Origin of the sequence: Serratia sp. YC16 (assembly GCF_009707615.1) — a bacterium.
Taxonomy (GTDB): Bacteria; Pseudomonadota; Gammaproteobacteria; order Enterobacterales; family Enterobacteriaceae; genus Serratia; species Serratia surfactantfaciens.
Genome location: NZ_WLYN01000001.1, coordinates 908373 through 966043, shown reverse-complemented (window position 1 = coordinate 966043; position 57671 = coordinate 908373). Strand labels below are relative to the sequence as shown.

Genomic DNA, 57671 nt, shown 5'->3' with positions numbered 1-57671 from the left:
TGGGTTTTATGCCCGCATTGCGCCAGCGCGGCGAGCAGCGGCGGGTGGGTGATGGCGGATTTGATCATAAAGCGATACCTGAATAGGGGGCGGCAGCCGCGCCGCCCGCAGCTGAATTACATGCGGTAGATGCCGCCGTTGATGTCGAGGGTGGCGCCGGAGATGAAGCCGTCGAACTCCGCCGCCAGAAAGGCGATGGCGCGCGCTACGTCGTCCGGCGTGCCTGCGCGGCCCAGTGGGATGGCGCGAACGGTTTCCTCCGCCGATGCCTGGGTGGTGTGGCGATTGTGGAAACGGGTGCCGAGGATCAGGCCGGGCGCCACCGCATTCACCCGGATGCCGTACTCGCCCAGCTCCGCCGCCAGCGAGCGCGTCCAGGTGAGCACCGCACCTTTGGTGGCGGAATAGGCCAGCGAGCCCGAGTGCCCGCCGGTGCGGCCGGCCAGCGAGGCCAGGTTGACGATGCTGGCGCCGTCAGGCGCCGCTTTCAGATGCGGCAGCGCGCTCTGGGTCACGTTCAGCATGGTGGTCATGTTCACGTCGATCACGGTTTGCCAAAAGGCGCGGTCGATCTCGCCCAGCCATTTGCGCCCGACGATGCCGCCGACGTTATTGATCAGAATATCGATGCCGCCGAGAAATTCTGCGCCGGCCGAGACGCAGCGCCGCGTTTCGTCGGTGTCGATGAGATCGGCATAGCCGTAAGCGGCCTTTTGCCCGAGAGAATGGGCCAGCGCCACCAGCGCCTTGGGGCCGCTTTCGTCGCTGTGGTAATGAAAATAGATGTCGCAACCGGCCTTGATAAGCCGCTCCGCGGTGGCGCGGCCGATGCCCTGTTCCGCCCCGGTGATAAAGACCTTTTTGCCCGCAAGATCGCCCATGATTGACTCCTTATTGGTTCGTTAAGAATTGATGACGCCTTCACGCTGTTTGGCGCAGTAGAAAATGCAGGTCAAACCGGTCGCCAGCAGGCACGAGGCCAGGAAAAACAGCCCCGGCGCGCTGCTGCCGGTCAGATCGTTCAGCACGCCCACCGCATAGGGGGCGACGAAGCCGCCGATATTGCCGATGCAGCTGACCACCGCCAGCCCGGCCGCCGCCGCCGCGCCGGTGGAAATGTTGGCGGGCATGGATAAAAACGGCGGCACGGCGGTGTAGATGCCGATGGCGGCGATGCACAGGAACGACAGCGCGACGAACGGGTCGTATTTAAAAAATGTCACCGCGCCCATCAGGCCGATGGCGGCGATCACCATGCTGAGGCCGGCGAATACGCCGAGTTTTTTGGTTTTGCTGGCCCACAGGCTCCACGGATAGACCAGCAGCGCGGCCAGGCCGTAGGGAATGAGCGCCAGCAGGCTGACGCGGAAGATATCGCCGCCGGAAATGGCGCCGATGATGGACGGCAGCCAGGTGCCGAAGCCATAAATGCCGCACACCATGCCGAAGTTGAGCAGCGCGTAGAGCAGGTATTTTTTGTTTTTAATTCCTTTCAGGAAGTCGCCCAGCGTGATTTTGGAGCCGGATTTGGAACGGCCGGCGTTGCTCATCAGCCAGGCTTTTTCCTCTACGTTCAGATAGCCGACGTCTTTGGGCGAATTCTTGATCAGGAACGGAATCAGCAGGCCGATGACGATCGGCGGCAGCCCTTCGAGAATGAACAGCAGTTGCCAGGGGGCGAACCCGAACCAATCGTGCTGAATATTGAGAATAAAGCCGGAAATCGGCGAGCCGACGGCGTTGGACAGCGGCTGGACGATGATGAACATGCCGAGAATTTTGGTGCGGTACTTTTCCGGGAAGAACACCGTGAAGTAATACACCACCGAGGGAAAGAAACCGGCTTCGCACACGCCCAGCATAAAACGGCAGATATACAGCTCCATCGGCGTGCGCACAAAACCGAGCAGGGTCGCGAAGATGCCCCAGGAAATTAATATTCTGGCGAACCAGATGCGCGGGCCGAATTTTATGGTGCCGGCGTTGCTGGGTATTTCAAACAGAAAATAGCCGATAAAGAAAATTCCGGAGGCGAAGCCGAAGGCCGAGGCGGTCAATCCCAGATTATCTTCCAACGCTTTGGCGGCGTAGGCCATATTGTTGCGGTCGAGAAAGGCCAGGAAATACAACAAGATCATGAGGGGGACAATATGCAGCGTCAATTTCCTGATGGCGCTGCGTTCAATATCCTTTGGCATTGTTTTTTTCATCATGGTTTTTCCCCATGTGGTTAATCGGAATAATAGCGGCCCGGCCCAAAGTCATGAGCGGAGTGCTGAATAACGACGTTGCGTGCATAAAGCGTCGCGCCGTTTATTTATTGCGACGATTCTATTTCTCTGATTTTGGCTGCGCCGATCCGGACGATGCCGGCTGCGCATCGTCTGGGTAAGCCGTTTTTACCGTATTAACCGGCGGTTTTGACGGAGCGCCGGCTGATGACCGTCGGCGGGAAGAGAAACTCGCCGGGCGGTTGCGAATCATTGTTGATGCGGCCGATCAGGCGTTCGACCATCAGCTGCGCCATCTCCGCCAGCGGCGGCCGGACGGACGTCAGCCCCGGTTCGGCCAGGCCGGCCAGCGCGATATTGTCGATGCCGATCACCGAGATGTCTGCGGGCACCTGGACGCCGGTGGCGCGCAGGCCCACCATCAGCCCGATGCCCAACGCATCGTTAATCGCCACGATGCCGTCCGGGCGTGGCGCCAACGCGAGAACGCGCGGCGCCAGCGTCAGCCCCAATTCGAACATTTCCGTGTCGCCGTAGGCGCTGGTGGCCTTGCCTTCGATCACCCGTTGGCGTTCGCTCAGGCTGTGCCCCAGGGCGCTCAGAAAACCGTCGATCTTGTGGCTGCGCCCCACGGTCAGCGTCGCTTCGGTGGCGAACACGATGTGCCGGCAGCCGCGTTCGAGCAGGTGCTGCGCGGCCAGGCGCCCGGCGGCGATATTGTCCATCGACACGCTGTCGAACAGCCGGCTATCGGTGGCCATCTGCTCGGCAAAGGGGCTGTCGTAGCTGACAATCTTCATGCCTCGCTCGGCGGCCCGAACAAAATGGGTCTGGCGAATGTCGCTCGCCGCCACGATGATGCCGCGCACGCCATGCAGGAACATATCGTCGATAAACGCGGCCTCCTCCTGCTCCTGGCGGTAGGCGTTGCCGAGCAAGACCCGGTAACGGTGAGCCCGCGCCGCGCCGTCGACCGCATGCGCCAGCGCCGAAAAGCTCGGGTTAACGATCGACGGCAGCAGCAGGCCGATGATTTTCGCCTGCGGCGTGGGTGCCGTCGCCGATTGAGCCGGCCGGTAGCCCAGGGTCGCCATCGCTCGTTCGATGCGCTCACGGGTCTGCGCGCTCATCTGGTGACTGCGATTATTCAGCAGGTTCGACACGCTGCTGATGGACACGCCGGCCAACCGCGCCACATCACGAATATTTGCCATTTGCCGCTACCTTGCTGCCTGCCGTTAGCCTGCAATCTATAAGGGAAGCCGGCCGCAGGCAAGCTGCAACCGGGGCGCCGCGTGCATGGGATCGCGCATTTGTGAGAGTCGTCAGGCGGCAGCCGTGTTGTTTACTAAACAACAACGGGGGTGGGGGCACTGTGTTAACGCAGATGAGTGAGATCTGCGAAGCATCTCTCGTTTATCGCCCTTCCGGGCGGCGGGTTCTGTACTATTGTTTTCTCTTTGCGGCACGTTCCAGGCCGATGGGGCGCTGGGCGCAACGGAGATCACAGATGAACAAACGGGAATTAGAAAGCGCGATTGTCACCGATTTTTCCAAACGCATGAGCTATGGCGACTACCTGTGCCTGGATCAACTGCTGGACTGCCAGCATCCGCTCTCCAACCCGCCGCATCATGACGAAATGCTGTTCGTGATACAGCACCAAACCTCCGAGCTGTGGATGAAGCTGATGCTGCACGAGCTGCGGGCGGCGGTGCGGCTGGTGCAGCAGGACAAACTCAGCCACTGCTTCAAAATCCTCGCGCGCGTCAAACAGATCCAGCGGCTGCTGTTCGAACAGTGGGCGGTGCTGGAAACGCTGACGCCGTCGGAATACGTCGAGTTCCGCGATGTGCTGGGCAGCTCGTCGGGTTTCCAGTCGCACCAGTACCGGTCGATCGAGTTCCTGCTCGGCAACAAGAATGCGGCCATGTTGGCGGTGTTCAGCAACGACGCGGAAAAGCACGCTGCGCTGAAAGCGATCCTGGAAGCGCCGAGCCTGTACGACGAATACTTGCTCTACCTGGCGCGCCACGGCCTGCCAATCCCGCAGGAGTGCCTCGAGCGCGACTGGACACAGCCTTACCAGCGCAATCCGGATCTGCTGCCGGCGTTCAAAGTGATCTATGACAACCCGCAGACCTACTGGGAAGCCTATGAAATGGCGGAAAAGCTGGTGGATATCGAAGAGAGCTTCCATTTGTGGCGTTTCCGCCATATGAAAACGGTGGAGCGGATCATCGGCTTTAAGTCGGGCACCGGCGGTTCCAGCGGCGTCAGCTTCCTGAAAAAGGCGTTGGATCTGACCTTCTTCCCTGAGCTGCTGGACGTGCGCACCGAAATCGGCGCCTGAGATAACGAGAGGAGGCAAGGGCGATGAGCGTGAGGATTATCGATAAAGCGGCGGAAAAAGTGGTGGGGGTGAGGGTAGTGGGGCCGTATCCCCAGACCATCCCGCAGGGCTCGCAGCAACTGCTGGATTGGCGGCGGCACCACGGCGTGCCGTTCGGCAAATGGCTGGTGTTGTATTGGGACGACCCGGCGGAAGTGGCGCCGGAAAAGCTGCGCGCCGACGTGGTGATGACCGTGGCGGACGATTTCGCGCTGCCGGCGGGTAGCGAGGGCGTTGCGGTACAGACGCTGCCCGCCGGGCAGTATGCGGTCTACCGCGTACGCATCAGCGATGGCGACTTCGAGCGGGTGTGGGGCGAGTTCTATCAGAAGCTGCTGCCGGCCAGCGGCCATCAGCCGGTTGAGGGGGCGAGCTATGAACACTATCTCAACGACTGCGAGGCCGACGGCTATTTCGACCTCGAGATTTACCAGACGGTGAAGAAGTGGTGAGGAAGGCGTGAGCTACGCAAAACGCCCTTAGGTGCGTTTTGCGTGCCGTTCGGAACGATTCTATTCTTAGGTCTATTTCCCTCCCGGGAACAGCTGATCGACGGCGCTCTGGATCGCCGCCTGATGGCCGCCGCCCGGTGCGGCGGTGCGCGCGGCGCCGCCGGGCTGGTTAAGATCCAGCTGGCCGCCGGTATTGATCTCCCCGTCCTCTTTCACCGTGATATTGAAACTGGTGCCGGTGATATTGATTTGGCCGTTCGCCAGCAGCTCGATCACGCTTTCGCCGCATTCCAGCCGCAGCGATTCGCCTGAACCGAGGGTAAAGGCGTTGACCGCGGCGTCGCTGCGGGTCTTGCCGGTCAGCGTGGAGGCGTCGCCTTTGACCCCGCTGGCCTGGTTGAGCACCACCCGATTGATCTGGTTGCCGCCTACCAGGTGGGTGTGATCGTTAGCGATGGTGTGGCTCTCGTCGTTTTTGACCTGGGTGTCCATGTTGCGTTCCGCCTGGATCCACACCTGTTCGGCACCGGCCTTGTCTTCGAAGCGCAGGGCGTTGGCGTTGTCGGCGGTGCCGTCCTTGGTGCGGCTCATAAAGCCCATTTGGGTAGCGGCGGCCGGCAGCGCCCAGGGCGGCATGCTGGCTTCGTTATAGACGCGTCCGGTGACGATCGGCCGATCCGGATCGCCGTTGATAAAGTCCACCACCACTTCGTCGTTGACGCGCGGGATCTGCACGCCGCCGTAACCCTGGCCGGCCCAGGCGCTGGAAACGCGCACCCAGCAGGAGCTGCCGTCGTCCTTCGGCCCGAAGCGGTCCCAGTGGAACTTCACCTTGATGCGGCCGTATTTGTCGGTCCAGATCGATTCGCCGGCCGGGCCGACGACTCGGGCGGTCTGCGGCCCGTGGGTTTTCGGCCAGCTGGCCTGCTGCGGCGGGTGCCAGGGCACGTCTGCCGGCAGCACGATGAAGTCGATACGGTGTTCGCTGCTCTGATCGTCGCCGCTGGCGTAGCGGTTCTCTTTCAGGTGATAGTTGGCCTGCAGCGTCAGATATTCGCGGTTGTCGTCGGCGTGCGGGGCGTTATACAGCGTGAAAGTGCTGCCGGGGGCGATGCCCAACGCGGTGGCGGTGCCCCGAATCTGCTGATGCTCGGCTTGCCAGGCTTCCTGGCGCACGCGGGCGTAGAACTCGCCCTGCTGATGCTCGGTGTATCGGCCCGGCCAGTCGTAAACGTCGATCTGCCCCGGCGTCGGCGATACCGGGTTCTGCCGCGCCTGGAACAGCCAGGCGTTCGGCTTGCGGAAATCGTAGTCGTCCAGGCTGTAGATGCCCGGCGTGACGCGATCGGACAGCGTCCACTGGCTGATGCCTTCCTCGCTGGTGCTGCCGCCGGAGGGCGTCAGGTGGTAGGGGATCATCTCGTAGCCGGGATAAGGCTGGTGGTGGTGGGGCGCATCCCCGAGCACCAGCGTGTGTTTGCCCATCTCGTGCTTGAAATAGTAATAGATGCCCTCCAGCTCCATCAGGCGGCTGATGAAGTTGAAGCTGCTTTCGTTGTACTGCACGCAGTAGCCCCACAGGCGATAGTCGCCGGTCAGCTGATCTTCCAGCTGCACGTTATGCTCCGCCAACAGGGTTTTGACGATCTGCGGCACCGTCTGTTCCTGGAAGATGCGGAAGTTGCGGTCCTTGGTCATCGGCCACAGATCCGGTTGCACGTGCAGGTTATACACCGCGTAGCGCGTGCCGCCGATCTCTTCGCTGCTGACGGCGATGGCGGTGATCTTGCCGTTCAGGTAGCGCGGAGCGCTGAGAAAGCCCTGGGTTGGGATCTCCAGCGTCAGCGGTTGGCCGAGCAGCGCTTTGCGATCGAGGCGCGCGTCGGTGCTCAGCAGTTCAATAGAGAAGTCGAAAGGAGTGGAAAGCGCTTCGATACCGTCCAGCGAGCGGAACAGCAGTTGCTCTTGGCCCAGTGGCGTGTGCGCAATAATGCGATCCAACATGAGAACGTCCTCTGTGATTGACGCATGCGTCAGTCTCATGAAATAGGGGGAAACCCGCCGCGGCGGGCTTCAAATCCAGCATCAGCCGGCGGTGGCCGGATTGACCAGCCAGGTGCCGGCGTTGTCGATGCTGAGCTGCTGGCGGCGGAGCCGATCGTTGTGGCGGATCTCCAACTGATAACGGCCCGGCGCCAGGTTCAGGCTGGCGAAGCCGTTTTCGCCCGGCGTCACCTGCTGCGGCTTGCCGTCGAGGCTAACCTGCTCACCCGGCTGCAGTTTGAAGTACACCAGCGCCACCGGCTGCGGCTGCGGCGCCGTTTTTTCAGGTTCTACCGGCGCAGGCGGCGTGGTTTGCGGTGCGCTCGGCTGCTGCGTCAGGGTCTTCTGCGCCGGTGAAACCTCGGTGTTTTGGGCAACGGCCTGAGCGTCGTCCTTGCCGCCGCTCAGCCAGGCGATGGCGCCGATCGCCAGCAGCACCGCGACGCCGGCGCCGGCCATCACTGGGCGAGTGAGTTTGGTGCTGCGCGCGGTAACGGTGCCCGCGGCCGCAGCGGCGGCTGCCGGGTTGGCGGCGACCAGCAGGTTCTCCGGCGCGGCCGTCGGGGTGCTGATGATTTCGTTCTCATCGGCGATCGGCAGCTGCAACAACTCGGCCATTTCATCGATGGTCTGCGGGCGGTCTTCCGGCTTCAGCGCCAGCGCGCGGTCGACGGTGCGCAGCAGCTCCGGCGAGTAGCCGGCGGGGCGGCGATCGGCCAGCGGTTGATAGCTGTCTTCGATGCTGCGCACCACGCTGACCGGCGGCGGCGAGCCGACGATCAGCGTGTGCAGCACGGCGCCCAGCGCGTAAATATCGGTCCATGGCCCCTGTTCGCCGTCGCTGTTTTCGGTGTACTGCTCGATCGGCGCAAAGCCCGGTTTCAGCATGATCTCCGTTTCGTCCGACAGGTTGCCGATCTCTTTGCGCGCCGACCCGAAGTCCAGCAGCACCGGCAGCTGGCTCTCCTGGATCTGGATGTTATCCAGCGAAATGTCGCGGTGCAGGTAGCCTTCCTGATGGATGGTGTTGATGGCGCTGAACAGCGGCGGCAGCAGCCGGCGTATCCACGCTTCGTCAATCTTCTCCGGATGCTGCGCCTGCAGGTTTTTCAGCGTGGTGCCGCTGTAGAACTGGGTGCCCATATAGGCGGTGCCGTTTTCTTCCCAAAAGCGCAGCACGTGCAGCAGGCCGGGGTGCGAGAAGCGCGCCAGCAGACGCGCCTCCTGAATAAAGCTGTTCAGCCCGGCCTGGAAGGTTTTGCCGAAGCGCTCGCCGCGCAGCCCGATGCTGAGATCGTCGTTACGTTTCGCCAGCGAGGTTGGCATGTACTCCTTGATGGCGATGGTGCGTTCCAGTTGGTGATCGTAGGCGCGGTAGACGATGCCGAAGCCGCCTTCGCCGATCGCTTCCTGGATCTCGAATTCGTTGAATCGATAGCCGCTCGGCAGGCTGTTCGAATTCGGTTTGGTTATCCCGGTTCCCGACATAGTGATGACTCTCTGTGTTCAAAGGGCCGCCGTCTCGGCGGCCGCGGCGTTATGCCTGAAATTGACAAATGAATTCGTTGTTCTGCAGCGCGATATGCAGCTGGCGATAGCGCTGGTCGTTGGCGCTGCCGGTCAGCAGCCTGTGGCTGATCTGCGGCAGCAGGGTGTTGGTCAGGATGGCGTCGACCATGCGGCCGCCGGACTCCACCTCGGTACAGCGGCTGACGATCTGCTCGATGACCGCGTCGTCGAAGGTGCAGACGATGTCGTGATTCTCCGCCAGGCGGCGCTGAATACGGCCCAACTGCAGCCGCACGATGTTGCCTAGCGTGGCGTCGGTCAGCGGGTAATACGGCACCACCAGCAGGCGACCGAGCAAGGCGGCCGGGAACACCGACAGCAGCGGCTGTCGCAGCGCGCCGCTCAGCGCCTCCGGTTCCGGCAGCAGCTCCGGATCGCTGCACAGCCCGGCGATCAGATCGGTGCCGACGTTGGAGGTTAGAATGATGATGGTGTTGCGGAAATCGATATGGCGGCCTTCGCCGTCCTCCATCCAGCCCTTGTCGAACACTTGGAAGAAGATTTCATGCACGTCCGGGTGTGCCTTTTCGATTTCGTCCAACAGCACCACGCTGTAAGGGCGACGGCGCACCGCTTCGGTCAGCACGCCGCCTTCGCCATAGCCGACATAGCCGGGCGGCGCACCTTTCAGCGTCGAAACGGTGTGCGACTCCTGGAATTCGCTCATGTTGATGGTGATGACGTTTTGCTCGCCGCCGTACAGGGTTTCCGCCAGCGCCAGCGCGGTTTCGGTCTTGCCGACGCCGGACGGCCCGGCCAGCAGAAACACCCCGACCGGCTTGTTCGGATCGTCCAGCCGCGCCCGTGAGGTGCGCACTCGGCGGGCGATCAGATCCAGCGCATGGCGTTGACCGATGACGCGCTGGTTCAGGGTGTCGGAGAGTTGCAGCACCGCTTCAATCTCGTTTTTCACCATGCGGCCCAGCGGAATGCCGGTCCAGTCGGCCACTACCGCCGCCACGATGTTGGCGTCGACGGCGGCGAAGATCAGCGGCGCTTCGCCCTGCAGCGCGCTCAGCTGCTGCTGCAGTTCGCCCAACTGGGCGCGCAGCGCGTCGGCGTCCGGGCGCGCCTGCGTCTCTTCTTCGGCGGGCTCTTCTTCCTGCTGATGCAGCTGGGCGCGCAGTGTGATGATCTGCTGGATCAGCGCCAGCTCCTGCTGCCAGCGCTCGGTCAACAGTTCCAGCTCCTGGCGCAGCGCGGTCAGCTGGGCTTCAATCTCCTGCGGGCGCAGGGGATCGCCGATGCCGACCTTGGCCTCGCGGTGGGCGATATCCAACTCTATTTGCAGCGCATCGATGCGGTGGCGGCAGTCTTCAACCTGAGCGGGCTCGGCGTGTTGGCTGACCGCCACGCGCGCGCAGGCGGTATCCAGCAGCGCCACCGCCTTGTCCGGCAGCTGGCGGGCGGGAATATAGCGGTGAGACAGCCGCACCGCAGCGTCCACCGCTTCATCCAGCAGCAGCACGCGATGGTGTTGTTCCAGTGGGCTGACGGTGCTGCGCAGCATCAGCAGCGCCTTGTCTTCGCTCGGCTCGTGCACCTGCACCACCTGGAAACGGCGGGTGAGCGCCGGGTCTTTCTCGATGTACTTCTTGTATTCCGACCAGGTGGTGGCACCGATAGTGCGTAACTGGCCGCGCGCCAGCGCCGGTTTCAGCAGGTTGGCGGCGTCGCCGGTGCCCTGGGCGCCACCGGCGCCGATCAGGGTGTGAATTTCGTCGATAAACAGGATGATCGGCGTCGGGCTGGACTGCACTTCGTCGATCACCGCCTGCAGCCGTTTTTCAAACTCGCCCTTGACGCCGGCGCCGGCCTGCAGCATGCCGATGTCCAGCAGGCACAGCTTCACGTCGCGTAGCTGTGGTGGCACGTCGCCGGCCACGATGCGCAGTGCCAGGCCTTCCACCACGGCGGTTTTCCCGACGCCGGCCTCACCGGTCAGCAGCGGGTTGTTTTGGCGGCGGCGCATCAGGATATCGATGATTTGCCGGATCTCTTCATCGCGGCCGGCCACCGGGTCGATCTCGCCATTGCGCGCTCTGGCGGTCAGATCCTGGGCATACTGCGCCAGCACGCTTTCACCGCTGCGCGGCGCGCCGGGCAGGGGTTCGGCGCTGTTTTCCGCCGGCGCATCCTGGGCGTTTTCCGCCGAGTGAGCGGTGATGACGGCGAACTGCTCCATCAACAGATCGGCGTTGATGCGTTCGAACTGCGGGGAAATGGCCTTCAGCAGATGGCGCAGGCTGTAGGTTTTCAGAATGCCGAGCAGCAGGTGGCCGCCGCGGATGCGCGCCGCGCCGAACTTCAATGAGCCATAGACCCAGGCGCGTTCCACCGCGCTGTCGATGTGCTCGGACAGATCGGAGATGGCGCTGGCGCCGCGCGGCAGGCGATCGAGCGCTTCGACGATGTCGCGTGCCAGCTGTGCCTCGTCCAGCGCGAAGTGGCGAACGATCTGCTGCAGATCGCCGTCCGGTGATTGCATCAGCTGATGCAGCCAGTGCGCCAGTTCGACATAGGGGTTACCGCGCAGCTTGCAAAACGCCGTCGCACTTTCCAGAGAGGTGAATAACAGGCTATCCAGTTTGCCAAATAATACCGAGCGGCTGATTTCAGACATGGTTTTCCTCAGGTCTCAGGGTGGCCTGACGCCGCAGGGCGCCGGCCGAAATAGGGTCAGAACGGATTTTCCAGCGGTTCAGGGCTGAAGATCAGATCGTCGAGATCGCGCTGTCGCCGATCGTCGGCCAGCCAACTGCTCAGGCCCAAGCGCTGCGCGCCGCCGAGCTGGATGCCGTGCGCCTGTTCCTTCGCCAGAATCAGGCGTACTTCCCAGACAAACTCGATGCCCAGGTATTGGCGCACCCAGTCGCGCAGTTGCCGGCACAGCTCGGCGCCGGGCAGGAAGCGGTCATAGTCCTGCTGCGGCATCGGCCCCAGCTCGATGCGGAATTTATGCTGGATATCGCGCACCGCGATGCCGAGAAAGGCTGACTCGCCGAGCCGCGGCGCACCGCGCCCGGCCTTGAGCCGCGCCTGTTCGCGCGGTTCCACCCGCAGCCAGTGCGGCACGTTTTCGACGATGCGCACCGGCACCTTGAAATACTGCTGCAATATTTTGCTCAGGCCTTCCGGATCGCGGCTGTGGCGAATCAGATGACCGGCCATAAAATGCTTGGCGTGGGCGTTGAGGCTGTCGCGTTCCTGTTGCGCCGGCTGGCCGATGCCGATCAGGCTCGACAGATACTCGTCGAAGCGCCGGTTGTCCGGGCGATCCAGCGATACCGTCGGCTGCGCGTCGGCCCAGGCGCGGTAAAACAGCAGCGTCAGCCGGTGATGGAACAGGTTGGTGAACGCCAGCAGGGTGGTGTCCTGATGGTGGTACACCCGTTCGCGCACGTATTCGGTCAGGTGCAGCGGCAGCGGCCCGTTGGGGCCGAACAGGCCGAAGCTGAAGATCGAAACGTCGTGCAGCGGGCTGTTGGCGCGTGGCGCCACCTGCGCCAGCGTGGAGGGCGCGAACGACAGCGACGGCTCCTGGCCCAGGCGCAGCATCTCGTGGCGCGGCAGCGGCGCTCGCCCCAGCAGATAGGGTTGGCCGCCCTGGGCGTCGATGCGTCGCAGCAGTTGAAACAGATCGTGCTTGTAAGGCGCGCTGCGCAGCCGCGGCCAGAAGTCGTCCGGCAGCCGATACAGCGCATTGATCTGCGGCGGCGCCAGTTCGGTGGCGATCATCTCCGCGCTCATATCAGCGTCCTTTTGCCCATGCGCGCCTGCCAGTGGGCGATTTCGCCGCGCTGCTGGCTGGAGAGCGTCATCTCGGTGAAGGTGTTCATCGCCACCAGGCGCGAGAACAGGCGCTCCAGCACGCTACCGAGCAGGTAAGGGCTGTTGCCGGAGAACGCCTGCTCATCGACCGTCAGATCGATGGCGATACCGCGTGCGAACACGATCGGGCCCGGCTCCGGCACACGCCGATAGACCGGCCGCAGGTTGCAGTGGCGCACGCCCTGGATCTGTTTGGCGATCGCCGGTTCGCTCAGGTTGCCGTACAGCCCCAGCAGCTGGCGCAGGCTGGCGGCGCCCTGTTCCGGATCGCCGTCCATCATGCTGAGGTAGTTCAGCTGCAGCTGACTGATCAGCCGCCAGGTGATCATGCCTTCGGCCAGTGCCGGGCGCGGCGGAGTGGGGCCTTTGCGCAGCGAAACCTGCTTGATCGGGATCGAATCGGGCATCACGAAATTGCCCTGATCCTGCTGCAACAGCATCAACGGCAGGTCGCGGCTGGTGCATAGCACGTCGGCGGTGAGGTATTTCAGATCGCTGTGCCACGGCGATTGCCGCTCGTCCACCAGCGACACGAACACTTCCGAACCGGCATAGCCGGTGCGGGTGCCGTAGCGGCGGGCATGTTCCGACAGCGTGCGCTGTTCGCGCCGCAAAGAGAAATAGGCACCATAGTTGCCGTCGTCCGCGCTCAGGGTGCTGTAAAACGGCCGAAACTCTTGCTCGTAGCGTTTTTCGCTGGCGCTGCCGCCGAGCCGCTGCACCGAAAACACTTCGTAATCCAGCGGGCGGATGTTGTCGACCACCAGATGGTATTCATGGCTTTTTTCGTTGATCGCGATGCGTTCGGCGACCTTCGGAAACAGGTTGATCACTGGCGTGCAGTGCAGCGCCAAATGGGCGGCGTCGACCACCCGTTCCAGCGCGACGTCGTGCCGATCCAGCAGCACCACGATCTCGAACTGGCGCAGCGCCTTTTTCCCTTCGCGCACGCTCTGCAGCAGCGGGCGCAGGCCGTTGACGCTGAAGAACTGGAAGCGCGCCGGGAAGGCGAAGTACTCCTGCAGCAGCCGGTAGCCTTCGAAGTTGCGCAGGTCGTTGGGCAGCAGCGCCTGTTCGGCGGCGAAGCCCTCCTGCCGCAACCCGTCCAACGCCAGCGCCCGCCGCTGCGGCTGCGCTTCCACCGTTTGGCAAATCAGCCCGACGCTGTGCTGCATCAGCAGTTCCAGCAGCTGCTGCGCCTGCATGTCCGGCCCGGCCAGATAAAACATCAGCTGGTCCAGCTGCAGGTTGTTGAGCGTGACACTTTCGTAGCACTCGAGACGAATGCGCAGCGCGCTGACGCAGCCGCTGTGCTGCAGCCCCAGCGAAGCCAGCGGGATATCGGCCGGAATGCCGCCCAGCTCGACGCCGGCGATGCGCACCGGCTGCAGCGTGACGTCATGCGCCGTGGTGTAACTGCAGGTGATGCCGCTTTTCTTCAGCGTCTGGCTGTCCATCATGGTGCCGCGCGGCACCACGAAGCCGTTGCTGATGTCGCCCTTGCTGCTGTCCGGCTGCAGCTCGGCGATCGCCATCGACGGCGTCGGCGACAGATAGTTGGGATAGATGATCTCCAGCAAGCGCTGAGAAAAGCGCGGGAACTCGGCGTCCATTTTCAGCTGCACGCGCGAGGTGAGGAAGGCGAAACCCTCCATCAGGCGCTCGATATAGGGATCCGCCACGTCGATGCCGCGCATGCCGAGGCGGCCCGCGACCTTCGGGTACTGTTCGGCGAACTCGGCGCCCATCTCACGCAGATAGGCCAGCTCGCGGTTGTAATAGTCTAAAAGTTTACTGTCCATCGCCTTACCCTATGTCTTTCAGATCGAAGTGGCCGTTTTCCAGATCCACGTCGGTACGGAACAGAAACTCCAGCGGATAGGGCACGCACCACAGGCGGCCCTTGATTTCGATCGACAGCACGTTGTGCAGTTCCAGCGAGCCGGTGTCCGAGATGCAGCGCACCTGCAACCCTTCGGGCAGAATGCGCGGCTCGAAATGGAGAATGGAATCGGTCAGCGCGCGCTGAATGTCCAGCCATTCGATGTCCGACATGCGCTTGCCCGCCAGCGAGGCGATGCCGTAATTCAGGGTGGAACGCCGCACCTGCGGAAAATCGCCGAGATCCAGATTGGATTCGCTGTTGACGCAGTTGAACAGCCACTGCAGATCGCGCAATACCCGGCGGCGCAGCTCGCTGTGCGACACCAGGTTGCGCACCTGCGCCTCCTGCTTTTTCTGCGGTTCGTCGTCGGTCAGCATATCGAGTAGCACCGGCTGCATTTTGTCGCGCGACGTCAGGCGTTCGCTGTCCTGACGATAGCGATAGCCCTGGCGGCGCAGATCGCCGCCGTCGTAGTGGGGTGGGCGCTTATCGTTCATGTTCAGGCGCTCGCGTCGAAGCTCAGCTGCCGCAGGCTGTGCAGCGGGAATTCATCGCTTTCGCTGAGCCAGGTCTTCAGGCCGAGCCCGGCATAGTGGGTGCCGTCGCCCAGCGGTTGCCATTCGGTGCGTTTGCCCAGCAACAGCGCGTCGTCGCTGTCTGCAGCCAGCGGATAACGGGCGGGCAGTTGGCACACCTGTTCGCGGCCATCGGTCAGGCGCACCAGCGCATGGCTCCACACCAGATCGATGGCGCTCTGCGGCGCCTGGAACTGGATCGCGGCGATGTCGGCGAACGGCAGCCAGTAGTAAACGCCATTCAGCGCCAGCTCGCACACCGGCCCGAGGCGGCCGTCGCCGTCGGTCAGCCAGTCGAAACTCAGCTGCCGCTCTTGCTCCCCTTCGGCCAGCGTTAACCGCCCGGCGCCGGCCGGCGCAGCTTCCAGCGCTTGGTCGCGCAGCGCCTGGGCCTGTTCGGCCGCCCCTTGTGCATCCTGATGCAGCGCCTGCACCAGCAGTTGCAGCCAGGGCTGATCCTGCCGCAGCAGCGCCGGCGCGGCCGTGCCGGCGAACACTGCCTGGCGCTGCAGCTCGGCGTTGACCGACTGCATCAGCAGCAGTGTGGTCGGTTGGGCGATCGGTTTCAGCGCCTGCCAGGACTTCAGCTGTGCGTTGGCGCGCGTCCAGTTGCCGCTCAGGCACAGCAGTTGCACCAGCGCGGCGCGCAGATCGGCATCCGCCGGTTTCGCCTTGATGTCATTTTCGACGGCGGTAATGGCCGCGCCGATCGAGTGGCCTTGCAGCATGCTTGCTAATGATTTCACAGGCTTTCCTTATAATCAGTGAGTGGCGCCGTTAACCGACAGGTAGCTGCCGCTGGCCGGATCGACCCGGTCTTCGGCCAGCTTCTCCACCAGTTTGAAGGCCAGCGGGGCGGGGGCGCTCAGCAGCGGCTGCCAGGCGGCCTGCGCCTGTTGCACGCGCTGTTTGATCTTGTTCTCGTCGGCGGCGTCGACGCGCGCCATTTCAACGATCGCTTCACCGTTGAACGCCCAGGCGTGCAACTGCGGTTCGAAGCTCAGCAGCAGGAAACTGCCCGGCGCCTGCGGGTTGCCGCCCAGCACCAGCCGTTGGGCGTTGGCGCTGACGACGGTCAGCGCGCGATCGCCACCGTTGATCTTCGCCAGCGGGTAGCCCTGCAGGAACCACAGCGTCGGCGAGAGGGTCTGGCCGCCCTGTTGCAGCGTGACCGCGCCGCTGCCCTGCAGCCAGCCGTCCTCGCCGCAACGCAGCGCGTCGCCGGCGGGAATGAACAACGCGCCGCCGTTGGCTTCATCGCGCCAGAAAGTGCGGAAATGGCAGCCCTGCGGCAGGCTGAAACGCTGCGGCGGTGCGGTGTCCGCCTGCGGAGAGGTCACGGCCACCGCCGCAGGGATCGCCGGCTGCGGCGGAGTTTCCGGCTGCTCGGCGGTCTCCTGTTTGACCACCGGTTTCCAGCCGCGCGCTTTGGCGGCTTCGCCGCTGGCCAGCTTCTCACCGCGCTTGTCGGTCAGCGTCCAGGGCAGGTGGCCGGCTTTCGGGCACTGCTTTTCCAGCAGATTGCCGACGCGCGGCAGGAAGTCGTTCAGCACCGCCGGATCTTTGCCTTGCGCCGAGACGATGCGCAGCGGGATGCTTTTACCGCACCAGCTTTCCGGATTGCTGTTCTTGACGTCATCGATAAACACTTCCAGCTTCTGGCTGGGGGAGTAAACCAGGCGATAGTTCATCGCCTGCGCGGTCGGTACCGCCATCAGGGCAACGAGCCCCGGCATCCAGTATTTCATAGTGAACCTTGCTGTGAATGTGCGCCGACTCAGTCGCGAATCAAAAACCGTTCCGCATCCGCCAGCGAATGCAGCAGGGTGGTTTCCTGCGGTGAGCCAATCCAGACGGCGATAGCGCTGTAGTTATCGCTGTTATTGTTTTTCTTCCATGCCTGCTGCATCAGGGCGATCCACTCGCTGGGGGAGTTGACCATGTGCAGCGACTGTTCCAGTTCGGCCTGGCTGAAGCTGTGCCAGAAGCCGTCGGTGCACAGCAGGAAAACGTCGCCGTCCTCCAGCTGCAGCACGTCGCTGTAGGTGGCGTCGCGCTCTTCGTTGAGCCCCAGCGCGAAATACAGCAGGTTGCTGTTGATGCCGTTGGTTTGATAACCGGCGTCCTGCATTTGTTGGATCAGGCTGTGGTCGGTGGTGACGGCATGCAGGTAGCCGCGGCGGAACAGGTACAGGCGGCTGTCGCCGGCGTGCGCCCAGTAGGCCAGCTGATAATCGCGATCGATAAACAGGCTGACCAGCGTGGTGCCCATCTTGCTGTATTCGTCTGACTGCCGCTGCTGCTGGTGGATCGCGGCGTTGGCGCGCGTGATGTGCTGACGAATGCTCTGGGCGTTCAGATGCTTTTCGCCGTCGAAGTTTTGCAAAATGGTGTCGCGCGCCAACTGGGCGGCGATATCGCCGCCCGGAAAGCCGGCGATGCCGTCGCACACCACGAAGCAGGCGGCGCGGTTGCCGAGCACCTCGCCGGTTTGATCCTGGTTGGAGGCGCGGCCGCCCTGGTTGGAGGTAGAGGCTATGGTGATATTCATTACGCGTCCGGTTTGGTCTGTGAGTCTTTGTATTGATTCACTTCAACGTCATAGGCGTGCAGGAAGGCTTCGCCGAACAGGGTGTGGAAATCGTCCTCGATCTCGCCGGAGGTTTGCTGATAGTTCTTCACGAAGTAGTCCCACAGCGCGGCCTTGCGGTTGGCGGGCAGCGACAGGCGCGGCGCCACGCCTTCTTTGCGCGCTTCCTCTTCGAGGCGCTCCGGATTGAACGATTGCAGCATGGCGGCGATGATGGCGCGGATGCCGGCGATCATCCCCAACTGGTGCGCCTGCAGGTCGATCAGCGCGTCGCGTACCGCCTGCTCTGGCGGCATAAAGCCCGGCATCTGGCTACCGAACATCTGCATCAGCACCGTTTTACCCGAAGGCAGCAGCTTGAACGGGTTGTTGGCTTCGTCGAGGATCATGGTCATCTCGGCCTTCACGCCGCGCTTGAGGATCGAGCGGGATGAGAGCAGGGCGACGGTGCCTTGCGAGAACAGGCTCAGCAGGCGGCCGGCCTGGCGGATCTGGCGTTCGTCGAAATGCGGCTGCGGCTGCAGATCGTCGAGACCGATGCCTTGCAACAGCGCCGTCAGCAACGGCCCTTCCAATGCGTCGCCATTCGGCGCGGCGGCGTGTTGCCGCTGGGCGGACTGGTAGGCGACCGGATCGATGCCCAGGCGGTTGCCCTGGCGCGGGCGCGGCGGCTGTGCGGGCGGTTCCGGCTGGCTGAACTGCGGCGCGGGTTGGGGTTGCGGCTCGGGCATCTGCACGGGCGGCGGCGTCGGCTGTGGGCGCGGCGCTTGCGGTTGTGCGGCGATTGGTACCGGTGCTGGCGGCGGGGACGACGGCTGTACCGGTTCCTCCGGCTGAGCCAGCGGCACGGCGCCGCCCATCAGCAACCCCAGCGGATCGTTGCTGTTCAGCGTCTCTGGCGAAGCGGGGGCGGATGAGCCGCCGAACAGTGCCAGCGGATCCAGTTCTTGCTCCGGTTGCTGCGCATTCTGCGCCGGGGCTGCCGGACGCGGCGGCGGCGCCTGTTCTGCCAGCAGCGCGCTAGGGGTGGTATCGGCCAGAATGTGCTCGCGCTCAAAGGTGGCGTCGGTGTTGAACAGCGCCGCCGGATCGGTTTGCTGCTGCTGCAGTTGGCGCAGATCGACATTGGCCGCCAACTGCGCCAGCGGATCGGCCGGGTTCAGTTCGCGAGCGGGGGTATCCAGCAGCGGATGATTGTCCGGGTTGGCGACCGGCGGCGGTGCGGCGGCGGCCGGCGCGTTCGGCGTAAATTCTTCCACCAGGCTGTCCCAGATTTCGTTGGGGATTGGCGCGGCGGATTTTTCGGTAGCGGCAGCTGCTGGGGCCGCAGCAGCGGCAACGGCAGCAGCCTTGGCCACCGGTTGAGCCTGTGGCGCGGCGTGTTGCTGCAGCGCGCTGACTTCGATCTGGTAATCGTCGATGCCCAGTACGTCGCCATCCTGCAATTCAACCTGGCGGCCGCGCTCCAGCGGAATGTCGTTAAGCAGCACGCGGGTGACGTTGCCGCGGTTGGTGATGCGGCATTCGCCGTCAGCGGAAATATGCACGATCGCCTGCAGGCGGGAAATGGCGCGCTCTTCGTCCGGCAGCACCAGGTTGTTGTCCACGCTGCGGCCGATGGTGCCGCCCGGCGGCAGAAAATCGCAACTGCTCTGCGGCGGAACCTGGCCGCTTTTATTTTTTACAATGGAAAATCGCATAAGGCATTCCTGCTGATTAGATCTTATGGCCAGACAGTGGAACTCGATAACTGGATGAGTTTGACTTAATTTCTTTCCTAAGAGAGATCTTTGAATGTGAGTGACTAATTTTGGGGTTAACGCATTATATGATCGAAAACTTCAATGTAATAACGTGAGGCTGTATATGTCAGGTGATGTCATTGCTATTATTCGCATTGTTCTTAGTCTTTCTTTTGTAATAGAGGTTAGTTGGTAATTGAGACAGGTAAGTAAGGGCGAATATAATACTGGCGTACCACACCTCATCATAGTCTTGAAATTTTATATTGAGCATTGGAACTAGTATCTCAGAACCATAGTTAAATACTAAACCTTGGATGATGCTTGCAAATAAATTTACTATGGTAGCCATTACAAAAAGGGAATAGGATTTTTTATTGTTGGTTTTTTGTTTTAGGTGATAAAGCCCGACAAATACTAAGACTGACAGGAAAAAGTATAAAAAACAAATGAGTAAGAGTAGGTGGAAAGTGTGACGTCATCGATCACTGTTTTTTCCTTATCCCAATGCTCTAAAATTCCATATGGTTTGTACTGAGTAATAGAAAGCCAAGGAATATTTTTCCAATGACTGATGATTAATGGTGCTGGTATATTTTCAAGTAATAAATTATAAGTGATAAAAATGTAATTAATTTGAGGGTGATGGCTGCAAAAAAATGAATTCTATCACTGCGGCTATTACTTTGAGTAACGTTCAAAAATGGTTTCAGCTTCACTGGCGTTCTGCAGTGAAAGACAATCTAAAGTATGGTAAGTCCCTTGAACTGAGCCTTGGCTGTTTTTATTTGCGTACTGTTCAGCCAGTTTTTCACCTTGTTCAAATGCATCCATCGGCAGTTTACTCAATTCTAAATAGGCGGAAGCGGAACGGAAGGCGTCTTGTTTGGTTTTTTCTAAGTCAGTGGACTTCCCAATGCAACGGCTGACTAACCAATTTTTATATAGTGCCTCTTGCGATAAAGCATTGAGCGAGTTTTCAGCAAGGACTACATGGCTTCCGAGCAGCAGAGACATTAAAAAGTACGTGTATCTTCTCATCCGAGATAACCTTTGATATGAGCCGTCGTTTGAGCAACTCTGATATCAGTTGTCGTCTTTCCCTTGGTATTTCTTGATGATAGCTTGCAACGCTTGGCTATGTACAAGATCGATGCACTTGGCCATCGTCATCGGCTCTCCAGACATGCTGTCATAGGGCTTTGCCAGAAATTCTTTTGCCAGCGCCCTGACAGCGGTATGCGCTTCCAGAGAATAATCGCCGAACTCCATGTAACCCCGAGCGGCGGCGGCGGCATCGTTTTTGACTTCTTTTGCTGAGTACCCCTCGGCGATGCAAACGCTAAGCGCGTAGTTTTTGAGGTACTCAGCAGGGGAATACTTTCCGTTGGCGGAAGCTTCAGTATTCAATACCGCCAACATGAGTAGGAACGCAGTTTTAATCGTGTGACGTAAGTGCATCGATTCGTTTTTGCATCGTATCGGCCAGGCAATCTTTGTCATCTCGGCATTTATCCCTTTGCAGTAACCAAGATCTTTGCGTGCTGTTTAAAGAAGCCGCCAGTTTTTTATCCCCTACATCGGTCGCCTGCTTTTTTGCCAACAGCCAAGCTTGGGAAACGCTTTTGTCATAGGCGGATAAATTGAAGTCTGAGCAGATAGTTTTTTCAACAACGCTTGTAGATTTGGCACAGTCGAAAGACGCTGCAGGTTTAGGATCTTTCGGTAACCGTTCTAATTGCAGTAGCGAACCATCGTACCAATTAACCAGCATTTTTTTTGGATTGAGAGCGGCAAAGCTGGAGCCTGCACCATTATCGGATGGGCCGAATGATCCGGAGTGACAAGCGATCTTGAAAAGAGAGACTTCTGCTTGGCCGTTTTCATTCAATGCATAGTTTTTAGCCGAGATGCTTTTATCTCCGCCCATCGACTTACCGATGAATTGATTTAGCGTGCTTCTCTCAATACTTAAGGTTGGCGCTGTGCAGACGTCTTTTTCCGGCAGATTGTTTTCTATTGATTTAGTGGAAATATTGATTACCCTTCCTAGTAATCGAGGGTCGTTAAGTTGATAGCTAAGCGTGCGGGTAGTCTCATTGTCTATGTTGACCTGAGTCACTTGCCATAAGCCATCAATAGTTGATGATGTTGGGGTATTAACGTTTTTTTCTGCTGCACATGCAGTAAGTGAGAAAAATACGCTACTAATTAAAAATGCAGATAATTTCATTGTGGCGAATTCCTTAGCGATAGTTTCCATTTAAATAGAGCTCGACTTCGTAATTTCTTCTGTTTATCAGCCCTTTCATCACTTTTCCACCTGAGGTAATGGCACGTTTTATTTCTGTCATTGCATCAGATATTTTGCTCTGATTAATGAATGCTGCGACGTTGTTGAGTCGACCACCTGGATTATAAGCAAAGGAGACTAACGCATCAAACTCTTGTTGTGTGAGTGGAACAAGAATTTTATTCCTAACAGCTCTTTCATAGGCAGGTACTATAAATTTAAGTAGTTCCGTTTCCTGTGTGTCGGTTAAAACCACTAAATTGTGATTTTCTTTCGCGAAGTCTTTAGCTTGCTGATGATGTAACCCGGCGGCTGCACTGATTTTATCTGCAGTTGCGCTGTCTAATCCAATCGCGATCATGGTATTTTTTATTGATTCTATAGAGCGAGCTTTCATATCATAACCCGGCCCCAGAGTGACCCCGCTTGCACCGCCAGGCCAATGTAGGTGGTTACTTACTCCGCGCCATGCTTCAATATTAAAGATAAACCTTAAACCGCTTTGTGAAATGCCCATAGCTCCGGGACCTTGACGACCTGCACTACCACCGATAGGAGGTTGTGGTGCTCGAGTTTCGACGTGTGAACCCAGGGCTGAGAATGTTTTTCGACCAGCGATGCCGTCAACATGCAGACCTTTTTTACGTTGCACTTTTTTTACTGCTAATTCAGTCTTTAGACCGAATATGCCATCAGAGTTAAGAATAGCCCCCTGTTTATTAAGCAATTCTTGCAATGATTTTACGTGATTTCCTCTGTCACCTTTTCTAATCGCTTTCATCATGATTTCCTTATCTAAAATACATCGCTTACCAAACCAACCTCCCCATAACGGGGAGGTTGTATAACAATTAAGCTTCGCGGTTTTCCTTGATGTTCCAACCTGCGCTGCTTTCGGCGCCTTTGCCGCCTTTGTCGCTCTGCTCCCAGTACTGCTGCTTCACTTTCGCCGCCTGGAAGGAGTAGGTGATGCCTACGGTGTCTTCGCCGCCTGCACCGGTGTACTGCACGGCGGTGACCAGCACGTCGTCCAGGGTGATTTTGACGTACTCAACCTGAGTACCGCCCGCCTTGCAGACAGACAACTCAACCTTGGTCAGGTGTTTACCGCTGGAGCAGTGCTTCAGCAGCGCCGGGGTTGACTTGTCGACCAGCGCGTTGACGTGCAGATCGTTGAAGCACACTTTGCCGGCGCCACCGCCGCCGCCAACGCCCATATTGCCCGGTTGAGAAGCGCCCCAGGAGAAAGAAGTGATGTCGGTCCAGCCTTTGTGATTCGAATCTTTAGATTCGCCGCTGGCACCTTCAACTTTCAGGAACATATCAATAGCCATAGTTTCTTCACTCTTTATTAAGGGTTAACAGTAGTATTAACGTTACGTTGAAAAACTCAGGTAATAGCAGCAGGAATTGCAAGTGTGGTAATGCATTACCAATTTATATCCTTGTGCCATGCACCTTCTTAAATACCGAAAACTATCGGTACGGGTTACCGAGCCATTATTAAGATGATAATGGCTCAATGCTTAATTATTTCGCGTTGTCTTGGTTTCACGTGCGATCTGGATTGCCTGCTATGAGCAAGCATGCAGTTAAACCCAACCTCATGCTTTTACTGATAAGCCGATGGCACACTAGCTCAATTCCCAAAACCAGACTTCTTTGCAGTTAAAATAGCAATGGGAATGGCAGGTCAATAGTGAGTTTTCTGGTTCGATCAGATCAATGTGTCCGCCATCATAGTTGGTGATTTTATTGAAGAACACGACGCCTTTTTTATTGCCAATACCTTTCTCTGCATCTGGAGCATTAAAGAAAATTTTGGCTTTGCCAAAACTACTGGAGCGATGCAACTGATCGGCCAACAGTTTGGCTCCCGGTTCAATCGTTTTACCCTTATAGGCGCCTTTTTTGATTGGCAGGCGGCCTTTGAAGCTGATGCCGGCTTTCAACAGCGCCAGGCTCATGCGGACAGCACAGGTATTGGCATAACCAGGATTTTGCTTTAGAAGCGTATCAAGCTCATAGCCAATCTCAGCGTAAACGGCTTCTGCTGCCAAATATCCCGGGCTAGAGTAATCAGAGGAGTAATGGCTGCTTTTTAGCTGACGATATAAAGGTTTCATGCTTTGCCTCCTTTGCAGGGGAAGCGAGTCGCCAGAGCCTCTTCAATCAGGGGGGCAGCCCTTTCATGCAGGCGCGCAGCGGGAAGTTTATTAAAGAATTCGAATACAAACTCCTGCAGAGTGACGGTTTGTAGCTGGCTGTATTGGCACCAGCTTTTTCCTTCCGTCGCGTCCAGCACGCCCAGCAAATAAATTCGCGCTTTCTCTTTTTCCTGTTTATCTGCACTGCGATAGAAACGGAAAAAGTCGCTGCCTGACAGATTGACATCATCGGAAGTCAAATGCGCTATCGATGTCTGCTCTGCGAAAGCTGGCGTCGCGGCGCAGAGCGAGCAGACGACAGCCAACAGCGATGCCAGATAAAACCGTTTTGTCTTCATCTTTCTTTCCCTGTGATGAGGTTGATGTATCCGTCAGGCCGCGCTATCGCGGCCTGACTTCAGTCCATCAGGACGCGTCGTTTTGCTTCAGTGAAGGCAGTTTCGACACCAGGCGCAGGGAGACGGTCAGGCCTTCCAGCTGGTAGTGCGGGCGCAGGAAGAACTTGGCGCTGTAGTAGCCCGGATTGTCTTCGATCTCTTCCACCTGCACTTCCGCTGCGGCCAGCGGTTTGCGCGACTTGGTTTCCTGCGAGGAGTTGGCCGGATCGCCGTCCACGTAGTTCATGATCCAGTCGTTCAGCCAGCGCTCCATGTCGTCGCGTTCGCGGAAGGAGCCAATTTTGTCGCGCACGATGCATTTCAGGTAGTGCGCGAAACGGCAGCAGGCGAACAGGTACGGCAGGCGCGCGGAAAGCTGGGCGTTGGCGGAGGCGTCGGCATCGTAATATTCCGCCGGCTTCTGCAGCGACTGCGCGCCGATAAAGGCGGCGAAGTCGGAGTTTTTGCGGTGCACCAGCGGCATAAAGCCGTTCTTGGCCAGCTCGGCTTCGCGGCGATCGCTGATGGCGATCTCGGTCGGGCACTTCATGTCCACGCCGCCGTCGTCGCTCGGGAAAGTGTGGCACGGCAGGTTTTCCACCGCGCCGCCGGATTCCACCCCGCGAATGGCGGTGCACCAGCCGAACTCTTTGAACGAACGGTTGATGTTGGCGGCCATGGCGTAGGCGGCGTTGGTCCAGGTGTAGTTGCCGTGGGTCGCGCCGTCGGTCTCTTCTTCGAAGTCAAACTCGTCCACCGGGTTGGTGCGGATACCGTACGGCAGGCGCGCCAGGAAGCGCGGCATCACCAGGCCCAGATAACGCGCGTCTTCCGATTCGCGCAGGCTGCGCCAGGCGGCGTACTCGGTGTTCTGGAAGATCTTGGTCAGATCGCGCGGGTTGGAGAGCTCCTGCCAGGACTCCATCTGCATCACGCTTGGCGCGGTGCCGGCGATGAACGGGCAGTGCGAGGCGGCGCCGATCTTGGCCATTTCACCCAGCAGTTCCACATCCTGCGGGCTGTGATCGAAGTAGTAGTCGCCCACCAGGCAGCCGAACGGCTCGCCGCCGAACTGGCCATACTCTTCTTCGTAGACTTTCTTGAAGATCGGGCTTTGGTCCCAGCCCACGCCTTTATAACGCTTCAGCGTGCGGCCCAGCTCCTGCTTGGAAATGCTCATGAAGCGAATCTTCAGCATCTCGTCGGTTTCGGAGTTGTTGACCAGGTAGTGCAGGCCATGCCAGGCGCCTTCCAGCTTTTGGAAGTCGTCGTGGTGAATGATCTGGTTGATCTGTTGCGACAGCTTTTCGTCGATTTCCGCGATCAGCGCCTGAATGGTGCGGTAGGCGTCGGAAGAGACGGTGACGGTGTTTTCCAGCGCCTGTTGCGCCAGGGTTTTCACCGCGTTCTCGACCGCTTCTTTAGCCTGATCGGTCTTCGGCCGGAACTCTTTGTTCAGCAGCGCACTGAATTCGTCGCTGGAAAAAGTCTCGGTGGTTTGCAACGCATTTTGTTGCTGAGGCGAGTTGCTCATCGATTAATCCTCACGCTCGTTGTTGTCGTCGTTAACCGCCGGCTTTGGCGCGTCGGTCAAGGAGTGCAGCAAAGCCGGGTTTTGCAGGATCTTGGAGATCAGCTCCTCGGCGCCGTTTTTACCGTCCATATAGGACAGCAGGTTGGAAAGCTGGGTGCGGGCGTCCAGCAGATTGCCCAGCGAGTCGACCTTGCGGGCGATAGCGGCAGGGGAGAAGTCTTCCATGCTTTCGAAGGTCAGATCGATGTTCAGTTTGCCTTCGCCGGTCAGGGTGTTGTCGACCTGATAAGCGACGCGCGGCTTCAGCGATTTCATGCGCTCGTCGAAGTTGTCGACGTCGATTTCCATGAACTTGCGTTCCTCCACGCTGGCTTGCGGATCGACCGCTTTCCCCACCAGATCCGCCATCACGCCCATCACGAACGGCAGCTGGATTTTGCGCTCTGCGCCATAAATTTCGACATCGTATTCAATCTGTACGCGCGGCGCGCGGTTGCGGGCGATGAATTTCTGCCCGCTGCGGGATTTCGAGTTTGACATGATTTACTCCATCTAATGGCGATTGGGAACGCGCCTCGTCCGGCTGGGAGAGTCAGGTTCTGATTCGGGTCTGCGCAGGCGGCAGACGGTATCGGGTGTCGTCAAGAGAACAAAAGTCGGTGGCTAGCTGTTCTCCTCGTGGTCGGGGCGACCGAGAATGGTCTCCAGTTGGTTAAGCCCATCGGGCGCCAAATCGCGGACGATTTGCATAAAGTCCAGCGTAATCAGCCGCTGGACCCGATCGATCATCAGCGGCGCCGGGTGGCTCGGCTCATGAAGACGAAAATAATTTTTCACCTTGTCCAGCATCAGCTGGGCGTCGTCGCGCGACTGGATCTGTGCGCTGCGCCAGTTGAGCGGCGCCGTGACGCTTTGTACCGCAGCCGGTTGCGGCTCGGCGGCGGCGGCTTGCGGCGCGGCGTCCGGTTCGGTGGCGGCCGGGGCGTCGCTTTGGCCGGCGAGCGCCACCAGAGAAAACACCTTGGTTAACGCGCTCATTTCAGGCAGTGCGCTTTCCCCCAGATGGCGGGTCACTTCGCTGCGAATGGCGCTCAGGGTGTTGGCGATGTGCGTCACCAGCGCGCCTTCGGGGCGATCCTGTTGCGCCAGCTCATCCTGCAGCCGCGCGCGGCCGCCGGGAAAGTTGGGGCACTCTTGCTTGCTGCCGTCGAGCAGGGCGCCGGCGTCGCGCAGCGAGATTTCACCGGCGGCGCTTTTCAGCAACGGCGCGGCGCGCACGCTGGCGGCCAGCGCGGCTTTGTCGCCAAGGTCGGCCAGCGCGTTGATGCGAAACAGCGGATCGGCCTCGCCGTCGAACTCCAATGCCGGCTGCAGGCTGTCCCAGTAACGGAGTATCGCCTGGTTGATCAGCGTCAGCCCGTCGGCGTAGCCCGGCAAGCCGCGCAGCTGGGTCCAGGCGCGGGTGAGGTACAGCATGACGCGCAGGTCTTTGGTGCGTGCCAGCAGCGAGGTCGAGAGACGCTCGACCTGCACCCAATCCGGCGCCTCTTCCGGAATGATGGTACTGCCGAACTGCTGTTCGGCCTTGCCGGTGGCGGCGCGCGCCATCGCCAGAAAGTCGGCGTCGTATTCCAGGTTGTCGCCGCAGGGATTGTCCGCGTCAACCGGGGCCAGCAGGGTATCGGTATCGATAGCCATAGAATTTCCTTCAACGAACGATGTTAATCAAACATTTGCGGGTACTGGCCGCCGCGGCCGGGGCGCGCCCAACCGTTGGGCTCGAACAGCAACGAAAACAGCTGCACGGTGAGGTTGCCGCTGTGCACGTGGGTGTAGAGCGGGTGCCCGTCGGCCTGATTGGTCCACCAGAAGCTGGTGTACTGCGCCGGGTCGAAACAGTCGGCGGCCTGTTGCCAGCCGAGGCCCGGCACGTCCGGATGCTGAAAACCGATGATCGACAATATTTCGGAGTCCGCTTCGGCCGGCGGGCTGGGCAGCGCCGGGATCGCCTGCAACGTGCGGTCGATCTGTTCGGCGGAAAAGCCGTTGCGTACGCCGTTCAGCAGGGTATGGCCGAGCTGCTGGTACCAGCCCGCCGCCATATTCAGCTGTTGCGGGCGCCAATCCTGCTGGCTGAACAGACGCAGCGCGCAGATCGGATAGCGGCGCCCGACGCGGTCGCGCGCCGGCAGCAGACAGCCCATCTGCACGTACTGGCTGCCGAGCGTGGCGGGGATCACGAAGTTCCACACCGGCGCGTTGCTGAACGGATGGCCGTTCGGCCCCTGCGCCTCGCGCTGCAAGTTCACCAGCCCGTTATGGAACCAGTGGGCCCAGTGGTTAACCACCGGATCGGGCAGGCGGCGTTGCAGGAAGTCGCCGGCGGAGGGCAGTTTGCCGTACCAGCCGATGCTCGCCGGGGCGCTTGAATCAGTGCTCATGGTCATGTCCTTTCGGGGCTACGGGCACGAGAAGGCCGGCAGTTGGAACGGATTGCGGATGCTGTTGGGCGTGAACTCCAGCGTGACGCGATGGCCGTCGAGATTGAAGGTTGCCTGACGGCCGAGGCCGGCGGTGCCCGAAGATTGCGCCATATCCACCAGACGGTTGAGCGCCCACGGCCCGCTGGTCACCAGACTGGCAGTGGTGCCGTTGGCCAGCGCCAGCTGCAGATGCACCTGATTGGTATTGCGGGTGCCCGGCCAGCTGACCACCAGCGGCACCTGTGGGCCGTGGCTGTATTTGAACAGCTGCCCGTCGATATCCAGCGTCAGGTTGAGGATGTCGTTATCCATCCGCACCGGCCGCACGGTGACGCGGTAAGAGGGCGTCGCGGTGCCGTTGGCGAAGAACGCGTCGCGGATGCGCTGCGCCTGCTGGAACGACCGCAGGATGCCTTCGCCGCCGGGCAGTGTCTTGCCGTCCACGCCGGGCGTGAAACGCCAGTTGGCGCGGGTGGTGTCGACCTTGCCCTGCAGATTGTCGCGGAAGAAGCTGTCCATCAGCCCGCTGTTCGGCGCGAACATGCGCGCCAGGTCGTCCGGCGTCACTTCCTGGCGCGCCCGGGCCACCAATGGATAACGCCCGGCGATCGCCTGGCGGCAGAAGCTGCCGACTTCGAAGCTGATGCGCTTTTTCACGTTCTCCATCTCTTTGCGCTGGGTGTCGCTGCTGGCGCCGATGGCCAGCGACAGCAGCATCTGCTTGAACGGCACCGGCAAGCGGCCGGACTCGGCCTGCAGGCGCGGGATGATGTCGCTCGGCGGCGCCGACATGCCGCTGTTGGCCGCACCCTGCACCGCCGTCAGGTAACTGTACAGCTCATCGACCTGTTTCAGCACGCTGTCGAAAGGGATCGCCTTGTTGCCTTCGCCCTGGCTTTGCGCCAGTTCGAGCAACGGCGCGAAGTGCGCCATCACCAGCTGTTCCGGCTGGGCGGAGACGTCGCCGTCGGCGTTGGCCGGCCGGTTGGTGAACAGCGCTTCCAGCGTGCGGTTGGCGTTTTGGTTCAGCTTGTCTTCGGTTTTGGCCAGCAGCGAGCGGGAATCGGCGTCGTTTTTCTCGTCGTGCAGGGTGACGTTTTTGCTGACGTTGACCAGCAGGTTGCGCATCGGCGACGGGTTGCCGGACAGCAGACGCGCGCTGCTGATGCGCTGAGTCAGGTTGCCGATGTTGGCCAACTGGATATCCTCCAACAGCTCATCCCAGGCGCTGATGAAGTCCTGCATGTACAGCTGGCGGATGGTTTTGGTCAGATCGGCGCTTTTCTGCTCCGGCGTCTGGCTGTTCAACACCCAGACGTCTTCTTTGCGCAGGGTGTCGGTCACCGGATCGATGTTGTCGTTGAACGCCTTCCAATACCCTTGTGAGGTGAACAGACCCGGTACGCCGTCAGTCACCGGTTTGCCGCTTTTGCGGCTGAACGCCAGTTCGGTCTGCGGGCCGGCCAAATCGACCAGGCTGACCGGTTTGATGTCGGTCTGTTTCAGCAACAGGCGCTTGAGGCGGCCATAGACGCGCTGCGACAGCGGCGCCCGATTGAGCGCGGCCTGCGCCTGCGCCACCAGCTGTTCGTCTTTGGCGTAAGGCGAGGCCTGGATCTGCGTGTCCAGCAGCTGGCTCAGATGCCATTCGATCTGCTGCAGCTGTTTTTGGGTGCTGCCCTGCGGCAGGTTGCGCTGCAGGTTGAGCATCACCCAGGCGCGCAGGAACTTGCCGTCGTAGTGCTTCGGCAGATACAGCATCTGGTAGGCCTTCAGCGCTTCGTAGCTGAAGTCCGCGTCGCCGTGGTTGTCGTTGCGCAGCGTGGTGGCGATCTGTTGTGCTACCTGCGGCAGCAGCAGTTCTTTCAGCGCTTTTTGGTACAGCGCATTGCCGGCGTCGCCGACCTGATCGCCGCGGTACAATCCCATGCGGTAGGTGAACGGCGGATCGTCCAGCGCAAAGTTTTGGCTCTCCGGCAGGTGCTGCAGACTGTTGAGGAACGGCAGCAGTGAGAACATGTCGCCGTTGCCCAATTGCGTCAGGCTTTGCCCCTGGCGCTCGACGCCGGGCACCTTGGCGGCCACTTCCGCCAGATAGGCTTTGTTGTTGCCGTAGCTGGTGAACCAGAACATCGCCAGCACCGCCAGGATCACCGCCAGCGCGATGTAACCCGCCCAGTGCAGGGCGCGATTGCGGTATTCCCACCAGCGGTTGCTGCCCGCCAGCCCGGATTCCTGGAAGACTACCGATTCCAGCGTCTCTTTCAGGAAGAAGCTCTGGCCTTTGGCCGCCGGGATCGGCGCCTCGTGGCCCACGCTGTCCCAGGCCGCGTTGGCCTGTGCCCCTGAGTTTGCCGTCGGCAGCTGCAGATAGCGGTTCAGTTCGCCCATTACCCGGTCGAACGGCAGGCCTTCCTGGGTGCCGCTGGTGAAATAGATGCCGCGCGGGGTAAAGCGGGTTTCAAAACTGGAGGTGGCGAACACCTGTTCCAGATATTGGCCGAGCAGCGGGCGCAGCGCGGCGAATTCCTGCGGGAACAGGTAGCTTTCGGCGCGCTGGCGCGCGTCGTGTTCCATCAGCAGCGTATCCGGCAGCGCCGCGTCCAGCCGCTGTTGCAGCAGGGCGTATTGCTGTTCGAAGGCGGCGTTCAGATTGAAGTCCGGCTGCCGCGAGCGCTCGTAAGGGAAGGTGAACCCCCAGATCTGGTCGCGCTGCGCTTTGTCGAAGCTGCCGAAATAGGACATAAAGCCGTTGAGCAGGTCGGTTTTGGTGACCAGCACATAGACCGGGAAGTGAATGCCCAGCTGCTCGTGCAGTTCGATCAGGCGCTTACGCAGCGCGCTGGCCTGCGCGGCGCGCGCTTCGGCGCTGTCGCTCAGCAGATCGGCGACGCTGATGGTCACCATCACGCCGTTGATCGGCTGGCGGGTGCGGTATTTTTTCAGCAGCGCGACGAAGCTTTGCCATTCGCCGGCGTCTTCTTCACGCTGGCTTTCCTGCGTGGTGTAGCGGCCGGCGGTATCGAGCAGCACCGCGTCGTTGGTAAACCACCAGTCGCAGTTTCGGGTCCCGCCCACGCCGCGCAGCGCGGATTTGCCGAAGCGGTCGGCCAGCGGGAAGTGCAGGCCGGAGTTGACCAGCGCGGTGGTCTTGCCGGCGCCGGGCGCGCCGATGATCACATACCACGGCAGCTGGTACAGGTATTGGCGGCTGAAGCGGGTCATCCAGCGATGTTTGCCGTCGCCCTGGCCCGGTGCGAAACGTGCCTTTTTCAGCAGCTGCGCCGCTTCGTCGAAACGCTGCGCCAGCTGTTCGTCCTGTTTGATCTCGGGCTTGCCGTCTTCCGCCGGCGCCGCTTCGGCGGCGCGCAGGTTGCTCAGCAGGCGGCTGTTGAACCAGGCGCTGTAAAGGCGTGGGATCAGGCGGCACAGGAACCAGATCAGGTAGATAACGCCGATGGCGATCTGGCGGTTGAGTTCCGGTTCCAGCGGGCGATAGTCACCGATGGCCACCAGCGGGCCGATCATCCAGATGATGAACGCCAGCGCGGTGATGCCGACAAAGCCCCACAGCAGGCGGCTGGTGATGATGGAGAATAACGTACTGAGCATTACTTTCCGGTTCCTTGCGGCAAGCCGTTGATTTCCGCCTGGGTGTTTTCCGGGGCGACCAACAGCGTAATTTCTACCCGGCGGTTCAACGCGCGGTTCACTTTGTTATCGTTCGGCGCAACGGGGTTGCTTTCGCCGCGGCCCTCGGCCTTGACCCGCTGCGGGTTGGCGAGGCGCTTTTGCAAGCGGGCGCTGACCGCTTCGGCGCGCGCCAGCGACAGTTCCCAGTTGGAGGCGAAGCGGGCGCTGCGGATCGGCACGTTGTCGCTGTAGCCGGTGACCAGGATCTTGCCGCTGACGCCGTTCATGGCGGCGGCGATACGGTCGATGACCGGAATATAGTTGGCGCGCACCGTGGTGGCGGCGGAGTCGAACAACCCGTCGCCTTTCAGGATCACCACGCTTTGCTGCGCTTCGTCGCGCACCACCACCAGCCCTTCGGCGATCTCTTTACGCAGGAAACTTTTCAGGCTCAGCGTCGGCGGCGCGGCCGGCGCCGGGTTGCCGATCGCCACCTGCGGCAGATTGGTTTGGTAGATCGCCGCCAGCACCGGGCTGGTGTTGTCGCCCAGCCGCCAGTTGAGGGCGATAAACAGCAGCGAAGCCAGGAAACCGGTCAGCGCCACGCAGGCCCACAGCGGCACCAGCGGGCGCCACCGTTTCTGCTGCACCGGCAGATCCAAGGCATGAGGCGACAGCGGCGGAGCGTAGCCGCCGCGCACCGACCGAATCAGCTGCAGCAAGCGCTGCTTCATGGTCTCCAACTGCGAACGGCCGTTTTCCATTACCCGGTAGCGGCCTTCAAAACCCAGCAGCAGGCAATAATTGATCAGCTCCAGCAGGTTGATGTGCTCACGCGGGCTCTGCGACAGCTTGGCCAGCAGCTGGAAGAACTTCTCGCCGCCCCAGGTTTCGTTATGGAAGGTCACCAGCAACCCGCTGCCGGACCATACGCTGTTGCTGCCCCAAGGCGTCAGCGCCGCCGCTTCATCCAGCGCGGTGCACAGGCAATAACGCGCACCGATGATCACCTCGTACGGCAGATTGGCGCGTTGGCCGCGGATCTCGAAGCGGCGCACTTCGTCGATCAGCTGTTGGCGCAGCTGCGCCGGGTTGGCGTGCGTGGCCGACTGGCGGATCTGCGAAATGGCGTTCAGCAGCGGGTTGGCGGCGTCCACCAGCGGATTGGCCGCCGACGCCATGCTATTTTCCTGAGTCATAGATTACCGGTCCGTATGGCTGCGAATCGCCCAAAATTCCATGTCCAGCCCCGGGAATTCGCCGGCCAGGTGCAGAGCGAAGGCGCTGGATTTTTCCATCTGTTTCCACAGGTCGCCGCCTTTTTCCAGCTCGAAGTAGGTGTAGCCGGCGTGATAGGGGATCTGACGCGGCGCGGCGGGCATGGTGCGCAAACCGATGCCCGGCAGCTGCAGCTGGACCAGATCGCGGATGCGCGTGACCGGGGCGATCTTCATCTGCGCCGGGAAGTGGGTCAGCAACACCTCGGCGGCCACGTCGGCGCGCACCGCCAGCACGAAGCCGAAATCGCGCATCATTTTGGCGTCCTGCACGGTGGCGACGTTCAGCCCGTGGGAGCGCTCGACCAGCGTCAGCTGAATGGCGTTGTCTTCCAGCACCACCGACAGCCCCTGACGCAACAACAGCATCAGCTTGCCGAAGCACAGCGCCAGGTTGTCGTGGTCATACACCGGCAGGCGGCCTTCCGGAGTGCGCTGCGCCGAGAAGCTGGCGAGTTCGGTGGCGAACTGCAGCCAATCGGCGAACAGACGCTCCGGGTGCAGATGGTCGAGGTGGTAGGCGTGGCTCACCTGGCCGAGATGACGGTTGATCAGCTGCAGCAGCATGAAATCCACCATTTCGGAACTGCCGCCGCGGCCCGGTTGCAACAGGCGTTGGCTCATCTGCTGGCTGCGCTGTTGCAGCAGGCCCTGCAGATCGTTGATGAAGGTCTTCAATACCGGGTTGCCCTGGCAGTTCAGCATGGGTGGGATCTGCGCGGTATCGAGACGCAGGCTGTTGTCGCCGCGTTTTTCCAGCACGCGGGTGACGCCGAGCGCCGTCCATTCGGCATTGAGCTCGCTCTCCAGCATCAGCCGCAGGCGCAGACGGCCGAACTGCAGCGCCGCGCTGCCCACGGACACGGCATTGAGATCGTCGACCTCGTTCTCGTAAGCCAGATAGCGCGCCAGCGCTTCGGGGCTTTCCTGAAAGATCACGTCTTCACGCCCCGCGCGGTAGGTCGGCAGGGCCAGCACCACGTTTTCGCCGGTCTGGTTTTCGGCGATGGTCAGCGGCGCGGGCGCCTGCTGGGCGCCGGAGAAGCGGAACGGCGTGCCGTCCGGCATGATGCCGCTGGCGGCGTTGAGCGCGATCTTGCCCTGGCGCAGCAGCGTTTGGTCCAGATCCAGGGTGAGGAATCCCCAGAAACAGCCGCTGTGGGCCTGGCCCCAGTTGCGCATATAGCCTTCGAGATAGTTTTCCGCCTGCTGGAAATGGTGAGGGCGTAAAAACATTCCCTCGGTCCAGACAACCTTATGAGCATCTTTCATCATCACACCTATAGTGACTTCGCTTCCGCGCAGCGGTGGGTCAGTCGGTCTTTTTTACGGGGCGCAGGCCATTCACGCCCGCGACGATATGCGCTTCCAGCTCATCCGGCGAGAATTGCCATACCTTGTAGAAATTGGTTTCGGTGGGTTCCGGCAGCGGCAGCGAAATGCGCCAGCTCTTGCCGTCCAGATTTTGATATTCGGCGATCACGCCGAGGTAACGTGCGTCCAATGTGCTTTGCCCGCTGAGCTTTTTGCCGGTCTGGCCAGGCGTCAGGAAAAACTGATCGCTGTCCAGCAGGCTGTTGCCGAGCACGCTTTTGGCGTCGTTTTGCAGACTGAAAAAGTCGGCATCCATGAATTCCGCATCCGAACGCAGCAGCAGCACGCGAATTTTAATCGGCGCCGGTTGCGCGCCGGCGGCGGCGTTGACCTGGCGGTCAGCGTCGAAGATCAGGCTGTAGCGCGACGGCACGCTTTTGGCTGAAGACATGCAACCGCCGAGCGCCAGCGCGCCCAGCAGCAGAAACAGCATCCCGCACCAGCGGGATGCGATAGGGGTCGTCATCATGGGAATCTCGTCGCCCGCAGGCGTGCTGACTACTGGAGGATCCAGGTGGCTGAGCCGGCGTTTTTACACGCCTTGCTGTCGCCGCCGACTTTGACGCAGTCCTGTTTGGCAGCTCGCGCGCGGCGCGGCAGATCTTTGCGCAGCGTCGACTTGTAGCGCGCTTCCGGCACGCCGGCGTTGGCCTGGATATAGCCCACCAGATCGCCACCGCGGATGGCGGAGATCGCCAGCCAGTTGTTTTCCACTTCGCCCAGCGCATAGAACGCGGCGGCGTTGTCCAGGCTGCCGACGGCGGTACCGGTATAATTCGGGCTGCTCATGATGCTGGCGGCGTACAGGCTGCGGTACTCCTCACCGATCGGCTTGAACTGTTTCGGCGCGCTCACCGCGGCGCGGTGCTGCAGCGTGACGCCATTGACTTCACTGCTGACGATGGCGTCGTTATTGAGCGCCGGCGGCGGCGGTGGAGGGGTGGAACAACCGGCAAGCGTCAGGGCGGTCAGCAGCGTCAGGGTAATCCGTGTTTTCACAATATCCTCATTTTCTTGATTGAATGGCTGTGTAATAGGGCGCCGTCATCAGGGCGCAAGCAGCAACACTTTTAATTGGCTCGGCACGATGCGCATGCCGAGCGCATTGGTGGAATTCTGCAGGCTGAGGCTGGTCAGCCGAGTGGCCGGGGTGCCTTTAAGCAGCACGGTAAAGGCGCCGGTCAGGTGGCGGGATGGCCCCATCACCGTACCGGAAGCCACGCCGGTGGCCACGCCGGGGTTGTCGCCGTTGGTCAGCGGCGTCACCGTCGCCATGTTGTGCGCCGGAGTGCCGACGAACAGAATATTGAAGGCGTTCGGAATGGCGGTCGGCGCCAGGGCGATATCCGGGTAGGGCACGGGCACCGGCGCCGGGCTTGGCGTCAGGCAGACGTCGGGAAACGCCAGGTCTACGCCGATCATTTGGCTGTTGGCAAACATAGAAGGCCTCCGCAAGGTTATCCGACGTGGATTTGTTCCGAATCCAGCTTGGTGATGTCTTTCGAGGTAATCAGCGTGTTGCGGGCATGAATGCGGGCGTAATCTTCCGCCTGATAATCCAGCTGCCCGGCGCGCACATGCTCGGTCTGGCGCACTTTGCGAAACAGCGAGTGGCTGATCTGGCTGACCGAATGCCACAGCGACTCGCAGCGTTTGCCGACCAGGCGGCTGATGCTGACGAAGGCCGACAGCTCTTCGCCGCTGTATTTCATCTTGTCGATGTGGCAATCGCCGCTGTTGGCCTGCAGCGTCATGGCGTCGCCGCGCAGTTGCAGCGCCTGCGCGCTGTGCAGCGACAGCGAGCCGCTCGGCGTTTCAATCTGCAGGTCGCCTTCGACGCAAAGCCGCGCCGCGCTTTGCGGCTCCGCGCGCTCGAGGACGGCGATCGCCCACAGCTGGTGGCCGCAGCCGGCGACCAGCACGTTATCGCCGAGGGCCGGCGTCAGCAGGCAGCTCGCCGCCCGGCGGCAATGCCAGCCGCGGCCTTCACATTCCACCACCAGGCTGCCGTCCGGCAGCAAATTGACGACCTGGCCGGCGGCCTGCCGGGGCGGCGCGATGTTGACGGCGCGAGTAGAGTTGGCAACGCTCATGGTGATCCCCTCGTGAAGTGGTCAATACGGTCAAATGCGGCTCTGGCGCTGCGCGCTCCAGGTTTCGGCGGCGTACAGCTCGTCGTCGCGCTCGAGAATGCCGCTGCGATCGCCCCAGCGCGTTTGCTGCTGGTGGGCGCGGTGCATGCGGGTGCGCATAAAGCGCGCACGTCGGAAATCGGCGGCGCCGACGTCGGCATAACAAAAATCGGCGTAGGTCAGGTCGCTGTCGCTGAAGTCGCAGCGCGCCGCGCGGCTATGCTGGAACACGCACTGATACAGGCGCGCCTGGCTGAAGTTGGCGGCGTCCAGCGTCGCTTCGCTGAAAATCGCCTGATCGAACTGCCCGCTGCGGCAGTGCGCCTGGGTCAGGTTGGCCTCCAGCCACAGCGATTGCTGCGCCTGCACGCCCGTCAGGGTGGCGCGCCGCAGCGAAGCGCCCTTGAAGTTGCTCTGGCGCAGCGTCGCCTGACTGAAGTCGACGTCGTCCAATTGGTTATCGGTAAACTGGCAGGCGATCAGGCGCTGCCCGGCGTAACTTTTGCCGCGATGGTCGCATTCGAAAAACGTGACGCGGTCGAAATCTGCACCTTCAAACCCTGTTTCACAGAGATTTAGTCTAAAGAAAGTGACAAGAGATAGCCGCGCATGCTCCAAACTCGCGCCATTGAGCGGGCTTTCGTAAAAGGTGGTGCGATCGTGCTGAGTGGCGGAAAAATTCGCGCCGGCCAATTGGCATGACATCCAGTGGCTTTGGCTGAGCGACAGCCGGCTAAAGTCGCCCTGTTCAAGCCGGCAATCGTTGAACATCGTCAGCTCGATATGGCTCTCGCTGAAGCGGCTGGCCGACATGGCGCACTGATTGAAGGCGGTTTGCTTCAGGTCCGCTCGCGCAAACTGAGCATGGTCGAGCCGGCAATCGCTGAACACGCTGTCGCGCAGATCGCAATCGGAGAAGTTCGCACCGCTCAGGTCCAACTGGTTAAACATACCGCCGGCCAAATCCATACCGGCGAATGACAGACCGTGCAAATCCTCACCGGCAATCAGCTCGCCGCGTTTCACGCGCTGGCGTATCTGCTCAGACTTTGAGGTCATACTTCCTTCCCGTTGTGGCGAGGCAATGTTTTCACCCTGGCGGTATAGGCACCGTCGAGCCGGGTCGCCTGATCCACTTGCGACTGCGACAAATCGGCTCGGAACAGATTGGTGCCCTGCAGGTCGGCGCCTGACAGCAGGCATTTCTGCAGGATCGCCGCAATGAAATTGGCGTCGCGCAGGGTGGCCTGGGACAGATCGCTGCGGATGAACAGGCTGCCGCTGCCGTTGGCCTGGCGAAAATCGGCCTCGTTCAATCGGGTTTCCGACAGGTCGCAATTATTGAGGCGCGCACGGCTGAAATTAGCCCGTTGCAACGGCATCTGGCGTAAATTGCACTGGGTTAGCGTCGCATCGCTGAAATCCGCCTGCGGCAACAGTGTTTTTGCTGCGAAGGCGCAGGCGGTGAGGCGTGCGGCGCGGAAGCTGAGGCTTTGCGTCTCGGTGTCAACCCAGGCGCAGTTTTCCAGCCGTGCCTGACTGAAGTTCACCGCCAGCAGCCGGCATTTGACGAAGCTGACTTTGTCGAGCCGGGCGTGGCTGAATGTCAACTGCTCCAGCTGCAGTTCCATCAGCGTGATGTTGGCCAGCGTGGCGCGGCTGAAATCACACTGCCCGAGCAAGGTTTCATACCCCAGCAAATCGCGTAATGACGCCATCGTGAAGTCGCAGCGTTGAAACAAGGTTTGCTGAATGTGGGTTTCGTGCAGCTGCGCGCCGCCGAAATCCGTCGCATCGCATTTCGCCAGGGCCAGGGAGGCGTGGCTCAGATTGGCCTGTTGCAAGACGGCGCCGCTGAGATCGGCGCGCGCCAGCATCGCCTCGCGAAGATCGCAGCCCACCAGCCGGGTTTGGCGCAGATTGGCGTTTTCCAGCAGCGCGCCGCGCAAGTTAGCCTGGCAGAGGTCCATGCCGGACAGATCGGCGCCGGTTAGATCAAGACCGCTGAGATCTTTATCGCGCAGCATGGCGGCGGCGACGCGTTGGCGAATGATCTGCGCCAGATCGCCGCTTAAACGCAGCGCCGGGCTTTGCGCCTGTGCCGACATTAAATACATCTGGTGCAGCGCACGCTCGCTTTCCCCCAACTGCTTGTCGCTAAATGCGTCGGGATAGTGACGCCCCTGCTGAAACAGCAGATCGCGCTGATGCTGGTAGCTTTCCACACCGGATGGTGGCACGTGCTCTCCGCCGGGTTTGAGGGGGTCGATACCGTTATCCTGTGCGTGTTTGAGCATGTCCTGATACTGAGCTTCGGCCTGGCTTTCCAATCGCTCGACGAATTCGGCGAGTTGATCCAGCGTCGGCGGCACCTCTTGCGATGGCAGCGGGAACAGTTCATCGATGTCCTGCCCCTCACGCAGCAGGCGCTGGCGGTGATCTTCGCGTTGATGGTGCTCGTAGGCGGCGATATTTTGCGCTACCGGGCTTTGCTGCGTCGGTGTTTCGGTATCCAGCCAGGCGCCGATGCAGGTTTCCGGCAGCAACTCCTGCTCACGAAAAGCGCGCAGGGCTCCCTGTTCTTTATCCAGTCGCTGGGCCAACACCTGCCGATAATGCTCGGTGGCGCGGGGCTCTCCTTCGATTTCCAATGCCGGCATCAGTTGCATTACGTCGGCGGCATCGTCTTCATTGATGCGCGCGCTGCCCTGATAGATCAGCAGCATCTGCTCCCGATGGGGGAAGAACCAGACGGTGGTATGGCGCATGGCAATCTCTTCGAAATGCGCTTCGCCGGCGCGCAGCCGGTTGATGAAGCAGCGTGCGCGCCACGGCGGCAAGTGCCCTTGCTGCACCGGCTCTGACGGGTGCATGTTCCATATCCGGTAGGCGGCCTGGGGAGGCAAGCTGTCGCGTTGAGGAAACTGCTGATCGCTGTCCGCCATGTTGAACAGGCGCCAGTCGATGTCGTTGGCGAAACCGGGAAAACCGTTTTTCAACCAGTCGGCGTCGTAGTTTTTTCCGATGCGGGAGAAGCGGCGCGGCCAGGTGATATCCAGCGCATCAAAGCTTGCCGGTAGCGCGCTTTGCCGGGGAGAGGTAAGGCGCCCCTGCAGTGGTTCGACATTCGGCAGGCGATGGATACGGCCTTGCGGACATGTTTCTGGAGTGGCGCCGATGCCGTGCGGATTATCGGCGAACTGGGTGCCGCCGTAAGCCCGGCGCCAGTCCAGACGCATTTCTGCAAAAGGGAGGGGAGTGGAGGGACGATCGTTGGTCCAGTGGCGATCGCCGAAAACCACCAACGTTTTTTCCAGCGAATCCAGCTGGATCTTCACGGCGCAGGCGGTTTTGTCTTGTTGATGATGGGTGTAGGCGTTGCCGGTGGCGAGAAACTCCGCACAGGCTTTCGGGATGGCTAAATCGAGCACGCCGCCGCTCAAGGTGAGCTCTTCGGCGGCCAGTTGCCACAGCTCCGGCTCGGGGCGCAGGCGCGGGGAGGCCCCCATGTCGGCCAAGGCCAAAACGGAAACGCCAAGATGATTTTGCCCTTGCCAAGAGAAGGGGCGATGAAGTGCGCTGAGGCGCAGAGGTTTCACGACTTTCATTGTGTGTGTAAAGCTTCCTGTGGATATCAGCCGGCAGCCAGGCTGCTTGCTCAAAAACAATCCGTTTTTCGGTTTAATAGATATCAGGCTATGTCACAACAGATGAAGAAAACGAGGCGGCGTTCAGAACCGATCGTTAATGCGCGGAGAGAGCCCCGCTTCGAAATGGATGATCAAGAGGACAGCGCGTTGTCCTTGCCGCTGATTCCGCGAGCCAGCAACACGGCGGCCACGGATAACGCCGCGGCGATCGCCTTGGCGATAGCCTGGCCGGCGCTCTCCAGATGGTAAGGTGCAAAAAAGCCGATGTCGGCGGTGCCCAGAATCAACAGCGCGGTGAGCGCTGCAAAACAGCCCAGCTCTATGGCCAACGCCAGCCTGCCGGGTGTCGCCGTAACCAGACAACTCATCAAAAAACCGGGCAGAATCAGGAATCCGATCAGCTCTGCGGGGGCATTCACCGCCGACATCACTTGCTGGTTGTATTTCAGGAGCGCCAGCATCAGTGCGACAAAGATCAGCAGCCGCACAGGTAACGCCGCTGCTCGGCCGGCCGACAAAAAGGTTTTGCCGATCGCGGTGAGCAAGACGCAGCCAACCAGGATACCAAAGAGGGTAAACAGGATTTGTCCCCAGAGGCTGTCCTGCGTCGAAAAGGCAATAAACTCGCCCATCGTGACACTTCCTTATGCAAGGTGATTTAGCGAACTGATAGACGACAAGTCGTTTTCAGAACGTAGAGACCAGATCGCGTTGTTTGACCGTTTTTTTTGCTCAAAGCCGCGAGCGCTCTTCGGGCACCGCTTTTTTGGGGAGCTTCGGATCGTACTTTATCGCGGTGAAATGCCCGGTTGTCAGAGCTGAGCTGCTCGACGTCGAACTCGACCGCCGGCCAGTTTTTCCGCACCGAAAAGGCTGCTGAACAACGGCTGGTGGGCGGACAAAGGCGTATGCGCATTGATAAGGCGATTCATACTATCCCCGGGTTTAGGCATAGCTACCGCACGAGAGTGAACGCGCGATCCCGATGGCGTATCTGTCACGAATTGAGACAGGGGCTGACGAAAGATTTAACAAAGTTTACACAAAGGCACGATTTGTGCAGTCTACAATAGAGCTTCGCATTTGCAAAATAGCCTTGTGGATCAATGCTCAATTCGTTAACTCGCTCACGATCCTGTTTTTTATTATCTAAAACATATAGATACACTGAGATCATTTTTTATCTCAAATTATTGGGAAATTGGTAATACCATGAAGTAAATGTGTAACACTTAAGTCAAGGTGTTTATAAAACAACTCTTTTTTTTCGTGAAAAAAGTCACTGATTGTTTTTTATCCTTACCATTCGTCAGTTAAAGATGATCAAATATATAAATTTACTGAATGTGAATTCGGATGATTCCTATTTGGCGGACGCAAAAAGGCACCGCAACGGGCCTTTGCGCGTGTATTTGAGCGGTTGATAATGCAGCGAATGCCGCCGTTAATCTGAGCGGGGGGCGAGGGGAAGTTGGCCTATCAGATCGCAAAGCCAGATTAAGGCCGGGTCGCGTTGTGCCTGCCGACCGGCGATCAGTTCAATGGGAAAAGGGGCGATGGCCAACTCGTCAGGCAGCGGGAGAAAGCGTACGCGTTGCGGATCGGAAAAACGTCGGGCCACGCTGGCGGCCAGGGTGGCGATCAGATCGCTGTCGGCAACCACGGCCGGCAGGGCGACAATATGTGAAAAGGTTGCGGCGACGCGCCGCTGGCCGCCGATTTCCGCCAGACGTCGGTCGACCAATCCTCTGGCGGAACCGTCGTCTGCCGGTGCGTACAGCCCGTGCGGCAGGCTGAGGTAGCGGGCCAGATCCCAACGACCGTCTGCCAGCTGCGGATGTGTGCGGCTGGCGATACACACCAGATGCTCTTCAAACAGCGCGTGCACATAGTGGCTTTCAGCGCCGGAAAGATGCCCTCCCAACGCGATGTCCACCTCGCCGCTTTCCAACTGCCGGTAAATATTGCGGCGATCCAGGCGCGAAACGCGAATATCGATACCGGGTGCCGCCTGACGCAACCGGCTGATGATAGCGGGCAGCAGCAAAATATCGGCATAGTCGCCGGCGGCCAGCGTAAAGCGCCGTTGCCCGGCGGTGGCCGGATCGAAACGCGTTGGGGGAGCTAACGCAAGATGGATCTGTTCAAGCACCTGCTGTATCTGCGGCATGAGTTGGTGGGCGCGCGGCGTAGGCGCCATGCCGCCGCCGCCGCGAACAAACAGCGGATCGTTCAGCAGAATGCGCAGCCGCGCCAGCGCATTGCTGACGGAGGGTTGAGCGCGGTTAAGGCGCCGGCCTGCGGCGGTAACGTTACGCGTCTGATACAACGCTTCAAACACCACCAGCAAGTTGAGATCGACGTTGGCTAAATTCATTTTATGAATACTCTATATATAGATAATCCATTTCCAGAATCATACTGCGTTCACTAGGCTGGTAGCACACGAATTTAGCCTTCAAGCAGGGGAAATGATGAACAAAGTGTTGGTAACCGGTATTGAGCCGTTCGATGGCGATGCGGTAAATCCTTCCTGGCAGGTCGCGCAGGCGTTGGCCGGTGAGCGAAGCGGCGGCGCGGAGATCGTGGTGCGCGAATTGCCTTGCGTGCTGGGTGAAGCCAATCAGCGGCTAATCGCGGCGATTGAGGAACTGCAGCCGCTGGCGGTGATCTGTCTGGGCCTGGCCGGCGGCCGGGCCGAAATATCCCTGGAGCGGGTGGCCATCAATCTGATCGATGCCCGCATCCCCGATAATGCCGGCAAACAGCCGATTGATGTGCCGGTGGTCGCCGGCGGCCCGGTGGGCTACTTCAGCACGTTGCCCGTCAAGGCTGCGGTACAGCAACTGCGCCGGCAGGGGATCCCGGCGGCGGTTTCTTACACGGCGGGCACCTATAACTGCAACCATATTTTTTACGGTTTGCGCCACTATCTGCAGACGCATCGCCCGGCGGTCAGCGCCGGGTTCGTGCATATCCCGTACAGTCATGAGCTGGCGGCGGCGCATCCGGGCAAGCCGAGCATGGCGTTGGCGACGATGGTTGAGGCCGTGCGCACTATCGTAGAGGTCACGTTGACGGTTGAGGAAGATGTGCGATTCGGCGACGGTGCCGTACATTAAAGAAGGGGGCGTGGCGCACCACGCCCAGCTGCGGGTTATTCGTCGGCGACGCGAATCACCAGTTTGCCGAAGTTTTTGCCTTGCAGCAGACCGATAAACGCCTGGGGCGCCTGCTCCAGTCCGTCGACGATGTCCTCGCGGAACTTGATTTTCCCCTGCTCGACCCAACCGCTCATCTGTTGCAGGAATTCATCAAAGCGTGAGCCGTAGTCATCGAAGATGATAAAGCCCTGCATGCGGATGCGTTTACGCAGAATCAGCCCCTCCAGCAGCGGCAAACGGTCCGGCCCGGCGGGTAATCCGGTGGCATTGTAATGGGCGATGATGCCGCAGACCGGAATGCGCGCTTTGGTGTTCAATAGCGGCAGCACGGCGTCGAATACCGCGCCGCCGACGTTTTCATAATAGATGTCGATACCCTGTGGGCAGGCGGCGGCCAGCTGTTCGGCAAAGTCGGGGGCACGGTGATCGATACAGGCGTCAAAACCCAATTCTTCCACCACATAGCGGCATTTTTCCGCGCCGCCGGCAACGCCGACCACGCGGCAGCCTTTCAGCTTGCCGATTTGGCCGACCACCGAGCCGACCGCACCGCTGGCGGCGGCTACCACCAGCGTTTCGCCCGCCTGGGGTTGGCCGATGTCGAGTAATCCCATATAAGCGGTGAAGCCCGGCATACCCAGCACGCCGAGCAGGCGGGAAGGGTGCGCCAGGTGCGGGCCGAGATTGCGCAGGCCGCTACCGTCGGACAGCGCGTAATCCTGCCAACCGTCATAGCCCAACACCCAATCGCCGACCTTGAAATCGGGATGCTGTGAGGAGGCCACGTGCGATACCGTTCCGCCGACCATCACCTGGCCGATCTCCACCGGCGGCGCATAGGAGGGGGCATCGCTCATGCGGCCGCGCATATAAGGATCCAATGACAGATAAACGGTGCGCAGCAACAGCTGGCCGACGCCGGGTTGCGGCGTGGCAACCGTGTCGAGACGGAAGTTTGCCGCCGTCGGTTCCCCGTGCGGGCGCGAGGCCAGCAGGAAGCGACGGTTCTGTTGAGAAGGGGACATCGAAAGCTCCTTTGCGTTGCGACAGACAGGTTGGTTAAGCCTAGTCCAGGGGCGGCAAGGCAACGTTACCGAATGTGCTTAGCGTTAGAGCGGCACGATCAACACGTCGATATGGCTGATGTTGATGAAGCGGGCGGCGGAACAGGAGACTTTGTTCATCATGCCGTCGCGATGATTGCCGCAGAGCAGCAGGTCGAACGGCCGACGGCGGCTGGCGAATGCCAGGCTGTCGCCCAACTCGCCGTGTACGATCAGCGTATCGGCGATCGGATAATCCGCGCGTTGGCGCAGTTCCTCCATAAACAACCGGGTTTCTTCCTCCATCAGCGTGCGCAAATCGCCGAGCATCGGCCCGGCGAAGTTATTGTACATTTCCGGATTGGCGAGGGTGCTGAGCAACGTGATGTTGCCGCCATAGGGGCGGACGATGGAGACGGCCTTTTCCACCAGGCGGTGACTGTCAGGCGCGACGGCGACGGTGACCAGAACGTTTTGATACCCCATATCCCACTCCTTGTTGTATCCGTCGTGTTTCAGGCTGCCGCGTCGGTGGCCTTAGAGAAAATGCTGCGCTCGGATAAAGGGTAGAACCTGACGGGCGTAATAAATGTGTTTCGCATCACGCGCGGCAATAAAAGCTGAGTTTGCCCGGTTATATAGCAATAAAAGATAAAACCGTTGCCGCACGTAATTCCACTGAATTAAAGCACCTGCGCCCACAGCGTTTTCGGCACCTTGCCCAGATCGAACAATTTACCGGCGACCAGTTCGGCGCGACGGTGGTCTGCGGCGCGGTACATATTGCTCATTTCTGTATCATTTTCAATGGAGTAGTTCAGTTTGTCGTACACCTTCTCCAGGCTGTCCAAAGAGGAGCATTTACGGAATGTCAGCAGATATTCGAGCGTATCGGTCATGATTAAAATATAGCCTGTTAATAGTTAAAGCCGGGTGAATAACACATCAGCGACTCTCGGCGATGCCGTCGAGGCAGCGATGTACGACCTGACAAAAATCATTTCAAGTAGATAAATTGCACTGGGTAATAATTGAGACGCCGCCTGAGGCGGAGCGTTGCTAAATCATAATATGCCGGTGCGCTGTCAGCAATCTCATCCTGCTGATAAATGGAGAATTAGGGAAAGTCTCAGGTGAGGCTGCACGGGGAGGGGATGAAACCGTAGGGTTGCGGCGGCGTGTAGAGGCGCGGTAGCGCGTTTTCGTCCTGGGAAGGGGATTTCTTCCTTTTTTAGCAAGACCGCTACGGCGTTGTCCGGCTTTTGGCGTTGCCGCTCGCGCTAAAACGTCGTCTCATTGGCCGAGGGTTTTGAGGAGAAAAACAAAACTGCGTTTTATTTTATTGCAGTGAAGTGATGGGCGCGCGGGGTATTTTAATAATTCACAGTTCTGCGTGATAATTAAAGCGGCGACAAAAAAGAAATAAAAAAGCATTAAAGTTTTACGATGCGCTGCCGATATGTCGTTCTGGCACTTTTTAACGTAAAAATGGCATTCTTGCGTCAGGCTAATACGGAAACATATCGTTACGTCTGTTGGCTTGTTCACAACGTCAGCGAATCATTGATAAGCCCTAATCACCTTATGTTGAAAATTAGAGCAGCCCGAAGCGAGGGGCTTAAGTCAAATCTGAAAGGTAATAACCTTATAGTTTACGTTGGTTATTTTTCATCTTGGATATTTTTTAGCAACGTAATTGGTTATTTATACTGAGTTTGTCGCCTATATACAGATTTTTGTTCTGTTATTTTGGTTTGGTGATGCTTTTGTTCGAATTGATCTAAAAAAGATAATTTTTTGGCTTATAAACATTGTTTTTAAGACGTTTTTTTACCTATGGCTATTTTGTGAGCGAAAACGAGGTCAATAAATGTGCGCATTTAGTCGTATTTGGCTTAAATATTTTTTATTTTTGTGATCTATGTCACATTGTATTTAAAATTGCCTCTCACTTACATTGTGTGTGCTAATGGTTCGGGGGTAGAGTTGCGTTGCTTTAGGAATAATCTTATTAAATTTGTAAAAATAGTTTCATGGTGGCTAAACACTATCGAAGCAAAATGCTGTACATCCATACACGTAGGTTTACGCTCGTAGCAAATACTGAACAGTGGTCGAATTTAGCGATTGGCGAAAGTTATAGCGGTCGTTTTTGAGAGATTAATTTGCCAACTTTGGGAAAAAACCCAGGTCACGGGCGATAAAATTTATCACCCAGCGTATGTTTTTAAACATAGTCTGTCGGGATGGGGAATATGGGTACGTCTGAATTACTTAAGCATATTTATGACATCAATTTGTCATATTTACTTTTAGCACAGCGTTTGATCAACGATGAAAAAGCGTCCGCGATGTTCCGCCTTGGTATCGATGAAACCATGGCTGACGCGTTGGCGCAGCTGACTTTGCCGCAAATGGTTAAACTGGCTGAGACCAACCAGCTGGTTTGCCACTTCCGCTTTAACGATCACCAGACCATCGAACGCCTGACCAAAGAGTCGCGCGTCGACGATCTGCAACAAATCCATACCGGCATTTTGCTATCAAGCCATTTACTGCAAGAGCTATCGAGTAAAGACGCTAGCCCGACGAAGAAAAGAGCCTGATGATGGTTGAGAAAAGTATTGTTCAAGAAGCCAAGGACATTCAGCTCGCGATGGAGCTGATTTCACTGGGAGCCCGTTTGCAGATGCTGGAGAGCGAGACCCAGCTCAGCCGCGGGCGCTTGATTAAACTTTATAAGGAGTTGCGCGGCAGTCCGCCGCCGAAAGGGATGTTGCCGTTCTCAACCGACTGGTTTATGACCTGGGAACAAAATATTCACTCTTCGATGTTTTACAACGCTTACCTGTTCCTGATGAAAAGTGGGCAGTGCAGCGGAGTGGAGGCGGTGATTAAAGCCTATCGCCTCTATCTGGAACAATGCCCCCAGCAGGCCGGCGATGCGCCGCTGCTGGCGTTGACGCGCGCCTGGACGCTGGTGCGTTTCGTCGACAGCGGCATGCTGCAACTCTCCGCCTGCAGTTGTTGCGGCGGCGCATTTATCACCCATGCGCACCAGCCGCTGAATGGTTTCATCTGCAGTTTATGCCAACCCCCATCCCGCGCAGTAAAAAGACGTAAACTTTCGCCGCAACTGGCCGATATTATTCCTCAACTGCTGGACGAGCAGGTCAAACGCGCCATTTGAGCCACCACGTTGCCGGCTCTCGGCAATGAACACCGACGTGTGATACGCAGGGGCGGCATGCCGCCCCCAGACATGCCGCCTGGTCTGTTGGCCAGGGCGCGTTTGCCCCACCTTCCATCCACATTGTTAATTTAAGGAATGCGTGTGCTAGTTATTTTGGGTTATCTCGTGGTATTGGGTGCGGTGTTTGGCGGCTACCTGATCGTGGGCGGTCATCTCGGCGCGTTATATCAGCCGGCTGAATTTCTGATCATCGGCGGGGCGGGCGTCGGCGCTTTCATCGTCGGCAACAACGGCAAGGCGATCAAGGCCACGCTGCGCGCGTTGCCACGCCTGATGCGGCGCTCCAAATACAACAAAGATCTGTACATGGATCTGATGGCGCTGCTGTTCCGCCTGCTGGCCAAATCGCGTCAGCAGGGCATGCTGTCGCTCGAGTTCGACATCGATAATCCGCAAGAAAGTGAAATTTTCTCTAATTATCCGCGCATCCTTGCCGATAACACCCTGGTGGAGTTCATTACCGACTATTTACGGCTGATGGTGAGCGGCAATATGAATGCGTTCGAGATCGAAGCGCTGATGGACGAAGAGATCGAAACCTACGAGCAGGAAAGTGAAGTGCCCGCCGGCAGCCTGGCGATGGTGGGCGATTCCTTGCCTGCCTTCGGTATCGTCGCGGCGGTGATGGGGGTGGTGCACGCTCTGGCTTCGGCTGACCGTCCGGCCGCTGAGCTGGGGGCGCTGATCGCCAACGCCATGGTCGGTACGTTCCTCGGCATTCTGTTGGCCTACGGCTTTATCTCGCCGCTGGCCACGTTGCTGCGCCAGAAGAGCGCCGAAAACGTCAAGATGATGCAGTGCATCAAGGTCACGCTGCTGTCGAGCCTGAACGGTTATGCCCCGCAGATCGCGGTCGAGTTCGGCCGTAAAACACTGTATACCACCGAACGTCCTTCTTTCGTTGAGCTGGAAGAACATGTGCGCCGCGTGAAAGCGCCGGCACAGCAGGCGACGGAAGAAGAAGAAGCATGAAACAGAATCACCCGGTCGTCCTGGTCAGAAAGCGCAAGTCGCATCATGCCGCCCATCACGGCGGCTCCTGGAAGATTGCCTATGCCGACTTTATGACGGCGATGATGGCATTCTTCCTGGTGATGTGGCTGCTGGCGATCGCCAGCCCGCAGGAGCTGACGCAAATCGCCGAATACTTCCGCACGCCGCTCAAGGTTGCCCTGACCAGCGGCGACAAGAGCAGTTCCGAAAGCAGTCCGATTCCGGGCGGCGGCGACGATCCGACGCAACAGCACGGCCTGGTGAAAAAACAGGTCGATTCGCCGGACAAGCGCGCCGAAGAGCTGCGGCTGAACAAGCTGCGCGAAAAGCTGGATGAACTGATTGAGTCCGATCCGCGCCTGAAGGCGCTGCGTCCGCATCTGCTGATCAACATGATGGACGAGGGGCTGCGCATCCAGATTATCGATAGCCAGAATCGGCCGATGTTCAAAACCGGTAGCGCGCAGGTCGAGAGCTACATGCGCGATATTCTGCGGGCGATAGCCCCGATTCTGAACGATCTGCCGAACAAGATCAGCCTGTCCGGCCATACCGATGATATCCCTTACGCCACCGGCGAGCGCGGCTACAGCAACTGGGAACTGTCGGCCGATCGCGCCAACGCCTCCCGACGCGAGCTGATCGCCGGCGGTCTGGCGGAAGGCAAGGTGCTGCGAGTGGTGGGCATGGCGGCCACCATGAGCCTGAAACAGCACGGCGCCGATGACGCGATCAACCGTCGCATCACCGTGCTGGTGCTGAATAAGCAAACGCAAGAAGGCATCGAACACGAAAATGCTGAAGGCAACGCGGTGGATATCGCCCAGCCGGACAGCCTGAAGCAGCTGGCGCCGTCGGCGACTGCGCCGGCCAGCCAAACGCCGGAACCCCAGGCGGCAACGCCGACCGATCCAACGCCGCTGCCGGCGGCGGATCCCGACGGTCAATTGCAGGCATCCCCGGCGCTAGCCACGGCCGGTCAAACGCCGGAACAGCCGGCAGCCGCGCCCGCACCGACTAACCGCGACTCACAGCCAGAGGTGACCCCGTGAGCATGGACATTAGCGATTTTTATCAGACCTTCTTTGATGAGGCGGACGAGTTGCTGGCCGACATGGAGCAACACCTGCTGGAGCTGGATCCGCTGGCCCCCGATATCGAGCCGTTGAACGCCATCTTCCGCGCGGCGCATTCGATCAAGGGCGGGGCGGCGACCTTTGGTTTTTCGGTGCTGCAGGAAACCACCCACCTGCTGGAGAACCTGCTGGACGGTGCAAGGCGCCAAGAAATGAGCCTGAGCACCGAGATTATCAACCTGTTTCTGGAAACCAAAGACATTATGCAGGAGCAACTGGACGCCTATAAGACCTCGCAACAGCCTGACGCTGAAAGCTTTGAATACATTTGCCAGGCGCTGCGTCAGCTGGCGTTGGAAGCGCAACAGCAGCAGGAGGCGCCCGCGGCTCAGCCGGTCGTTCAGCAGCCCGTTGTGCAGCCAGCGGCCGCGCCGGCGGCGATCGAAGGCGGTATGCGCATCAGCCTGAACGGGCTGAAAGCCAGTGAAATCCCGTTGATGTTGGAAGAGCTGGGCAACCTCGGCGAGGTTAAAGACCCTCATCAGACGGAGCACAGTCTGGACGTCACGTTGCTCACCTCCGCCAGCGAGGACGACATCAGCGCCGTGCTGTGCTTCGTGCTGGAACCAGAACAAATCAGCTTCTCGACGCCGACGCAAAGCGCGCCGGTCGTCGCGGCAGCGAACTCGCCGGAGGCGGTCGTTGCGCCAGAGCCGGCGCCGGTTACGAACGCCGCGCCGCCTGCCGCCAAACCGGCCGCCGCGCAGGCGGAAGCGCCGAAAGCGCGCGCCAAGGCGAGCGAGTCCACCAGCATTCGCGTAGCGGTGGAAAAGGTGGATCAACTGATCAACCTGGTGGGCGAGCTGGTGATCACCCAGTCGATGCTGGCGCAACGCTCCGGCACGCTGGATCCGGTGAACCACGGCGACCTGCTGAACAGCATGAGCCAGCTGGAGCGTAACGCGCGCGATCTGCAGGAGTCGGTGATGTCGATCCGCATGATGCCGATGGAATATGTCTTCAGCCGCTATCCGCGTCTGGTGCGCGATCTGGCCGGCAAGCTGAACAAACAGGTGGAGCTGACGCTGCAGGGCAGTTCCACCGAACTGGACAAGAGCCTGATCGAACGCATTATCGATCCGCTGACGCACCTGGTGCGCAACAGCCTCGATCACGGCATCGAAGAGCCGGCCACCCGCATCGCCGCCGGCAAGTCGGCGGTGGGCAATCTGGTGCTGTCTGCCGAACATCAGGGCGGCAACATCTGCATTGAGGTCATCGACGACGGCGCCGGGCTGAACCGCGAAAAAATTCTCGCCAAGGCCGCGTCGCAAGGGCTGGCGGTCAGTGACAGCATGAGCGACGAAGAGGTCGGCATGCTGATCTTTGCGCCGGGCTTCTCCACCGCCGAACAGGTGACCGACGTTTCCGGCCGCGGCGTCGGCATGGACGTGGTGAAACGGAACATTCAGGAGATGGGCGGTCACGTCGAGATCCGCTCGCAGGCCGGCAAAGGCACCACCATCCGTATCCTGCTGCCGCTGACGCTGGCGATCCTCGACGGCATGTCGGTTAAGGTGAACGACGAAGTCTTTATCCTGCCGCTGAACGCGGTGATGGAGTCGCTGCAGCCGCAGGCGGAAGACCTGCATCCGTTGGCCGGCGGCGAACGCGTGCTGCAGGTGCGCGGCGAATACCTGCCGCTGGTGGAGCTGTATCGGGTGTTCGAAGTGGAAGGCGCCAAAACCGACGCCACGCAGGGCATCGTCGTTATCCTGCAAAGCGCCGGCCGCCGCTATGCGTTGCTGGTGGATCAGCTGATCGGCCAGCATCAGGTGGTGGTGAAGAATCTGGAAAGCAACTACCGCAAAGTGCCGGGCATCTCCGCCGCGACCATTTTGGGCGACGGCAGCGTGGCATTGATCGTCGATGTCTCGGCGTTGCAAACCTTGAACCGTGAAAAGCGTCTGACGGACGCCGCCGCATAATAATGAGTTTATTGATTTAAAAGGTGAATGATATGGCAGGATTGGCAGCCGTCAGCAAATTGGCTGGCGAAACGGTAGGGCAAGAGTTTCTGATTTTTACCCTGGGCAACGAGGAGTACGGCATCGATATCCTCAAGGTGCAGGAAATTCGCGGCTACGATCAGGTAACCCGCATCGCCAACACCCCGGCGTTCATCAAGGGCGTTACTAACCTGCGCGGCGTGATCGTGCCGATCATCGATCTGCGGGTGAAGTTCTCGCAGCAGAGCGTGTCTTACGATGAGAACACCGTGGTGATCGTGCTGAACTTTGGCCAGCGCGTGGTGGGCATCGTGGTCGACGGCGTTTCCGACGTGCTGTCGCTGACCGCCGATCAGATCCGCCCGGCGCCGGAGTTTGCGGTGACGCTGGCGACCGAATACCTCACCGGCCTCGGTTCGCTGGGCGAGCGCATGTTGATCCTGGTGGATATCGAAAAGCTGCTGAGCAGCGAAGAGATGTCGCTGGTCGACAGCGTGGCGAAAAGCGTCTGATTCAAGACCCAAGGGGGCAGGGCGCTGCCCCCTATAAGCTTCACTTTCCATGACTTGCCGCGACGCCGCAGGCCGTGTCCTGAACCCCTACTAAAAATAGTTACTTTCCCGCATAAAGTTTTGCCGCGCTGCGCCGATAACTCTCACATTCAACGTCATCAAAGCCTGTCTGCGCGGGCTTCAACAAGGGAAATCATGTTAAATCGTATGAAGGTGGTCACCAGCCTGTTGCTGGTGTTGGTGCTGTTTGGCGCCTTGCAGTTGATTTCGGGCGGACTCTTTTTCTCCTCGCTGAAAAGCGATAAGGAAAACTTTACCGTCCTGCAAACTATCCGTCAGCAGCAGCTGCAGCTGAGTGAAAGCCGCGTTGACCTGCTGCAGGCGCGCAACTCGCTGAACCGCGCCGGTATTCGTTACATGATGGATACCAATAAGATCGGCAGCGGCGCCACCATTGATGAACTGCTGGCCAAGGCGAAAGAAGAGCTGGCCGAGGCGGAAAGACACTACGCCGCGTACGAGAAAATCCCTCAGGATCCGCGTCAGGATCCTCAGTCGGCAGAGCGCGTGAAGCAGCAATACGACATTCTGTACGGCGCGCTTTCCGAACTGATCCAGCTGCTAGGCGAAGGCAAGATCAACGCCTTCTTCGATCAGCCTACGCAGAGCTACCAGGACAACTTTGAGCAGAGCTACAACGTTTACCTGGAGCAAAACGGCAAGCTGTACCAAATCGCGGTCGACGGCAGCAACAGCTCCTACAACTCGGCCATTTGGACGCTGATCGTGGTGCTGGTGGTGGTGCTGGCGGTGATCGTACTGGCCTGGACCGGTATCCATCACATCCTGGTGCGTCCGCTGAATCGCATGATCGACCACATCAAACAGATCGCCGCCGGCGACCTGACTCAACAGATCGTCGTCACCAGCCGCAACGAAATGGGCGTGCTGGCAGCCAGCCTGAAACACATGCAAAGCGAGCTGATCGAAACCGTCAGCGGCGTGCGTCAGGGCGCAGACGCCATCTACAGCGGCGCGTCTGAAATCGCCGCAGGCAACAACGATCTCTCCTCCCGCACCGAGCAGCAGGCTGCTTCGCTGGAAGAGACCGCCGCCAGCATGGAGCAGTTGACCGCGACGGTGAAACAGAACGCCGAAAACGCCCGTCAGGCCTCTCAGCTGGCGCTGAGCGCCTCCGAAACCGCGCAGAAAGGCGGCAAGGTCGTGGCTAACGTGGTGCAGACCATGCACGACATCGCCGGCAGTTCACAGAAGATCGCCGATATTACCGGCGTGATCGACGGTATCGCTTTCCAGACCAACATCCTGGCGTTGAACGCCGCGGTGGAAGCGGCGCGCGCCGGCGAACAGGGCCGTGGCTTCGCGGTGGTGGCCGGTGAAGTGCGCAACCTGGCGCAGCGTAGCGCACAGGCGGCGAAAGAGATCAAAGGCCTGATTGAAGACTCGGTCAGCCGCGTCGATATGGGTTCCGTGTTGGTCGAGAGCGCCGGCGAAACCATGGGCGACATCGTCAACGCCGTTACCCGTGTGACCGACATCATGGGCGAAATCGCGTCGGCTTCGGACGAGCAGAGCCGTGGCATCGATCAGGTTGGCCAGGCGGTGGCGGAAATGGACCGCGTGACCCAGCAGAACGCCTCGTTGGTAGAAGAATCTGCCTCGGCGGCGGCGGCGCTGGAAGAACAGGCCAGCATGCTGACCCAGTCGGTGGCGGTATTCCGCCTGAGGTCGGAAGGCCAGGAAGAGTTTAAAACGCCTGTCACCAGCAAGGCGACGGTAACACCGGTAATCAATCATAAAAAAATGAACGCCAGCGATCTGCAGGATAACTGGGAAACGTTCTGACCGGTATCGGGCCTCTCTCGCAGAGGCCCTTTTCCCTACGTAGGCCGGTCGCCGGCCGGCTGCAAGGAGGTTCACAGTGTTTAACCGAATCCGTATCTCTACCAGCTTGTTCCTGTTGTTGATGACCTTCTGCGTTCTGCAGTTGGCCAGCAGCGGCCTGTCGTATTCCGCGTTCCGCTCCGATAACCACAACCTCGATATCATCACCCTCGGCAGCCAGCAGCGCGATTCGCTCAGCCTGAGCTGGGTGTCGCTGTTGCAGGCGCGCAATACGTTGAACCGCGCCGGCACCCGCGCGGCGCTGAAGCTGCCACAGGAACAGGTGAACGAATTGATGAGCAGCGCCCGCAGTTCGCTGCAGAAGGCCGATCTCTATTTCAATCAGTTCATGGCGGTTGAGCGCAGCAGTGAGCAACAGAGCCAGCAGACGGCGACCACCAAAGCCAGCTACGAGCGATTGCGCGGCGCGCTGCGCGAGCTGATCGGCTTCCTGGAAAAAGGGGAGCTGCAGGCGTTTATGGATCAGCCGACGCAGAAGACCCAGGACCTGTTCGAGGCCGACTTCGTGCAGTATCTGCAGTTGATCAACGGCGACATCAGCGAGGCCAGAGACGCCAACCAGTTCTCCTTCACGCTGGCGGGCCTGATGCTGGCGGGGGCGGTATTGATGCTGATCGTGGTGACCGGCAGCGCCATGTGGTGGTTGCGCACCATGTTGGTACAACCGCTGAACCAAATCCGCAGCCACTTTGAACGCATCGCCGCCGGCGACTTGGCCACGCCGATTCAGGTGTACGGCCGCAATGAAATCAGCATGCTGTTCGCCAGCCTGCAGCGCACACAGCAGTCGCTGATCGGCACCGTCGGCGCGGTGCGCGACGGGGCGGAATCGATTTTGATCGGCCTGCAGGAGATCTCCGAAGGTAACAACGATCTCTCTTCCCGCACCGAGCAGCAGGCTGCTTCGCTGGAAGAGACCGCCGCCAGCATGGAGCAACTGCCCGCAACGGTGAAACAGAACGCCGACAATGCGCGGCAGGCGTCTCAGCTGGCGCGCGACGCCTCGGCCACGGCGGCCAAGGGCGGTGAACTGGCCGGTGACGTGGTCACCACCATGCACGATATCGCCAACAGCTCGCAGAAAATCGGTGCCATCACCAGCGTGATCGACGGCATCGCCTTCCAGACCAACATTCTGGCGCTCAATGCGGCGGTGGAAGCGGCGCGTGCCGGTGAACAGGGGCGCGGTTTCGCCGTGGTCGCCGGTGAAGTGCGCAACCTGGCGAGCCGCAGCGCCCAGGCGGCGAAAGAGATCAAGGTACTGATCGACGAATCGGTCAGCCGCGTCAAACACGGCTCGGTGCTGGTGGAAAATTCCGGCGCCACCATGCAGGACATCGTACGTTCGGTGACCCGCGTCACCGACATCATGGGCGAGATCGCGTCGGCTTCGGATGAGCAAAGCCGCGGCATCGAGCAGGTGACGCAGGCGGTGACCCAGATGGACCAGGTCACCCAACAGAACGCCGCGCTGGTGGAAGAGTCCGCCTCTGCCGCCACCGCGCTGGAAGAGCAGGCTATTACCTTGGCCGATGCGGTCGCGGTATTCCGTCTGGCGGACGATAACTTCGTCGCGCCAGGTAACAGCAACAACGCAGTTTCATCCGTGGTAAAGGAAGCCCAAGATTGTCAAACCGCATAAACAGCACGTTTTTCCCCGGTGAGGCGGCATGAAACAGGCGCCGTCAACTTCTAACCGGGATACTGCGTCGATGTTGACGCAAATGGTGCAGCGCCTGCCGCTGTCGGACGTGCATTTCCGTCGTATCAGCCAGTTGATTTATCAACGCGCCGGCATCGTGCTGGCGGAGCATAAGCGTGAGATGGTTTACAACCGTCTGGTGCGCCGATTGCGGCTGCTGGGATTGCACGACTTCGGCGACTATCTGGCGCTGCTGGAAAGCGATCCGAACAGCGCGGAATGGCAGGCGTTCATCAACGCGTTGACCACCAACCTGACGGCATTTTTCCGCGAGGCGCATCACTTCCCGATCCTGGCGGAGCATGCGCGCTCACGGCCGAACGGCTACAGCGTCTGGAGCACTGCGGCCTCGACCGGCGAAGAGCCGTATTCGATCGCCATCACGCTGAGCGATGCCTTGGGGCAGCGGGCCGGCAGTTGCCAAGTTTGGGCCAGCGACATCGATACGCAGGTGCTGGAAAAAGCGGAGGCGGGCGTTTACCGCCAGGAAGATCTGCGCACCCTGACGCCGACCCAAATGCAGCGCTATTTTCTGCGTGGCACCGGGCCGCATCAGGGGCTGGTGCGGGTGCGGCCGGAACTGGCGGCGCGGGTGAACTTTCAGCCGCTGAACCTGCTGGCGCCGGAGTGGGCGCTGCCGGGGCAGTTCGACGCCATTTTTTGCCGCAACGTCATGATCTATTTCGATAAGGCGACGCAGGAGCGCATCCTGCGCCGCTTCGTTCCCTTGCTTAAGCCGGGGGGGCTGATGTTCGCCGGCCACTCCGAGAACTTCAGCCAGATCAGCCGGGATTTCTACTTGCGTGGGCAGACCGTGTATGGGCTGACCAAGGAGAGGTAATGAGTAAAATCAGAGTGTTATGCGTAGACGATTCGGCACTGATGCGTCAGCTGATGACGGAAATCGTGAACGGCCATGCCGATATGGAAATGGTGGCGACCGCGCCGGATCCGCTGGTTGCGCGCGATCTGATCAAAAAATTTAATCCTCAGGTGCTGACGCTGGACGTCGAGATGCCGCGCATGGACGGACTGGATTTCCTCGAGAAACTGATGCGCCTGCGGCCGATGCCGGTGGTGATGGTCTCTTCGCTGACCGGCAAAGGCTCGGAGATCACGCTGCGCGCGCTGGAGCTGGGCGCGGTGGATTTCGTCACCAAACCGCAGCTCGGCATTCGCGAGGGCATGCTGGCCTACAGTGAGCTGATCGCCGAGAAGATCCGCACCGCGGCCAGGGCGCGCCTGCCTCAGCGCTCGAGCAGCCCGGCGCCGGCGATCCTCAGCCATGCGCCGCTGCTGAGCAGTGAAAAACTGATCGCCATCGGCGCCTCCACCGGCGGCACCGAAGCGATCCGCCAGGTGCTGCAGCCGCTGCCGGCCACCAGTCCGGCGCTGCTGATCACGCAACACATGCCGCCGGGATTCACCCGTTCGTTCGCCGAACGGCTGAACAAACTGTGCCAGATCACGGTGAAAGAAGCGGAGGACGGCGAGCGCGTGCTGCCGGGCCACGCCTATATCGCACCGGGGGACCGCCATCTGGAGCTGGCGCGCAGCGGCGCCAACTATCAGGTGAAGCTGCATGACGGCCCGGCGGTCAACCGCCATCGCCCGTCGGTCGACGTGCTGTTCCGCTCGGTGGCGCAATACGCCGGCCGCAATGCGGTGGGGGTGATCCTCACCGGTATGGGCAACGACGGTGCGGCGGGGATGCTGGAGATGCATCGCGCAGGGGCTTATACCCTGGCGCAGAACGAGGCGA

General features: G+C 59.9%; 52 protein-coding genes (2 of these 52 cut by a window edge). 13 read left to right on the top strand and 39 right to left on the bottom strand.

What is annotated here, in order from left to right:
• The 4 genes from GKN89_RS04520 to GKN89_RS04505 form a co-directional block, all read right to left on the bottom strand.
• Positions 1-68, bottom strand: the beginning of a protein-coding gene (locus tag GKN89_RS04520; protein WP_019453017.1) for an RbsD/FucU domain-containing protein. The gene continues 349 nt to the left of window position 1, outside the view; the window shows 68 of its 417 coding nt (coding positions 1-68); it begins with the start codon at positions 66-68; the stop codon falls past the left edge of the window.
• A 48-nt stretch (positions 69-116) separates the two neighbouring features.
• The gene (locus tag GKN89_RS04515; RefSeq protein WP_019453016.1) at positions 117-881 is read right to left on the bottom strand and encodes an SDR family NAD(P)-dependent oxidoreductase; all 765 of its coding nucleotides are present in this window, start codon (positions 879-881) and stop codon (positions 117-119) included.
• 21 nt (positions 882-902) lie between these two features.
• On the bottom strand, positions 903-2138 hold the full coding sequence (locus GKN89_RS04510) for an MFS transporter (protein WP_230328945.1): 1236 nt from the start codon (positions 2136-2138) through the stop codon (positions 903-905).
• A 269-nt stretch (positions 2139-2407) separates the two neighbouring features.
• Positions 2408-3445, bottom strand: a complete 1038-nt coding sequence (locus GKN89_RS04505) for a LacI family DNA-binding transcriptional regulator (RefSeq protein ID WP_154746414.1) — start codon at positions 3443-3445, stop codon at positions 2408-2410.
• Positions 3446-3741: 296 nt separating this feature from the next.
• On the opposite strand from GKN89_RS04505, the gene kynA reads away from it, so the two are divergent.
• Complete coding sequence (gene kynA / locus GKN89_RS04500) at positions 3742-4584, top strand: tryptophan 2,3-dioxygenase (protein WP_019453009.1); 843 nt, start codon at positions 3742-3744, stop codon at positions 4582-4584.
• A gap of 23 nt (positions 4585-4607) precedes the next feature.
• Positions 4608-5075, top strand: coding sequence for a DNA gyrase inhibitor SbmC (gene sbmC / locus GKN89_RS04495; RefSeq protein WP_019453008.1), 468 nt, complete (start codon positions 4608-4610; stop codon positions 5073-5075).
• A gap of 72 nt (positions 5076-5147) precedes the next feature.
• Here sbmC and GKN89_RS04490 read toward each other — a convergent pair whose 3' ends face one another.
• The 32 genes from GKN89_RS04490 to GKN89_RS04335 form a co-directional block, all read right to left on the bottom strand.
• Positions 5148-7079: a type VI secretion system Vgr family protein gene (locus GKN89_RS04490; RefSeq protein ID WP_154746413.1), complete on the bottom strand. Its 1932-nt coding sequence runs from the start codon at positions 7077-7079 to the stop codon at positions 5148-5150.
• An 81-nt stretch (positions 7080-7160) separates the two neighbouring features.
• The gene (locus GKN89_RS04485; RefSeq protein ID WP_154746412.1) at positions 7161-8606 is read right to left on the bottom strand and encodes a serine/threonine protein kinase; all 1446 of its coding nucleotides are present in this window, start codon (positions 8604-8606) and stop codon (positions 7161-7163) included.
• 49 nt (positions 8607-8655) lie between these two features.
• Positions 8656-11310: a type VI secretion system ATPase TssH gene (gene tssH / locus GKN89_RS04480; protein WP_019453005.1), complete on the bottom strand. Its 2655-nt coding sequence runs from the start codon at positions 11308-11310 to the stop codon at positions 8656-8658.
• A gap of 56 nt (positions 11311-11366) precedes the next feature.
• Entirely contained in the window at positions 11367-12437 is a 1071-nt protein-coding gene (gene tssG / locus GKN89_RS04475; RefSeq protein ID WP_154746411.1) for a type VI secretion system baseplate subunit TssG, read from the bottom strand.
• Entirely contained in the window at positions 12434-14320 is a 1887-nt protein-coding gene (gene tssF, locus GKN89_RS04470; RefSeq protein WP_019453003.1) for a type VI secretion system baseplate subunit TssF, read from the bottom strand. The genes tssG and tssF overlap by 4 nt, the downstream gene beginning before the upstream one ends.
• A 4-nt stretch (positions 14321-14324) precedes the next feature.
• Positions 14325-14900 carry a type VI secretion system baseplate subunit TssE gene (locus GKN89_RS04465; RefSeq protein ID WP_154746410.1) on the bottom strand — a complete coding sequence of 192 codons (576 nt, stop codon included), beginning with the start codon at positions 14898-14900 and terminating at the stop codon, positions 14325-14327.
• A gap of 2 nt (positions 14901-14902) precedes the next feature.
• On the bottom strand, positions 14903-15724 hold the full coding sequence (locus tag GKN89_RS04460; RefSeq protein WP_370520158.1) for a type VI secretion system accessory protein TagJ: 822 nt from the start codon (positions 15722-15724) through the stop codon (positions 14903-14905).
• 15 nt (positions 15725-15739) lie between these two features.
• Positions 15740-16726, bottom strand: a complete 987-nt coding sequence (locus tag GKN89_RS04455; RefSeq protein WP_154746409.1) for a type VI secretion system-associated protein — start codon at positions 16724-16726, stop codon at positions 15740-15742.
• A 29-nt stretch (positions 16727-16755) separates the two neighbouring features.
• A complete protein-coding gene (locus GKN89_RS04450) occupies positions 16756-17529 on the bottom strand; it encodes a PP2C family serine/threonine-protein phosphatase (RefSeq protein WP_063918562.1) in 774 nt (257 codons plus the stop codon).
• Positions 17529-19268, bottom strand: coding sequence for a type VI secretion system-associated FHA domain protein TagH (gene tagH, locus GKN89_RS04445; protein ID WP_154746408.1), 1740 nt, complete (start codon positions 19266-19268; stop codon positions 17529-17531). The genes GKN89_RS04450 and tagH overlap by 1 nt, the downstream gene beginning before the upstream one ends.
• A gap of 723 nt (positions 19269-19991) precedes the next feature.
• Positions 19992-20327, bottom strand: coding sequence for a T6SS amidase immunity protein Tai4 family protein (locus GKN89_RS04440; protein WP_230328916.1), 336 nt, complete (start codon positions 20325-20327; stop codon positions 19992-19994).
• Between the two features lie 69 nt (positions 20328-20396).
• The gene (locus GKN89_RS04435; RefSeq protein ID WP_050501245.1) at positions 20397-20732 is read right to left on the bottom strand and encodes a T6SS amidase immunity protein Tai4 family protein; all 336 of its coding nucleotides are present in this window, start codon (positions 20730-20732) and stop codon (positions 20397-20399) included.
• A gap of 16 nt (positions 20733-20748) precedes the next feature.
• Positions 20749-21543 (bottom strand): lysozyme inhibitor LprI family protein, encoded by a 795-nt coding sequence (locus GKN89_RS04430; RefSeq protein WP_075201885.1) that lies wholly within the window; start codon positions 21541-21543, stop codon positions 20749-20751.
• A gap of 13 nt (positions 21544-21556) precedes the next feature.
• Complete coding sequence (locus GKN89_RS04425; protein ID WP_230328915.1) at positions 21557-22387, bottom strand: pesticin C-terminus-like muramidase; 831 nt, start codon at positions 22385-22387, stop codon at positions 21557-21559.
• A 67-nt stretch (positions 22388-22454) separates the two neighbouring features.
• Positions 22455-22937 carry a type VI secretion system tube protein Hcp gene (locus GKN89_RS04420; protein WP_019452993.1) on the bottom strand — a complete coding sequence of 161 codons (483 nt, stop codon included), beginning with the start codon at positions 22935-22937 and terminating at the stop codon, positions 22455-22457.
• Positions 22938-23237: 300 nt separating this feature from the next.
• Entirely contained in the window at positions 23238-23729 is a 492-nt protein-coding gene (locus GKN89_RS04415) for a T6SS effector amidase Tae4 family protein (protein WP_025159845.1), read from the bottom strand.
• On the bottom strand, positions 23726-24109 hold the full coding sequence (locus GKN89_RS04410; protein ID WP_019452991.1) for a Rap1a/Tai family immunity protein: 384 nt from the start codon (positions 24107-24109) through the stop codon (positions 23726-23728). Before GKN89_RS04410 ends, GKN89_RS04415 begins: the two co-directional genes overlap by 4 nt.
• A 67-nt stretch (positions 24110-24176) precedes the next feature.
• A complete protein-coding gene (tssC, locus tag GKN89_RS04405; RefSeq protein ID WP_019452990.1) occupies positions 24177-25682 on the bottom strand; it encodes a type VI secretion system contractile sheath large subunit in 1506 nt (501 codons plus the stop codon).
• 3 nt (positions 25683-25685) lie between these two features.
• A complete protein-coding gene (gene tssB, locus GKN89_RS04400) occupies positions 25686-26222 on the bottom strand; it encodes a type VI secretion system contractile sheath small subunit (protein WP_019452989.1) in 537 nt (178 codons plus the stop codon).
• A 123-nt stretch (positions 26223-26345) separates the two neighbouring features.
• Positions 26346-27380 (bottom strand): type VI secretion system protein TssA, encoded by a 1035-nt coding sequence (tssA, locus tag GKN89_RS04395; protein WP_154746406.1) that lies wholly within the window; start codon positions 27378-27380, stop codon positions 26346-26348.
• A 23-nt stretch (positions 27381-27403) separates the two neighbouring features.
• Positions 27404-28123 carry a type VI secretion system-associated protein TagF gene (gene tagF / locus GKN89_RS04390; RefSeq protein ID WP_154746405.1) on the bottom strand — a complete coding sequence of 240 codons (720 nt, stop codon included), beginning with the start codon at positions 28121-28123 and terminating at the stop codon, positions 27404-27406.
• An 18-nt stretch (positions 28124-28141) separates the two neighbouring features.
• Positions 28142-31777: a type VI secretion system membrane subunit TssM gene (tssM, locus tag GKN89_RS04385; protein ID WP_154746404.1), complete on the bottom strand. Its 3636-nt coding sequence runs from the start codon at positions 31775-31777 to the stop codon at positions 28142-28144.
• Positions 31777-32997: a DotU family type VI secretion system protein gene (locus GKN89_RS04380; RefSeq protein WP_025159843.1), complete on the bottom strand. Its 1221-nt coding sequence runs from the start codon at positions 32995-32997 to the stop codon at positions 31777-31779. Before GKN89_RS04380 ends, tssM begins: the two co-directional genes overlap by 1 nt.
• 3 nt (positions 32998-33000) lie before the next feature.
• Complete coding sequence (tssK, locus tag GKN89_RS04375; protein ID WP_025159842.1) at positions 33001-34347, bottom strand: type VI secretion system baseplate subunit TssK; 1347 nt, start codon at positions 34345-34347, stop codon at positions 33001-33003.
• A gap of 40 nt (positions 34348-34387) precedes the next feature.
• On the bottom strand, positions 34388-34918 hold the full coding sequence (tssJ, locus tag GKN89_RS04370) for a type VI secretion system lipoprotein TssJ (RefSeq protein WP_063918557.1): 531 nt from the start codon (positions 34916-34918) through the stop codon (positions 34388-34390).
• A gap of 29 nt (positions 34919-34947) precedes the next feature.
• Entirely contained in the window at positions 34948-35448 is a 501-nt protein-coding gene (tagV, locus tag GKN89_RS04365; protein WP_019452982.1) for a type VI secretion system accessory protein TagV, read from the bottom strand.
• Positions 35449-35496: 48 nt separating this feature from the next.
• Positions 35497-35889 (bottom strand): DUF4150 domain-containing protein, encoded by a 393-nt coding sequence (locus tag GKN89_RS04360; protein WP_004934933.1) that lies wholly within the window; start codon positions 35887-35889, stop codon positions 35497-35499.
• A 17-nt stretch (positions 35890-35906) separates the two neighbouring features.
• Entirely contained in the window at positions 35907-36542 is a 636-nt protein-coding gene (locus tag GKN89_RS04355) for a DUF3540 domain-containing protein (protein WP_154746403.1), read from the bottom strand.
• 30 nt (positions 36543-36572) lie between these two features.
• Positions 36573-37640, bottom strand: coding sequence for a pentapeptide repeat-containing protein (locus GKN89_RS04350; RefSeq protein WP_154746402.1), 1068 nt, complete (start codon positions 37638-37640; stop codon positions 36573-36575).
• Positions 37637-40189 (bottom strand): DUF2169 domain-containing protein, encoded by a 2553-nt coding sequence (locus GKN89_RS04345; RefSeq protein WP_154746401.1) that lies wholly within the window; start codon positions 40187-40189, stop codon positions 37637-37639. Before GKN89_RS04345 ends, GKN89_RS04350 begins: the two co-directional genes overlap by 4 nt.
• 173 nt (positions 40190-40362) lie before the next feature.
• Positions 40363-40863 (bottom strand): hypothetical protein, encoded by a 501-nt coding sequence (locus GKN89_RS04340; RefSeq protein ID WP_154746400.1) that lies wholly within the window; start codon positions 40861-40863, stop codon positions 40363-40365.
• Positions 40864-41675: 812 nt separating this feature from the next.
• Positions 41676-42608 carry a LysR family transcriptional regulator gene (locus GKN89_RS04335; RefSeq protein ID WP_063918552.1) on the bottom strand — a complete coding sequence of 311 codons (933 nt, stop codon included), beginning with the start codon at positions 42606-42608 and terminating at the stop codon, positions 41676-41678.
• Positions 42609-42705: 97 nt separating this feature from the next.
• On the opposite strand from GKN89_RS04335, the gene pcp reads away from it, so the two are divergent.
• Entirely contained in the window at positions 42706-43353 is a 648-nt protein-coding gene (gene pcp / locus GKN89_RS04330; protein ID WP_154746399.1) for a pyroglutamyl-peptidase I, read from the top strand.
• Positions 43354-43388: 35 nt separating this feature from the next.
• Here the strand turns inward: pcp and GKN89_RS04325 are convergent, their stop codons facing one another.
• The 3 genes from GKN89_RS04325 to ydgT form a co-directional block, all read right to left on the bottom strand.
• Positions 43389-44420: an NADP-dependent oxidoreductase gene (locus tag GKN89_RS04325; RefSeq protein WP_154746398.1), complete on the bottom strand. Its 1032-nt coding sequence runs from the start codon at positions 44418-44420 to the stop codon at positions 43389-43391.
• Positions 44421-44504: 84 nt separating this feature from the next.
• Positions 44505-44924 carry a universal stress protein UspC gene (gene uspC, locus GKN89_RS04320; RefSeq protein ID WP_019452973.1) on the bottom strand — a complete coding sequence of 140 codons (420 nt, stop codon included), beginning with the start codon at positions 44922-44924 and terminating at the stop codon, positions 44505-44507.
• A gap of 197 nt (positions 44925-45121) precedes the next feature.
• Positions 45122-45337 carry a transcription modulator YdgT gene (gene ydgT / locus GKN89_RS04315; RefSeq protein WP_004934895.1) on the bottom strand — a complete coding sequence of 72 codons (216 nt, stop codon included), beginning with the start codon at positions 45335-45337 and terminating at the stop codon, positions 45122-45124.
• A gap of 1356 nt (positions 45338-46693) precedes the next feature.
• Between ydgT and flhD the strand changes: the two genes are divergently transcribed.
• From flhD to GKN89_RS04265, 10 genes are all read left to right on the top strand, one after another.
• On the top strand, positions 46694-47044 hold the full coding sequence (flhD, locus tag GKN89_RS04310) for a flagellar transcriptional regulator FlhD (protein WP_033643537.1): 351 nt from the start codon (positions 46694-46696) through the stop codon (positions 47042-47044).
• Entirely contained in the window at positions 47044-47628 is a 585-nt protein-coding gene (gene flhC, locus GKN89_RS04305; RefSeq protein WP_019452971.1) for a flagellar transcriptional regulator FlhC, read from the top strand. Before flhD ends, flhC begins: the two co-directional genes overlap by 1 nt.
• A gap of 144 nt (positions 47629-47772) precedes the next feature.
• Entirely contained in the window at positions 47773-48663 is an 891-nt protein-coding gene (gene motA, locus GKN89_RS04300) for a flagellar motor stator protein MotA (RefSeq protein WP_015378266.1), read from the top strand.
• A complete protein-coding gene (gene motB / locus GKN89_RS04295) occupies positions 48660-49736 on the top strand; it encodes a flagellar motor protein MotB (RefSeq protein ID WP_019452969.1) in 1077 nt (358 codons plus the stop codon). Before motA ends, motB begins: the two co-directional genes overlap by 4 nt.
• Complete coding sequence (cheA, locus tag GKN89_RS04290; protein WP_370520157.1) at positions 49733-51748, top strand: chemotaxis protein CheA; 2016 nt, start codon at positions 49733-49735, stop codon at positions 51746-51748. The genes motB and cheA overlap by 4 nt, the downstream gene beginning before the upstream one ends.
• A gap of 32 nt (positions 51749-51780) precedes the next feature.
• Entirely contained in the window at positions 51781-52281 is a 501-nt protein-coding gene (gene cheW / locus GKN89_RS04285) for a chemotaxis protein CheW (RefSeq protein WP_004934876.1), read from the top strand.
• A gap of 195 nt (positions 52282-52476) precedes the next feature.
• Positions 52477-54147, top strand: a complete 1671-nt coding sequence (locus GKN89_RS04280; protein ID WP_025159838.1) for a methyl-accepting chemotaxis protein — start codon at positions 52477-52479, stop codon at positions 54145-54147.
• Between the two features lie 76 nt (positions 54148-54223).
• Entirely contained in the window at positions 54224-55849 is a 1626-nt protein-coding gene (locus GKN89_RS04275; RefSeq protein ID WP_370520156.1) for a methyl-accepting chemotaxis protein, read from the top strand.
• A 28-nt stretch (positions 55850-55877) separates the two neighbouring features.
• Positions 55878-56750 carry a protein-glutamate O-methyltransferase CheR gene (gene cheR / locus GKN89_RS04270; protein ID WP_025159837.1) on the top strand — a complete coding sequence of 291 codons (873 nt, stop codon included), beginning with the start codon at positions 55878-55880 and terminating at the stop codon, positions 56748-56750.
• Positions 56750-57671, top strand: partial view of a chemotaxis response regulator protein-glutamate methylesterase gene (locus GKN89_RS04265; protein WP_016927288.1) — the 5' portion only. Its footprint extends 128 nt past the window's final position; 922 of the gene's 1050 nt are visible here — the first part of the coding sequence; the start codon lies at positions 56750-56752; its stop codon lies off the right edge, out of view. The genes cheR and GKN89_RS04265 overlap by 1 nt, the downstream gene beginning before the upstream one ends.

Bases quoted from the DNA above. Each gene is read 5' to 3' on its own strand.
- GKN89_RS04515 (WP_019453016.1), bottom strand. From the start codon at position 881: ATGGGCGATCTTGCGGGCAAAAAGGTCTTTATCACCGGGGCGGAACAG.
- GKN89_RS04510 (WP_230328945.1), bottom strand. From the start codon at position 2,138: ATGATCTTGTTGTATTTCCTGGCCTTTCTCGACCGCAACAATATGGCC.
- GKN89_RS04505 (WP_154746414.1), bottom strand. From the start codon at position 3,445: ATGGCAAATATTCGTGATGTGGCGCGGTTGGCCGGCGTGTCCATCAGC.
- kynA (WP_019453009.1), top strand. From the start codon at position 3,742: ATGAACAAACGGGAATTAGAAAGCGCGATTGTCACCGATTTTTCCAAA.
- sbmC (WP_019453008.1), top strand. From the start codon at position 4,608: ATGAGCGTGAGGATTATCGATAAAGCGGCGGAAAAAGTGGTGGGGGTG.
- GKN89_RS04490 (WP_154746413.1), bottom strand. From the start codon at position 7,079: ATGTTGGATCGCATTATTGCGCACACGCCACTGGGCCAAGAGCAACTG.
- GKN89_RS04485 (WP_154746412.1), bottom strand. From the start codon at position 8,606: ATGTCGGGAACCGGGATAACCAAACCGAATTCGAACAGCCTGCCGAGC.
- tssH (WP_019453005.1), bottom strand. From the start codon at position 11,310: ATGTCTGAAATCAGCCGCTCGGTATTATTTGGCAAACTGGATAGCCTG.
- tssG (WP_154746411.1), bottom strand. From the start codon at position 12,437: ATGAGCGCGGAGATGATCGCCACCGAACTGGCGCCGCCGCAGATCAAT.
- tssF (WP_019453003.1), bottom strand. From the start codon at position 14,320: ATGGACAGTAAACTTTTAGACTATTACAACCGCGAGCTGGCCTATCTG.
- GKN89_RS04465 (WP_154746410.1), bottom strand. From the start codon at position 14,900: ATGAACGATAAGCGCCCACCCCACTACGACGGCGGCGATCTGCGCCGC.
- GKN89_RS04455 (WP_154746409.1), bottom strand. From the start codon at position 16,726: ATGAAATACTGGATGCCGGGGCTCGTTGCCCTGATGGCGGTACCGACC.
- GKN89_RS04450 (WP_063918562.1), bottom strand. From the start codon at position 17,529: ATGAATATCACCATAGCCTCTACCTCCAACCAGGGCGGCCGCGCCTCC.
- tagH (WP_154746408.1), bottom strand. From the start codon at position 19,268: ATGCGATTTTCCATTGTAAAAAATAAAAGCGGCCAGGTTCCGCCGCAG.
- GKN89_RS04440 (WP_230328916.1), bottom strand. From the start codon at position 20,327: ATGTCTCTGCTGCTCGGAAGCCATGTAGTCCTTGCTGAAAACTCGCTC.
- GKN89_RS04435 (WP_050501245.1), bottom strand. From the start codon at position 20,732: ATGTTGGCGGTATTGAATACTGAAGCTTCCGCCAACGGAAAGTATTCC.
- GKN89_RS04430 (WP_075201885.1), bottom strand. From the start codon at position 21,543: ATGAAATTATCTGCATTTTTAATTAGTAGCGTATTTTTCTCACTTACT.
- GKN89_RS04425 (WP_230328915.1), bottom strand. From the start codon at position 22,387: ATGATGAAAGCGATTAGAAAAGGTGACAGAGGAAATCACGTAAAATCA.
- GKN89_RS04420 (WP_019452993.1), bottom strand. From the start codon at position 22,937: ATGGCTATTGATATGTTCCTGAAAGTTGAAGGTGCCAGCGGCGAATCT.
- GKN89_RS04415 (WP_025159845.1), bottom strand. From the start codon at position 23,729: ATGAAACCTTTATATCGTCAGCTAAAAAGCAGCCATTACTCCTCTGAT.
- GKN89_RS04410 (WP_019452991.1), bottom strand. From the start codon at position 24,109: ATGAAGACAAAACGGTTTTATCTGGCATCGCTGTTGGCTGTCGTCTGC.
- tssC (WP_019452990.1), bottom strand. From the start codon at position 25,682: ATGAGCAACTCGCCTCAGCAACAAAATGCGTTGCAAACCACCGAGACT.
- tssB (WP_019452989.1), bottom strand. From the start codon at position 26,222: ATGTCAAACTCGAAATCCCGCAGCGGGCAGAAATTCATCGCCCGCAAC.
- tssA (WP_154746406.1), bottom strand. From the start codon at position 27,380: ATGGCTATCGATACCGATACCCTGCTGGCCCCGGTTGACGCGGACAAT.
- tagF (WP_154746405.1), bottom strand. From the start codon at position 28,123: ATGAGCACTGATTCAAGCGCCCCGGCGAGCATCGGCTGGTACGGCAAA.
- tssM (WP_154746404.1), bottom strand. From the start codon at position 31,777: ATGCTCAGTACGTTATTCTCCATCATCACCAGCCGCCTGCTGTGGGGC.
- GKN89_RS04380 (WP_025159843.1), bottom strand. From the start codon at position 32,997: ATGACTCAGGAAAATAGCATGGCGTCGGCGGCCAATCCGCTGGTGGAC.
- tssK (WP_025159842.1), bottom strand. From the start codon at position 34,347: ATGAAAGATGCTCATAAGGTTGTCTGGACCGAGGGAATGTTTTTACGC.
- tssJ (WP_063918557.1), bottom strand. From the start codon at position 34,918: ATGATGACGACCCCTATCGCATCCCGCTGGTGCGGGATGCTGTTTCTG.
- GKN89_RS04360 (WP_004934933.1), bottom strand. From the start codon at position 35,889: ATGTTTGCCAACAGCCAAATGATCGGCGTAGACCTGGCGTTTCCCGAC.
- GKN89_RS04355 (WP_154746403.1), bottom strand. From the start codon at position 36,542: ATGAGCGTTGCCAACTCTACTCGCGCCGTCAACATCGCGCCGCCCCGG.
- GKN89_RS04350 (WP_154746402.1), bottom strand. From the start codon at position 37,640: ATGACCTCAAAGTCTGAGCAGATACGCCAGCGCGTGAAACGCGGCGAG.
- GKN89_RS04345 (WP_154746401.1), bottom strand. From the start codon at position 40,189: ATGAAAGTCGTGAAACCTCTGCGCCTCAGCGCACTTCATCGCCCCTTC.
- GKN89_RS04340 (WP_154746400.1), bottom strand. From the start codon at position 40,863: ATGGGCGAGTTTATTGCCTTTTCGACGCAGGACAGCCTCTGGGGACAA.
- GKN89_RS04335 (WP_063918552.1), bottom strand. From the start codon at position 42,608: ATGAATTTAGCCAACGTCGATCTCAACTTGCTGGTGGTGTTTGAAGCG.
- pcp (WP_154746399.1), top strand. From the start codon at position 42,706: ATGAACAAAGTGTTGGTAACCGGTATTGAGCCGTTCGATGGCGATGCG.
- GKN89_RS04325 (WP_154746398.1), bottom strand. From the start codon at position 44,420: ATGTCCCCTTCTCAACAGAACCGTCGCTTCCTGCTGGCCTCGCGCCCG.
- uspC (WP_019452973.1), bottom strand. From the start codon at position 44,924: ATGGGGTATCAAAACGTTCTGGTCACCGTCGCCGTCGCGCCTGACAGT.
- ydgT (WP_004934895.1), bottom strand. From the start codon at position 45,337: ATGACCGATACGCTCGAATATCTGCTGACATTCCGTAAATGCTCCTCT.
- flhD (WP_033643537.1), top strand. From the start codon at position 46,694: ATGGGTACGTCTGAATTACTTAAGCATATTTATGACATCAATTTGTCA.
- flhC (WP_019452971.1), top strand. From the start codon at position 47,044: ATGATGGTTGAGAAAAGTATTGTTCAAGAAGCCAAGGACATTCAGCTC.
- motB (WP_019452969.1), top strand. From the start codon at position 48,660: ATGAAACAGAATCACCCGGTCGTCCTGGTCAGAAAGCGCAAGTCGCAT.
- cheW (WP_004934876.1), top strand. From the start codon at position 51,781: ATGGCAGGATTGGCAGCCGTCAGCAAATTGGCTGGCGAAACGGTAGGG.
- GKN89_RS04280 (WP_025159838.1), top strand. From the start codon at position 52,477: ATGTTAAATCGTATGAAGGTGGTCACCAGCCTGTTGCTGGTGTTGGTG.
- cheR (WP_025159837.1), top strand. From the start codon at position 55,878: ATGAAACAGGCGCCGTCAACTTCTAACCGGGATACTGCGTCGATGTTG.